The 56,506-nt window shown below is 39.5% G+C and carries 64 protein-coding genes, 1 tRNA gene and 2 other annotated features (1 of these 67 cut by a window edge); of the genes, 1 reads left to right on the top strand and 64 read right to left on the bottom strand.

Annotation, left to right across the window (positions count from 1 at the left end):
- The 53 genes from ACPLVE_RS03735 to ACPLVE_RS03475 form a co-directional block, all read right to left on the bottom strand.
- Positions 1 to 237: the 5' portion of an RNA-binding protein gene (locus ACPLVE_RS03735; protein ID WP_424609976.1), read on the bottom strand. Its footprint begins 30 nt before the window's first position; 237 of the gene's 267 nt are visible here — the first part of the coding sequence; it begins with the start codon at positions 235 to 237; the stop codon falls past the left edge of the window.
- Between the two features lie 15 nt (positions 238 to 252).
- Positions 253 to 999 (bottom strand): type I methionyl aminopeptidase, encoded by a 747-nt coding sequence (gene map / locus ACPLVE_RS03730; protein WP_424609942.1) that lies wholly within the window; start codon positions 997 to 999, stop codon positions 253 to 255.
- Positions 986 to 1,651: an adenylate kinase gene (locus ACPLVE_RS03725; protein WP_424609940.1), complete on the bottom strand. Its 666-nt coding sequence runs from the start codon at positions 1,649 to 1,651 to the stop codon at positions 986 to 988. Before ACPLVE_RS03725 ends, map begins: the two co-directional genes overlap by 14 nt.
- A gap of 13 nt (positions 1,652 to 1,664) precedes the next feature.
- Entirely contained in the window at positions 1,665 to 2,921 is a 1,257-nt protein-coding gene (secY, locus tag ACPLVE_RS03720; RefSeq protein WP_424609938.1) for a preprotein translocase subunit SecY, read from the bottom strand.
- Between the two features lies 1 nt (position 2,922).
- Positions 2,923 to 3,366: a 50S ribosomal protein L15 gene (gene rplO / locus ACPLVE_RS03715; protein WP_424609936.1), complete on the bottom strand. Its 444-nt coding sequence runs from the start codon at positions 3,364 to 3,366 to the stop codon at positions 2,923 to 2,925.
- Between the two features lie 26 nt (positions 3,367 to 3,392).
- Positions 3,393 to 3,896, bottom strand: a complete 504-nt coding sequence (gene rpsE, locus ACPLVE_RS03710; RefSeq protein WP_011026321.1) for a 30S ribosomal protein S5 — start codon at positions 3,894 to 3,896, stop codon at positions 3,393 to 3,395.
- Positions 3,897 to 3,911: 15 nt separating this feature from the next.
- Positions 3,912 to 4,277, bottom strand: a complete 366-nt coding sequence (rplR, locus tag ACPLVE_RS03705; RefSeq protein ID WP_424609933.1) for a 50S ribosomal protein L18 — start codon at positions 4,275 to 4,277, stop codon at positions 3,912 to 3,914.
- A gap of 11 nt (positions 4,278 to 4,288) precedes the next feature.
- A complete protein-coding gene (rplF, locus tag ACPLVE_RS03700; RefSeq protein WP_424609932.1) occupies positions 4,289 to 4,831 on the bottom strand; it encodes a 50S ribosomal protein L6 in 543 nt (180 codons plus the stop codon).
- A 30-nt stretch (positions 4,832 to 4,861) separates the two neighbouring features.
- Positions 4,862 to 5,260, bottom strand: a complete 399-nt coding sequence (gene rpsH / locus ACPLVE_RS03695) for a 30S ribosomal protein S8 (protein WP_424609930.1) — start codon at positions 5,258 to 5,260, stop codon at positions 4,862 to 4,864.
- Positions 5,261 to 5,280: 20 nt separating this feature from the next.
- Positions 5,281 to 5,466, bottom strand: a complete 186-nt coding sequence (locus ACPLVE_RS03690; protein ID WP_424609929.1) for a type Z 30S ribosomal protein S14 — start codon at positions 5,464 to 5,466, stop codon at positions 5,281 to 5,283.
- Between the two features lie 17 nt (positions 5,467 to 5,483).
- Positions 5,484 to 6,023 carry a 50S ribosomal protein L5 gene (gene rplE / locus ACPLVE_RS03685; protein ID WP_424609927.1) on the bottom strand — a complete coding sequence of 180 codons (540 nt, stop codon included), beginning with the start codon at positions 6,021 to 6,023 and terminating at the stop codon, positions 5,484 to 5,486.
- A gap of 24 nt (positions 6,024 to 6,047) precedes the next feature.
- A complete protein-coding gene (gene rplX, locus ACPLVE_RS03680) occupies positions 6,048 to 6,371 on the bottom strand; it encodes a 50S ribosomal protein L24 (RefSeq protein ID WP_424609925.1) in 324 nt (107 codons plus the stop codon).
- 12 nt (positions 6,372 to 6,383) lie between these two features.
- Positions 6,384 to 6,752 (bottom strand): 50S ribosomal protein L14, encoded by a 369-nt coding sequence (rplN, locus tag ACPLVE_RS03675; RefSeq protein WP_011026328.1) that lies wholly within the window; start codon positions 6,750 to 6,752, stop codon positions 6,384 to 6,386.
- 21 nt (positions 6,753 to 6,773) lie between these two features.
- Complete coding sequence (rpsQ, locus tag ACPLVE_RS03670; protein ID WP_424609923.1) at positions 6,774 to 7,028, bottom strand: 30S ribosomal protein S17; 255 nt, start codon at positions 7,026 to 7,028, stop codon at positions 6,774 to 6,776.
- 15 nt (positions 7,029 to 7,043) lie between these two features.
- Positions 7,044 to 7,244, bottom strand: coding sequence for a 50S ribosomal protein L29 (gene rpmC, locus ACPLVE_RS03665; protein WP_011026330.1), 201 nt, complete (start codon positions 7,242 to 7,244; stop codon positions 7,044 to 7,046).
- Positions 7,234 to 7,668: a 50S ribosomal protein L16 gene (rplP, locus tag ACPLVE_RS03660; RefSeq protein WP_424609920.1), complete on the bottom strand. Its 435-nt coding sequence runs from the start codon at positions 7,666 to 7,668 to the stop codon at positions 7,234 to 7,236. Before rplP ends, rpmC begins: the two co-directional genes overlap by 11 nt.
- A gap of 4 nt (positions 7,669 to 7,672) precedes the next feature.
- Complete coding sequence (rpsC, locus tag ACPLVE_RS03655; protein WP_424609919.1) at positions 7,673 to 8,338, bottom strand: 30S ribosomal protein S3; 666 nt, start codon at positions 8,336 to 8,338, stop codon at positions 7,673 to 7,675.
- A gap of 12 nt (positions 8,339 to 8,350) precedes the next feature.
- The gene (rplV, locus tag ACPLVE_RS03650; protein WP_424609917.1) at positions 8,351 to 8,689 is read right to left on the bottom strand and encodes a 50S ribosomal protein L22; all 339 of its coding nucleotides are present in this window, start codon (positions 8,687 to 8,689) and stop codon (positions 8,351 to 8,353) included.
- Positions 8,690 to 8,708: 19 nt separating this feature from the next.
- Entirely contained in the window at positions 8,709 to 8,990 is a 282-nt protein-coding gene (gene rpsS / locus ACPLVE_RS03645; protein ID WP_424609915.1) for a 30S ribosomal protein S19, read from the bottom strand.
- A gap of 19 nt (positions 8,991 to 9,009) precedes the next feature.
- On the bottom strand, positions 9,010 to 9,837 hold the full coding sequence (rplB, locus tag ACPLVE_RS03640) for a 50S ribosomal protein L2 (protein ID WP_424609913.1): 828 nt from the start codon (positions 9,835 to 9,837) through the stop codon (positions 9,010 to 9,012).
- Positions 9,838 to 9,860: 23 nt separating this feature from the next.
- Positions 9,861 to 10,151: a 50S ribosomal protein L23 gene (rplW, locus tag ACPLVE_RS03635; RefSeq protein WP_424609974.1), complete on the bottom strand. Its 291-nt coding sequence runs from the start codon at positions 10,149 to 10,151 to the stop codon at positions 9,861 to 9,863.
- A 1-nt stretch (position 10,152) separates the two neighbouring features.
- Positions 10,153 to 10,773 (bottom strand): 50S ribosomal protein L4, encoded by a 621-nt coding sequence (gene rplD, locus ACPLVE_RS03630; RefSeq protein ID WP_424609911.1) that lies wholly within the window; start codon positions 10,771 to 10,773, stop codon positions 10,153 to 10,155.
- Positions 10,774 to 10,790: 17 nt separating this feature from the next.
- On the bottom strand, positions 10,791 to 11,423 hold the full coding sequence (gene rplC, locus ACPLVE_RS03625; protein ID WP_424609909.1) for a 50S ribosomal protein L3: 633 nt from the start codon (positions 11,421 to 11,423) through the stop codon (positions 10,791 to 10,793).
- Between the two features lie 50 nt (positions 11,424 to 11,473).
- A complete protein-coding gene (gene rpsJ / locus ACPLVE_RS03620; RefSeq protein WP_011026339.1) occupies positions 11,474 to 11,782 on the bottom strand; it encodes a 30S ribosomal protein S10 in 309 nt (102 codons plus the stop codon).
- 192 nt (positions 11,783 to 11,974) lie between these two features.
- Entirely contained in the window at positions 11,975 to 13,177 is a 1,203-nt protein-coding gene (gene tuf, locus ACPLVE_RS03615) for an elongation factor Tu (RefSeq protein ID WP_424609883.1), read from the bottom strand.
- 43 nt (positions 13,178 to 13,220) lie between these two features.
- Complete coding sequence (gene fusA, locus ACPLVE_RS03610; protein WP_424609907.1) at positions 13,221 to 15,293, bottom strand: elongation factor G; 2,073 nt, start codon at positions 15,291 to 15,293, stop codon at positions 13,221 to 13,223.
- A gap of 50 nt (positions 15,294 to 15,343) precedes the next feature.
- Entirely contained in the window at positions 15,344 to 15,814 is a 471-nt protein-coding gene (rpsG, locus tag ACPLVE_RS03605) for a 30S ribosomal protein S7 (protein WP_424609905.1), read from the bottom strand.
- A 15-nt stretch (positions 15,815 to 15,829) separates the two neighbouring features.
- A complete protein-coding gene (gene rpsL / locus ACPLVE_RS03600; RefSeq protein ID WP_424609903.1) occupies positions 15,830 to 16,204 on the bottom strand; it encodes a 30S ribosomal protein S12 in 375 nt (124 codons plus the stop codon).
- Between the two features lie 14 nt (positions 16,205 to 16,218).
- A complete protein-coding gene (locus tag ACPLVE_RS03595) occupies positions 16,219 to 16,467 on the bottom strand; it encodes a ribosomal L7Ae/L30e/S12e/Gadd45 family protein (RefSeq protein WP_424609901.1) in 249 nt (82 codons plus the stop codon).
- 121 nt (positions 16,468 to 16,588) lie between these two features.
- Positions 16,589 to 20,140 (bottom strand): DNA-directed RNA polymerase subunit beta', encoded by a 3,552-nt coding sequence (gene rpoC, locus ACPLVE_RS03590; RefSeq protein WP_424609899.1) that lies wholly within the window; start codon positions 20,138 to 20,140, stop codon positions 16,589 to 16,591.
- Between the two features lie 34 nt (positions 20,141 to 20,174).
- A complete protein-coding gene (rpoB, locus tag ACPLVE_RS03585) occupies positions 20,175 to 23,879 on the bottom strand; it encodes a DNA-directed RNA polymerase subunit beta (protein WP_424609897.1) in 3,705 nt (1,234 codons plus the stop codon).
- A gap of 213 nt (positions 23,880 to 24,092) precedes the next feature.
- The gene (rplL, locus tag ACPLVE_RS03580; protein ID WP_424609895.1) at positions 24,093 to 24,470 is read right to left on the bottom strand and encodes a 50S ribosomal protein L7/L12; all 378 of its coding nucleotides are present in this window, start codon (positions 24,468 to 24,470) and stop codon (positions 24,093 to 24,095) included.
- A 24-nt stretch (positions 24,471 to 24,494) separates the two neighbouring features.
- Entirely contained in the window at positions 24,495 to 25,028 is a 534-nt protein-coding gene (gene rplJ, locus ACPLVE_RS03575) for a 50S ribosomal protein L10 (protein WP_424609893.1), read from the bottom strand.
- Positions 25,029 to 25,042: 14 nt separating this feature from the next.
- Positions 25,043 to 25,165: a sequence feature (ribosomal protein L10 leader region), on the bottom strand.
- Between the two features lie 47 nt (positions 25,166 to 25,212).
- Positions 25,213 to 25,908, bottom strand: coding sequence for a 50S ribosomal protein L1 (gene rplA / locus ACPLVE_RS03570; RefSeq protein ID WP_424609891.1), 696 nt, complete (start codon positions 25,906 to 25,908; stop codon positions 25,213 to 25,215).
- Positions 25,909 to 25,956: 48 nt separating this feature from the next.
- Complete coding sequence (gene rplK / locus ACPLVE_RS03565; RefSeq protein WP_424609890.1) at positions 25,957 to 26,379, bottom strand: 50S ribosomal protein L11; 423 nt, start codon at positions 26,377 to 26,379, stop codon at positions 25,957 to 25,959.
- A gap of 20 nt (positions 26,380 to 26,399) precedes the next feature.
- Positions 26,400 to 26,924 carry a transcription termination/antitermination protein NusG gene (gene nusG, locus ACPLVE_RS03560; protein ID WP_424609889.1) on the bottom strand — a complete coding sequence of 175 codons (525 nt, stop codon included), beginning with the start codon at positions 26,922 to 26,924 and terminating at the stop codon, positions 26,400 to 26,402.
- 30 nt (positions 26,925 to 26,954) lie between these two features.
- Complete coding sequence (gene secE, locus ACPLVE_RS03555; RefSeq protein ID WP_424609887.1) at positions 26,955 to 27,155, bottom strand: preprotein translocase subunit SecE; 201 nt, start codon at positions 27,153 to 27,155, stop codon at positions 26,955 to 26,957.
- A 27-nt stretch (positions 27,156 to 27,182) separates the two neighbouring features.
- Positions 27,183 to 27,332 (bottom strand): 50S ribosomal protein L33, encoded by a 150-nt coding sequence (rpmG, locus tag ACPLVE_RS03550; RefSeq protein ID WP_424609885.1) that lies wholly within the window; start codon positions 27,330 to 27,332, stop codon positions 27,183 to 27,185.
- Between the two features lie 122 nt (positions 27,333 to 27,454).
- Positions 27,455 to 28,657, bottom strand: a complete 1,203-nt coding sequence (tuf, locus tag ACPLVE_RS03545) for an elongation factor Tu (protein ID WP_424609883.1) — start codon at positions 28,655 to 28,657, stop codon at positions 27,455 to 27,457.
- Between the two features lie 123 nt (positions 28,658 to 28,780).
- Positions 28,781 to 28,856: transfer RNA gene (locus ACPLVE_RS03540), tRNA-Thr, on the bottom strand.
- A gap of 63 nt (positions 28,857 to 28,919) precedes the next feature.
- Positions 28,920 to 29,564, bottom strand: a complete 645-nt coding sequence (gene sigH / locus ACPLVE_RS03535) for an RNA polymerase sporulation sigma factor SigH (protein WP_424609881.1) — start codon at positions 29,562 to 29,564, stop codon at positions 28,920 to 28,922.
- An 81-nt stretch (positions 29,565 to 29,645) separates the two neighbouring features.
- Positions 29,646 to 30,152: an NYN domain-containing protein gene (locus ACPLVE_RS03530; protein WP_424609972.1), complete on the bottom strand. Its 507-nt coding sequence runs from the start codon at positions 30,150 to 30,152 to the stop codon at positions 29,646 to 29,648.
- Entirely contained in the window at positions 30,152 to 30,892 is a 741-nt protein-coding gene (gene rlmB / locus ACPLVE_RS03525; protein WP_424609879.1) for a 23S rRNA (guanosine(2251)-2'-O)-methyltransferase RlmB, read from the bottom strand. Before rlmB ends, ACPLVE_RS03530 begins: the two co-directional genes overlap by 1 nt.
- An 8-nt stretch (positions 30,893 to 30,900) precedes the next feature.
- On the bottom strand, positions 30,901 to 31,314 hold the full coding sequence (locus tag ACPLVE_RS03520) for a Mini-ribonuclease 3 (protein WP_424609877.1): 414 nt from the start codon (positions 31,312 to 31,314) through the stop codon (positions 30,901 to 30,903).
- Complete coding sequence (cysS, locus tag ACPLVE_RS03515) at positions 31,296 to 32,699, bottom strand: cysteine--tRNA ligase (protein ID WP_424609875.1); 1,404 nt, start codon at positions 32,697 to 32,699, stop codon at positions 31,296 to 31,298. The genes ACPLVE_RS03520 and cysS overlap by 19 nt, the downstream gene beginning before the upstream one ends.
- Complete coding sequence (cysE, locus tag ACPLVE_RS03510) at positions 32,686 to 33,348, bottom strand: serine O-acetyltransferase (RefSeq protein WP_424609873.1); 663 nt, start codon at positions 33,346 to 33,348, stop codon at positions 32,686 to 32,688. The genes cysS and cysE overlap by 14 nt, the downstream gene beginning before the upstream one ends.
- A 33-nt stretch (positions 33,349 to 33,381) precedes the next feature.
- Positions 33,382 to 33,598 (bottom strand) — a binding site (T-box leader).
- Entirely contained in the window at positions 33,596 to 35,053 is a 1,458-nt protein-coding gene (gene gltX / locus ACPLVE_RS03505; protein WP_424609871.1) for a glutamate--tRNA ligase, read from the bottom strand. (Overlaps the previous feature by 3 nt.)
- A 79-nt stretch (positions 35,054 to 35,132) precedes the next feature.
- Positions 35,133 to 35,372, bottom strand: coding sequence for a hypothetical protein (locus tag ACPLVE_RS03500; protein WP_424609870.1), 240 nt, complete (start codon positions 35,370 to 35,372; stop codon positions 35,133 to 35,135).
- Positions 35,373 to 35,474: 102 nt separating this feature from the next.
- Positions 35,475 to 37,196, bottom strand: coding sequence for a proline--tRNA ligase (locus tag ACPLVE_RS03495; RefSeq protein WP_424609868.1), 1,722 nt, complete (start codon positions 37,194 to 37,196; stop codon positions 35,475 to 35,477).
- Positions 37,197 to 37,251: 55 nt separating this feature from the next.
- Positions 37,252 to 37,731, bottom strand: a complete 480-nt coding sequence (gene ispF, locus ACPLVE_RS03490) for a 2-C-methyl-D-erythritol 2,4-cyclodiphosphate synthase (protein ID WP_424609866.1) — start codon at positions 37,729 to 37,731, stop codon at positions 37,252 to 37,254.
- 1 nt (position 37,732) lies between these two features.
- A complete protein-coding gene (locus ACPLVE_RS03485) occupies positions 37,733 to 38,977 on the bottom strand; it encodes an esterase/lipase family protein (protein ID WP_424609864.1) in 1,245 nt (414 codons plus the stop codon).
- A gap of 68 nt (positions 38,978 to 39,045) precedes the next feature.
- Positions 39,046 to 39,729 (bottom strand): 2-C-methyl-D-erythritol 4-phosphate cytidylyltransferase, encoded by a 684-nt coding sequence (ispD, locus tag ACPLVE_RS03480; protein ID WP_424609862.1) that lies wholly within the window; start codon positions 39,727 to 39,729, stop codon positions 39,046 to 39,048.
- A gap of 79 nt (positions 39,730 to 39,808) precedes the next feature.
- Positions 39,809 to 40,912: a PIN/TRAM domain-containing protein gene (locus ACPLVE_RS03475; protein WP_424609860.1), complete on the bottom strand. Its 1,104-nt coding sequence runs from the start codon at positions 40,910 to 40,912 to the stop codon at positions 39,809 to 39,811.
- A 268-nt stretch (positions 40,913 to 41,180) separates the two neighbouring features.
- Here ACPLVE_RS03475 and ACPLVE_RS03470 point away from each other — a divergent pair, with 268 nt between their 5' ends.
- Positions 41,181 to 41,576: a DUF1573 domain-containing protein gene (locus tag ACPLVE_RS03470; protein ID WP_424609859.1), complete on the top strand. Its 396-nt coding sequence runs from the start codon at positions 41,181 to 41,183 to the stop codon at positions 41,574 to 41,576.
- A 21-nt stretch (positions 41,577 to 41,597) separates the two neighbouring features.
- Here the strand turns inward: ACPLVE_RS03470 and radA are convergent, their stop codons facing one another.
- The 11 genes from radA to ACPLVE_RS03415 all read right to left on the bottom strand — a co-directional run bounded on the left by radA (position 41,598) and on the right by ACPLVE_RS03415 (position 56,271).
- Complete coding sequence (gene radA / locus ACPLVE_RS03465) at positions 41,598 to 42,944, bottom strand: DNA repair protein RadA (protein ID WP_424609970.1); 1,347 nt, start codon at positions 42,942 to 42,944, stop codon at positions 41,598 to 41,600.
- 45 nt (positions 42,945 to 42,989) lie between these two features.
- Positions 42,990 to 44,249, bottom strand: a complete 1,260-nt coding sequence (locus ACPLVE_RS03460) for an Nramp family divalent metal transporter (RefSeq protein ID WP_424609968.1) — start codon at positions 44,247 to 44,249, stop codon at positions 42,990 to 42,992.
- A gap of 110 nt (positions 44,250 to 44,359) precedes the next feature.
- Positions 44,360 to 46,810, bottom strand: a complete 2,451-nt coding sequence (locus tag ACPLVE_RS03455; RefSeq protein ID WP_424609857.1) for an ATP-dependent Clp protease ATP-binding subunit — start codon at positions 46,808 to 46,810, stop codon at positions 44,360 to 44,362.
- A gap of 17 nt (positions 46,811 to 46,827) precedes the next feature.
- Complete coding sequence (locus tag ACPLVE_RS03450; RefSeq protein ID WP_424609855.1) at positions 46,828 to 47,841, bottom strand: protein arginine kinase; 1,014 nt, start codon at positions 47,839 to 47,841, stop codon at positions 46,828 to 46,830.
- Positions 47,842 to 47,849: 8 nt separating this feature from the next.
- Complete coding sequence (locus ACPLVE_RS03445) at positions 47,850 to 48,365, bottom strand: UvrB/UvrC motif-containing protein (RefSeq protein ID WP_424609853.1); 516 nt, start codon at positions 48,363 to 48,365, stop codon at positions 47,850 to 47,852.
- Positions 48,366 to 48,378: 13 nt separating this feature from the next.
- On the bottom strand, positions 48,379 to 48,843 hold the full coding sequence (locus ACPLVE_RS03440; RefSeq protein WP_424609851.1) for a CtsR family transcriptional regulator: 465 nt from the start codon (positions 48,841 to 48,843) through the stop codon (positions 48,379 to 48,381).
- A gap of 169 nt (positions 48,844 to 49,012) precedes the next feature.
- Positions 49,013 to 49,204, bottom strand: coding sequence for a hypothetical protein (locus tag ACPLVE_RS03435; RefSeq protein ID WP_424609849.1), 192 nt, complete (start codon positions 49,202 to 49,204; stop codon positions 49,013 to 49,015).
- An 11-nt stretch (positions 49,205 to 49,215) separates the two neighbouring features.
- Positions 49,216 to 50,400 carry an NAD(P)-dependent malic enzyme gene (locus tag ACPLVE_RS03430; RefSeq protein ID WP_424609848.1) on the bottom strand — a complete coding sequence of 395 codons (1,185 nt, stop codon included), beginning with the start codon at positions 50,398 to 50,400 and terminating at the stop codon, positions 49,216 to 49,218.
- Positions 50,401 to 50,481: 81 nt separating this feature from the next.
- Entirely contained in the window at positions 50,482 to 52,530 is a 2,049-nt protein-coding gene (fusA, locus tag ACPLVE_RS03425) for an elongation factor G (protein ID WP_424609847.1), read from the bottom strand.
- 243 nt (positions 52,531 to 52,773) lie between these two features.
- Entirely contained in the window at positions 52,774 to 54,495 is a 1,722-nt protein-coding gene (gene ptsP, locus ACPLVE_RS03420) for a phosphoenolpyruvate--protein phosphotransferase (protein ID WP_424609845.1), read from the bottom strand.
- A 114-nt stretch (positions 54,496 to 54,609) separates the two neighbouring features.
- Complete coding sequence (locus ACPLVE_RS03415) at positions 54,610 to 56,271, bottom strand: GGDEF domain-containing protein (protein ID WP_424609843.1); 1,662 nt, start codon at positions 56,269 to 56,271, stop codon at positions 54,610 to 54,612.
- Positions 56,272 to 56,506: the final 235 nt, after the last annotated feature.

Here is a 56,506-nt window from a genome sequence, read left to right as displayed (position 1 = left end):
AATTTCTTCATTTGTTAATGTTTCACCTTTTTTGAGTTTTTCTCTTACTTCATTGATTATCTCGTTGTATTTCTGCAAATGTTTATATTTCTTTTTCTTGGGTTTTTCGATCTTTCTGAGGTCCCCGTCAGCAATTAAAACGTGCTGTTCATCTACTTTTCCTACCACAACAAACACTCGTCCTTTGTCCCGACCAGCTTTACTCCTCACTATCTGGCCAAGTTCTAAATCGTCCATTAATCTCTTCACCTCTTACAAAATGGTCAGTATCTCCGGCTCTCCTTCTGTAATTACAATCGTGTTTTCATAATGAGCCGAAAGACTGCCATCCACTGTTACGACTGTCCAGTTGTCTTCTAAAGTCCTAACAGAGTAATGACCTGCATTCACCATTGGCTCTATGGCAAGGGTCATACCTCGCTTAAGCCTTGGTCCCCTACCTGGCGGGCCAAAATTAGGAATTTGAGGGTCTTCATGCATTTTTCTTCCTATGCCATGTCCTACATAATCTCTTACCACAGAAAAACCATGACTTTCGACATATACCTGGATCGCATGAGAAATATCTGTCAACCTATTACCCTCTTTAGCGTACTTTATTCCCTCAAAAAAGCTGTTCTTTGTAACTTCAATAAGCCTCTTTGCTTCATCAGATATTTCTCCTACAGGGAAAGTCCTCGCAGCGTCTGCATTATAACCTTTGTAATTTGCTCCCAAGTCTATACTTATAATATCGCCTTCTTTAAGCCTTCTTAAACTAGGTATCCCATGAACTACTTCATCATTCACAGATGCACAAATGCTGGCAGGAAAACCATAAAGACCTTTAAAGGCAGGAATGCATCCATTTTTTATTATAAACTCTTCTGCAATTCTATCAAGTTCCAGAGTAGTAACACCTGGCTTTATAGCTTTTTCCAAAACCTCAAAAAGGTTAGCTATCACTTTCCCAGCTACTCTCATGAGTTCAATTTCTTTTTCAGATTTAATGTATATCATCTCTCCTATCTCCTAACAAGGCCTTTTTTATGTCTTCAAACACCTCGTCAATCGATCTATTCCCGTCAATGTTTAGTAAAATCCCTTTTTTCGTATAGTAATCAATCAAGGGTTTTGTCTCCTTTTCATACACCTCTAACCTTTTTACCACAGATTCTAACTTGTCGTCCGACCTCTGAATAAGTTCACTGCCACACCTATCACATATATTATCTACCTTTGGAGGAGAAGTCTTTACGTGATAGGTAGCTCCACATACAGGGCATACTCTTCTCCCCGTTATTCTTTCTATCAACTCTTCCCTGTTTACTTGGATGTTTAAAACGGCAGTCAGAGGTTCTCCTATCTCTTCAAGGAACTTATCCAACTCCTCTGCCTGGGGTATATTGCGTGGGTATCCGTCCAATAAAAATCCTTTTCTGCAATCCTCCCTCTTAAGCCTGTCTTCTACTATTCTATTTGTTACTTCATCGGGGACCAAAATTCCTTTATCCATATATTCTTTTGCTAATCGTCCTAATTCTGTATTATCCTTTAAATTTTGTCTAAATATATCACCCGTAGATATATGAGGAATGTCAAACTCCTTAGCAATCTTTAGCGCCTGGGTCCCTTTTCCTGCGCCTGGGGGTCCCAAAAGCACTATCCTCATAATTTCTCCCCCTTTACTTCAAGAATCCCTGATAGTTTCTCATAATCAAGTGTCCTTCTATCTGCTTCATTGTATCTAAAGCTACACCAACGGCTATTAACAAAGCTGTTCCCCCAAAGTAAAGCTGCAACCCCGTTGCATTCATCAAAACAACAGGCATAGTAGCTATAAACGCCAAGAAAAGCCCTCCTACAAATACCATCCTGTTCAAAACTTTAGTAAGATAATCTGTGGTGGGTTTGCCAGGCCTTATACCTGGAATAAAACCTCCATATTTTTTTAGATTATCAGAGACATCTTGAGGATTGAATATAACTGCAGTGTAGAAATAAGTGAAGCCTATTATCAAAAATACATCTAAAAGGTTGTATATGAGCCCGCTTGTGCTCAGCCACCTCTGAACAAAATTGTAGAAAGAAGAGTGAGGGAAAAACGTCGCTAACTGCTGTGGAAACTGTAACAAAGATATAGCAAATATTATAGGTATAACCCCTGCCATGTTTACTCTTATTGGAATGTGAGTGCTTTGTCCACCATATACTCTCCTGCCTACAACTCTTTTAGCGTATTGAACCGGTATTCTTCTCTGCCCTTCTGTAGCAAGAATTATAAGCACAATCATGATAAGCTCTGCCAATAAAAATGCAATAGCACCGAATATATTGGCTGTGCCCGCCTTTATATATTCATGGGTTAAATATATCATGTTAGGAATTCTTGAAATTATCCCTGCAAAAATTATCAAAGAACTACCATTTCCCAGCCCATTTTCCGTAATCCTTTCTCCTAACCACATCAAGAAAGTAGTACCAGCTGTAAGAGTTATGACAATTACCGTCAATCTAAAAAAGGTAGGATTTATAACCGCACTTTTTAAGCCAATAGTCATTCCTATAGCCTGTATCAAAGCAAGTACAACCGTCAAATAACGTGTGTATTGTGCAATCTTCTTTCTGCCTTCTTCTCCTTCCTTCGCCAGTTGTTCTATCGAAGGAATAGCAATTGTCAAAAGTTGCATTATAATGGATGCGTTTATATAGGGGATTATGCTCATGGCAAAAATTGTAAAATTACGGAAAGCACCACCAGAAATTATGTCAAAAAAACCAAACAACTGTCCCTGCCCCAAAATATTTGCAATTTGCTTCGGATCTATCCCTGGCACAGGAATGTGCGACCCTAATCTAAATATAACCAGCATCCCCAAGGTATAGAGTATTCGCCTTCTTATATCATCAACTTTCCACGCATTTACAAGGGTTTGAAACACTCTATATCACCTCTGCCTTTCCCCCAACGGCTTGTATCTTCTCCAAAGCGCTTTGACTGAATTTATGGGCCTTTACAGTAAACTTTTTAGTAAGTTCCCCATCCCCTAAAATTTTGACTCCATCCTTTACATCTTTAATTATCCCATTATCTATCAAAACCTCGGGAGTAATCTCTGCTCCATCTTCAAACCTCTCTTCCAATGTCCCGACATTCACTATAGCATACTCTTTCTTGAATATATTGGTAAAACCTCTCTTGGGTATTCTCCTTGTAAGGGGCATTTGTCCGCCTTCAAATCCCGGTCGCACCCCACCCCCGCTTCTCGCATTCTGTCCTTTATGACCTCTCCCAGAAGTTTTACCGTGACCAGAGCCTATTCCTCTTCCAACTCTCTTTTTCTTTTTCGTGGAACCTTCAGCTGGTTTTAAATCGTGTAGTCTCATTTTGCCACCTCCCAATAATAGATTGCTTATTCAAATAATTGATGCACAGGAATTCCTCTTAGCCTTGCTACTTCTTCAGCTGTTTTAAGCCTTTTCAACCCCTCTATAGTAGCATAAACCATGTTGGTGGCATTGGAAGAACCCAGAGATTTACTGAGAACATCTCTAATACCGGCAGACTCTAGTACCGCTCTTACAGGGCCTCCTGCAATGACCCCTGTACCTTCCCTTGCCGGCTTTAATAAAACCTTACCCGCACCAAACTCGCCTATTACCTCATGAGGAATTGTAGTACCTACAACAGGAACCTTTATCAAGTGCTTTTTAGCATCTTCAATGGCTTTTCTTATAGCATCAGGAATTTCGGCTGCTTTTCCTCTTCCTACTCCTACATAGCCCTTGTCCGGGTCTCCAACTACAACAGTTACGCTGAATCTAAAGTTTTTACCACCTTTCACAACTTTTGAAACACGGTTTATGCTTACCACTCTTTCTTTTAAATTTAGCTTTGTCCAGTCAACCCGAGCCATTCATTTCCCTCCTTGTTAGAAATTTAGACCTGCTTGTCGCGCAGCATCGGCTAGTTCCTTTATAACGCCATGATAAAGATAGCCGCCTCTGTCAAATACCACATCTTTTATCCCTTTTTCTAAGGCTCTCTTAGCAATTAGCTCTCCAACCAGCTTAGCTGACTGCTTATTTGCGCCTTTGGCAACATCTTTAAGTTCTGGGTCTAAAGTTGACGCTGAAACCAGCGTATGGCCTTTTGTATCATCAATGATTTGGGCATATATGTGCTTTAAACTCTTGTAAACATTCAATCGCGGTCTTTCAGGCGTTCCAAAAACCTTTTTCCTAACTCTTAAATGACGTTTTTTTCTAAGTTCATTCCTGCTCGGCTTTATAATCATTCTCTCACCCCTTATTTCTTACCAGTTTTACCTTCTTTTAGTCTGACAACTTCTCCAACATATCTTATGCCTTTGCCTTGATATGCATCGGGCTCTCTTACTCTCCTTATGTTAGCAGCTATCTGACCTACTCTTTCTTTGTCGGCACCTCTTACTATAATCCTGTTATTACCCTCCACGACTATTTCAATTCCAGGCTCTTCTTCTATTTCAACAGGATGAGAATATCCAACGTTTAAAACCAACTTCTTGCCTTGCTTTGAGGCACGATATCCAACCCCAACGATCTCCAGCGCTTTTTCAAAACCTTCCGTAACTCCTTTTACCATATTGGCTATTATAGCTCTCGTGGTGCCGTGCATTGCTTTTTCCTCTTTTTCATCGCTTTTTCTAGTTACAATTATTTCTCCATCTTTTACCTCTATATTTACAATAGGTGGAAATTTTTTCTCGAGAGTGCCTTTAACACCTTTTACAGTTACTACATTATCTGGACTTACCTTGACTTCTACTCCTTTTGGTATCGGTATTGGTAATCTGCCAATTCTAGACACCTGTCACACCTCCTACCTCTTCGTTTAAAATCACCATACGTAGCAGATAACTTCTCCTCCAAGCCCTTCTTTCCTCGCTTCTTTATCCGTCATTATCCCCTTTGAAGTTGATATTATAGCTATTCCCAGACCACCTAAAACTCTAGGCAATTCATCGTGCTTTGCGTATACCCTAAGACCGGGTTTGCTTATCCTCTTAAGTCCTGATATAACTCTTTCTTTGTTAGGACCATATTTTAGAGTAATCTTCAAAATTCCACCTTTCCCATCATCTATTTCTTCCACTGCCTTGACAAATCCCTCTTTTAAAAGGATCATAGCAATTGCTTTCTTCATCTTCGATGAGGGAATTTCTACTGTTTCATGTCTTGCCATGTTCGCATTTCTTATCCTTGTAAGCATATCAGCAATAGGATCTGTCATAACCATTTTCTATTACCTCCCCTCTATTACCAGCTAGCTTTTTTGACACCAGGGATAAGTCCCTGATGGGCATATTTTCTGAAGCAGAGACGGCACATGCCAAATTTTCTTAGGTATCCACGAGACCTGCCACATATTTTGCAGCGATTGTATTCTCTGGTTTTATATTTTTGAGGTTTTTGCTGTTTTACAACTAATGCCTTCCTCGCCATTTATCGCTACCCTCCTTTTATTTTGCAAATGGCATACCCAAAAGCTCTAAAAGCGCCTTCGCTTCTTCGTCAGTTTTAGCAGTAGTGACAATTATTATATCCATTCCTCTTACTTTATCAATCTTGTCATAATCAATTTCTGGGAAAATTAGCTGTTCCCTAACTCCTAATGCGTAATTCCCTCTCCCATCAAAAGAATCAGGTGAAACTCCCTTAAAGTCCCTGACGCGAGGTAAAGCTATATTGAAAAGTTTATCTAAAAACTCGTACATTCTCTCTCTTCTTAAGGTAACTTTCACACCAATAGGCATGCCCTTTCTTATTTTGAAGTTAGATATAGACTTTTTAGCTCTAGTAACAACTGGTTTCTGGCCCGATATCATCATAAGGTCGTTCATAGCAGCTTCTAATGCTTTCGGATTTTCTTTGGCTTCGCCGACACCTATGTTTATTACTACTTTTTCTAATTTTGGTACCTGCATTATATTTTTGTAGCCGAACTTTTCCATCAACGCTGGAACGACCTCTTTTTCGTACTTCTCTCTCAACCTAGACATAACGCGCCTCCTTCCTCAAGTAAATTATAGGGTCTCACCGCACCTCTTACAGTAACGAATTTTTTCACCATTTTCTAGTATTTTTACGCCATATCTTACTCCTCTTCCGCAGTTTTCGCAGTAAAGCATGACTTTTGAGCTGTGTATAGGAGCCTCCTGATGGATGATTCCACCAGGCTTCTGCGGGCTTGTCGCTTTTCTATGCTTGGTTACCACATTTACGCCTTCAACAATGACTTTCCCCTCTTTAGGAAAAGCCTGCAGTACTCTGCCTTTTTTGCCCTTATCTTTACCGGATATCACTACAACCATGTCACCTTTTTTGACATGCAACTTATTCTGTGCCATTTTCAACCCTCCTCACAGCACTTCAGGAGCCAAAGAAATGATCTTCATGAAATCTTTGTCTCTCAATTCCCTTGCCACTGGTCCAAAAATACGAGTCCCTCTTGGCTGCTTATCATCTCTTATTATAACAGCAGCATTGTCGTCAAACCTTATATAGGTGCCATCTTTTCTGGCAATCCCTTTTTTAGTACGCACAATCACCGCTTTTACAACTTCTCCTTTTTTTACAACCCCACCGGGTGTTGCACTCTTTACAGAAGCGACTATTATATCTCCAACATTAGAATACTTTCTATTTGAACCGCCTAATAAGCGAATGCACATTATCTCTTTTGCGCCGGTATTATCAGCAACTTTTAACCGTGTTTGAGGGCGAATCATCGTAATTACCTCCCTTCAAATTTAATCCGCTTTCTTTATGATTTCAACTAATCTCCACCTTTTTTCCTTACTAAGAGGCCTCGTTTCCATTATCTTTACAACATCCCCTACATTGCAGATGTTATTTTCATCGTGAACTTTGTATTTTTTAGTCCTTTTAACGATTTTACCATAAAGAGGATGTCTAAATTTATCTTCCACCGCCACTACTATGGTTTTCTGCATTTTATTGCTGACTACTGTACCAATTCTTACTTTTCTCTGTCCCCTTTCCAAGTGAAACCCTCCCTTCTATCTCTTAATCCCAAGTTCCCTTTCTCTTAATATTGTTTTAATCCTTGCGATCGTCTTTCTAACATCTCTTATCCTCATAGGATTGTCAAGCTGACCCGTCGCAAGTTGGAATCTCAAGTTAAAAAGTTCCGCCTTGAGCTCTGACAACTTCTGTTGCAATTCTTCATTTGAAAGTTCCCTTATTTCCTTAGCTTTCATTGCTTTCACCACCCGATTCTTCGCGTTTTAAAAACTTTGTCTTGATGGGGAGTTTATGCATGGCTAATCGCAAGGCTTCCTTTGCAACATCTTCAGAAACTCCACCTATCTCAAAAAGGACTCTCCCCGGTTTTACAACAGCTACCCAAAATTCCGGAGAACCCTTACCAGAACCCATACGTGTCTCTGCTGGCTTCTTTGTCACAGGCTTATCCGGGAAAATTTTAATCCAAACCTTTCCTCCTCTTTTAATATACCTGGTCATTGCAACTCTCGCAGCCTCTATCTGAGTGGCGGTAATCCATCCAGGTTCTAAAGCTTGAAGCCCATATTCTCCATAGGTCAGAGTATTTCCGCGAGTAGCATTACCTTTTATTCTGCCGCGTTGCTGCTTTCTGTATTTTACTCTTTTGGGCATTAACATTGTTTTACTTACCTCCTTCCGCTGTTACCTGCTTTTTAGGCTGTGGCAGTATCTCTCCTTTATTTATCCATACTTTAACACCTATTTTACCGTAAGTAGTATTCGCCTCTGCAAAACCATAATCTATGTCTGCCCTTAAAGTTTGAAGTGGCACTACTCCTTCATGATACCTCTCTGTTCTCGCAATTTCTGCGCCAGCAAGCCTTCCAGAACATGCAATCTTAATGCCTTTTGCTCCAAGCTTCATAGCTCTTGCTATAGCTTGTTTCATAGCCCTCCTGTAAGAAATTCTCTTTTCAATCTGAGCAGCAATATTTTCTGCTACAAGTTGCGCACTAAGTTCAGGGGTTTTAACTTCTATTATGTTTAAAATCACGGTCTTACCTGTCATTTTCTCCAGTTCTTCTCTTAGCCTATCTACCCCTGTACCGCCTTTTCCTATCACCATTCCAGGCTTTGCTGCATGTATGTCTATTTTTATCCTGTTAGAAGCCCTTTCAATAATTATCTGCGGAATACCCGCTGCATACAGTTTTTCTTTTATATAATTCCTTATTTTTATATCTTCTACCAAAATATTTGGAAAATCTTTGTCTTTGGCGTACCATTTAGCAAGCCAATCTTTTGTAACTCCGACTCTAAGTCCATAAGGGTGTACCTTTTGTCCCACGCATATCCCTCCTTACTCTTCCTTTTCCTTAACGACTATGGTAATATGACTGGTTCTTCTCCTCATTATATCCGCTCTTCCCATAGCCCTCGGTAAGACTCTCTTCATAACTGGTCCTTCATCTGCCACAGCCTTAGCAACGTACAAACTATCTCGATTCATGTTATGATTATTCTCTGCATTAGCAATCGCTGATTTGAGAACTTTCTCCACTATTTTAGAAGCCTTTTTAGGCGTAAATTTCAAAATAGCTAGCGCCTCATCTACATGTTTCCCACGAATAAGGTTTAAAACCAACCTTGCTTTGCGAGGCGAAATCCGCACATATCTGGCTATCGCTCTTGCTTCCACGGTATCTCCTCCTTTCGCCCTATTTTACCTTCGTAGTCTTTTCAGAACCCGCATGACCACGGAAGGTACGCGTTGGTGCAAATTCACCTAATTTATGTCCTACCATGGCTTCCGTTATATAAACAGGAACATGCTTCCTACCATCGTGCACTGCTATAGTATGGCCCACCATTTCAGGTATAATTGTTGAATCTCTGGACCACGTTTTAATCACCTTTTTTTCGTTCTTCTTGTTCATCTCAATTATCTTTTTTAAAAGTTTAGGATCTACGAAAGGACCTTTTTTTACCGATCTGCTCAAGGCACTAACCTCCTTTCAGCTATTTGCGCCTTTTTATTATGAATTTATCGGAAGCTTTCCCTTTCTTCCTTGTCTTGTAACCCAATGCCGGTTTACCCCAGGGTGTTAATGGACCTGGATGCCCGATAGGAGCCTTTCCTTCACCACCACCATGAGGATGATCCACTGGATTCATCGCTGAACCTCTTACTGCCGGCCTTCTCCCCAGCCATCTAGACCTTCCTGCTTTACCTATCTTGATGTTCTCATGGTCTATATTTGAAACCTGTCCGATTGTAGCACGGCAGTTCGCGTTTATAAGCCTTATTTCACCGGAAGGCATCCTTATATGAACATAGTCGCCCTCTTTTGCCATAAGCTGCGCAGCAGCCCCTGCCGCTCTTACCAACTGTCCACCTTTCCCGGGTATAAGCTCTATATTATGGACTATTGTACCGACAGGAATGTTTCTTAAGGGCAATGCGTTGCCCACCTTTATATCTACATTTTCTCCTGATTCGATCACATCTCCAACTTTTAATCCATGAGGCGCTATTATATATCTTTTCTCACCATCTGCATAGTGAATAAGAGCAATAAAAGCAGTTCTATTTGGATCGTATTCAATAGCAGCTACTTTGCCCGGAATACCATCTTTATCCCTTTTGAAATCTATTATTCTGTATCTCCTTTTATGGCCGCCTCCTCTATGCCTTACGGTAATTCTTCCATACACATTTCTACCCGCTTTTTTCTTCAAAGGCGCCAACAAGGATTTCTCTGGTTCTTTTTTTGTAACCTCTTCAAACGTCAAAACCGTCATTTGACGGCGGCCTGGAGATGTGGGTTTATACGCCTTAATTCCCATTTTCTTCCCTCCTTCAAGGTAAATTACTGTAATCCTTCGAAGAACTCTATTCCTTTACTGTCTGGCGTAAGTTTTACTATAGCTTTTTTGTAGGATTCGGTCCTACCTTCGTATTTACCCATTCTTTTGGGCTTACCCTTATAATTCATTGTGTACACTTTTTCAACCTTAACACCAAATATTTCTTCAACCGCCTTTTTGATTTCGATTTTGTTAGCTCTCTTGTCTACAATAAAGGTATATTTTCTATCCCCCATCAAACCCATACTTTTTTCTGTTATCACAGGTCGAATTATTATATCACGGGCTTCCATCTTAAGCAAACACCTCCTCCACTATAGCTACAGCGTCTTTTGTTATGATGAACTTTTCGTATTTTAAAATATCGTAAGTGTTAAGAAGATTAGCATACATAGCCTTTGCATTTGGAAGATTCCTTGTAGATAACTCTACATTCTTTTCACCCTGAGGAACAACAATAAGAGCACTCTTCGCATTAAAATTCTTCAAGAGTTCTGCTACTTTCTTTGTCTTTGGCTGCTCTAACTTAAGTTCATCCAAAACAATAATCTCATTGTCCTTTACCTTAGAAGAAAGGGCTGATTTCAGAGCCAATCTTTTAACTTTTTTCGGCAATTTATAGCCATAATCTCTTGGCTTAGGCCCAAAAACCACTCCACCCTTTATCCACTGAGGCGCTCTTATACTTCCCTGTCGAGCTCTACCTGTTCCCTTTTGCCTCCAAGGTTTTCTGCCACCGCCTCTTACTTCTCCTCTTGTCTTAGTGGAGTGGGTACCTTGTCTCTGATTCGCCAGATAATTGACAACTGCTTGATGCATGACAGCCATATTTACTGGAACGCCAAAGACTGAGTCCTTTAGCTCTATCTCCCCTACTTGTTCCCCATTGACGTTGTACACTGGTACTTTCGGCATTCTTCTTCCTCCTTTCCTCACTTGCTCTTTACTGAATCCCTTATAATGAGCAAGGAACCCTTTGGCCCTGGCACTGAACCTTTTATGACTAAAAGATTAAGTTCGGGATCTACTTTAACAACTTCTAAATTTTTTATTGTAACTCTTTCTCCTCCCATGCGTCCAGGCATTTTTTTGCCCTTTAAAGTCCTACCAGGATCTGTAGTAGCACCCATCGAACCTACTCTCCTGTGGTATTTAGAACCGTGAGACATAGGACCTCTTCTGGCACCATATCTTTTTATCACGCCTGCAAATCCTTTACCCTTTGAAATGCCTGTAACATCTACTCTATCTCCTGGTTTAAATATATCTACCTTTATCTCTGTCCCAACCTCATAACCGCTTATATCATCTAATCTAAACTCTCTTAAATACTTTTTAGGAGCAACTCCTGCTTTCTTAAAATGACCTAAAAGAGGTTTATTAACTCTTTTCTCACTGATATCTCCAAATCCCACTTGAATAGCATTGTAGCCATCTTTGTCTTCTGTTTTTTTCTGAACCACTACACAAGGTCCAGCTTCAATTACTGTAACAGGAATGACCTCTCCTTTTTCATCAAAAATCTGCGTCATCCCATGTTTTCTACCTAAGATACCTTTTTTCATTTCTCACACCTCCTGAAATCAGCGGACGCAACTGCGTCATAATTTCGTTTTTATAATTTTATTTCAATATCTACACCTGATGGTAAATCTAGCTTCATAAGAGCATCTACTGTTTTGGGAGTCGGATTTAAAATATCTATAAGCCTTTTATGAGTCTTTATTTCAAACTGTTCTCTTGAATCTTTGTACTTATGAGGTGCTCTTAAAATGGTTATTACTTCTCTTTTTGTAGGCAATGGAATAGGACCAGAAACTTCTGCTCCCGTCCTTTTTGCCGTTTCAACTATTTTCTGAGCTGATTGATCTAAAATCGCATGGTCAAACGCCTTTAAGCGTATGCGAATTTTTTGCTTGGGCATGATTTTCCCTCCTCACTCATCAAATCCTACTGACCTTTACATATATACACATATCCAGGTGTTTTATTGTCAAAAAAAAATCTACCTCATAAATCAGCTTTATTATTTTATCCCAATTCCTGCGCCATTGCAAGACTTGACATGTTAATGTTTTTGTGCTAATAGCGAAGCGCTATTAGCACAAAAACATGGTTACTCAATTATAGCAGACACTACACCAGCGCCAACTGTCCTTCCGCCTTCTCTTATAGCAAACTTAAGTCCTTCTTCCAACGCTATCGGTGTTATTAACTCTACCTTCAATGTCACGTGGTCACCTGGCATTACCATCTCTACTCCCTCTGGCAGCTGTATCGTCCCTGTCACGTCTGTTGTCCTGAAGTAAAACTGCGGCCTGTATCCGTTGAAAAATGGCGTGTGCCTTCCTCCCTCTTCCTTCGTCAGTACGTATACCTGTGCCTCAAATTTCGTGTGCGGCTTTATCGTCCCTGGCTTCGCTAATACCTGCCCTCTCTCTACCTCGTCCCTCTGTACTCCTCTTAACAATACTCCTATGTTGTCTCCTGCTTGCGCCTCGTCTAATGTCTTCCTGAACATCTCTACACCTGTTACTACCGTCTTCCTTGACTCTGTCGTCAATCCTATTATCTCTACTTCGTCCCCTACTTTCACTTTCCCTCTCTCTACTCTACCTGTTGCAACTGTCCCTCTACCAGTTATCGTAAATACATCCTCTACCGGCATCAAGAACGGCTTGTCTACATCCCTCTGTGGTGTCGGAATGTATTCATCTACTATGTCCATTAACTCCCATATCTTACCGCACCACTGACACTCCCTCTTACCGCATCCACACTCTAATGCCTTCAACGCTGACCCTACTACTATCGGCGTGTCATCCCCAGGAAAATCATACTGGTTCAGTAAATCCCTTACCTCCATCTCTACTAACTCGATAAGTTCTGGATCATCTACCATGTCTGCCTTGTTTAAAAATACTACTATATATGGCACTCCTACCTGCCTCGCTAACAGTATGTGCTCCCTCGTCTGTGGCATCGGACCATCTGCCGCTGATACTACCAGTATCGCTCCGTCCATCTGTGCTGCACCTGTTATCATGTTCTTTACGTAGTCTGCGTGCCCCGGACAGTCTACGTGCGCATAGTGCCTCTTCGCTGTCTCATACTCTACGTGCGTCGTGTTTATTGTTATCCCCCTTGCCTTCTCCTCTGGCGCCTTGTCTATCTCGTCATACCCCTTCGCCTGTGCTAAACCTGCTTTCGAAAGTATTAATGTTATCGCCGCTGTTAATGTCGTCTTACCATGGTCTACGTGCCCTATCGTACCTATGTTTACGTGCGGCTTCGTCCTCTCAAATTTCTGCTTTGCCATCCTCTCTTCCTCCTTTTTTAGTTTATTTTTATTTTTTACTGATTTATTTTTTTACTGATAGGATTTGCTCAGCAATGTTTTTAGGCACTTCTTCATAATGGTGGAACTGCATAGTATAAGTTCCTCTACCTTGTGTCTTTGACCTCAAATCAGTAGCATATCCAAACATTTCAGCCAAAGGTACCAACGCTCTTATAACCCTGGCTCCAGACCTCGTTTCCATGCCTTCCACTTTTCCACGCCTTGCATTTAAATCCCCAATGACGTCACCCATGTATTCTTCAGGAACCACTACTTCTACTTTCATTATAGGCTCTAAGAGCACAGGGTCAGCCTTTTTCATACCTTCCCTGAAAGCTATAGAACCTGCTATTTTGAAAGCCATATCCGAAGAGTCAACTTCGTGGTAAGAACCATCGACCAACGCCACTTTAACGTCAATTACAGGGTAACCTCCCAACACACCGTTTTGCATAGCCTCTTGTATACCCGCATCAACAGCAGGGATAAATTCCTTGGGAATAACGCCACCGACAATTTTGTTCTCAAATATATAACCCTCTCCTCTTGGAGCAGGCTCCATTTCAAGCCATACATGACCGTACTGACCGCGGCCACCCGACTGCCTTATAAATTTTCCTTCTACTCTTACAGGCTTTGTTATAGTTTCCTTATATGCAACTTGCGGTTTACCCACGTTACATTCTACATTGAATTCTCTTCTCAACCTATCTACTATTATCTCAAGGTGAAGTTCTCCCATCCCGGCTATTATAGTCTGCCCCGTCTCCTGATCAGTATAGGTCTTAAAAGTTGGGTCTTCTTCAGAAAGCTTTGCTAAGGCTATGCTCATCTTTTCCTGAGCTGCTTTTGTTTTCGGTTCAATTGCTACAGAAATAACTGGCTCAGGAAAATCCATTGACTCTAAAAGTATCGGATGATTCTCATCACAAAGGGTATCTCCAGTAGTAGTATCTTTAAGTCCAACTGCAGCAGCAATATCTCCTGTATACACAGCGTCAATCTCTTCCCTGTGATTCGCATGCATCCTTAAGATTCTGCCTATTCTTTCTTTCTTACCCTTTGTAGAATTTAAAACATAGGACCCAGCTTTCAAGGTACCTGAATATACTCTAAAAAAAGCCAGCTTACCTACATATGGATCTGCCATGATCTTAAACGCAAGAGCTGAGAAAGGCTCGTTGTCATCCGGTTTCCTCTCAAGCTCTTCACCACCATCTAGTGACATACCCTTAACAGGCGGCAAATCAAGAGGAGATGGTAAATAATTCACAATAGCATCCAAAAGAGGCTGTACTCCCTTATTTTTATAAGAAGATCCACAAACCACAGGCACAAGTTCTCCATTTATCGTGCCCTTTCTCAAAGCCGCGTGAATTTCTTCTTCTGTTATTTCTTCCCCTTCCAAATACTTTTCCATAATAGCCTCATCGACTTCAGCAATTGCTTCTAACAATTTTTCTCTATATTCTTCTGCAAGAGGTTTTAAATCTTCTGGTATTTCTGTCTCATCCATGACAGTTCCCAAATCATCCTCATAAATTATGGCTTCCATTTTTATAAGGTCTACGATTCCTCGGAAAGTATCTTCTTTCCCTATAGGAATTTGAATAGCCACAGGGTTTGCACCCAGTCTATCCCTTATCATATCAATTACATTGAAAAAGTCAGCACCTATGACATCCATCTTGTTTACATAGGCTATTCTGGGCACATGATACTTATCTGCCTGCCTCCACACAGTCTCAGACTGGGGCTCAACGCCCTCTTTTGCAGAAAAAACCGCAACCGCCCCATCCAGTATCCTTAAAGACCTCTCTACTTCCACAGTAAAGTCCACGTGCCCCGGCGTATCTATTATGTTAATTTTATGACCTTTCCAGTAACAGGTAGTCGCTGCAGAGGTTATGGTTATACCTCTCTCCTGCTCTTGTACCATCCAGTCCATGGTAGCGGTCCCTTCGTGGACTTCACCTAATTTATGAGTCTTCCCTGTATAAAAAAGGATTCGCTCGGTAGTAGTGGTTTTTCCTGCATCTATATGTGCCATTATACCAATGTTTCTAACCTTATCTAAGCTGAAATCCCTTGGCATTTTCTATCCTCCTTTCTTGTAGCCTCCTTCACTACCCCCTATCCTCTTTCTTACCATCTGTAATGAGCAAAAGCCTTATTTGCTTCTGCCATCCTATGGGTATCTTCTTTCTTTTTCACACTGCCTCCGGTATTATTAGCTGCGTCTATTATTTCGGCAGCCAGTTTTTCCATCATAGATTTTCCGCTTCTCTGCCTTGCATATTCCACAAGCCACCTAATCCCAAGAGACAATCTTCTCTCAGGTCTTACTTCCATAGGAACTTGGTACGTTGCACCACCAACTCTTCTAGGCCTTACCTCTAAAACAGGCATTACATTATTGAGAGCCTCTTCAAAAACCTCAAGAGGATCTCTTCCTGTCTTTTCTCTTATTATGTCAAAAGCTCCATAGCAAATTTTTTGAGCTAAACTTTTCTTACCATCCCACATAACTTTATTAATTAATTTGGCAACTTTAACACTATTATATACAGGGTCTGGTAGAACTTCTCTTTTTGGTGCCGGACCTTTTCTTGGCATTCTCAACCCTCCTTATCACTTCTTTGGCTTCTTTGCGCCATACCTTGAGCGCGCTTGTTTCCTGTTTGCAACACCTGCTGCATCAAGGGCACCTCTTATTATCTTATATCTTACACCAGGTAAGTCCTTAACTCTTCCACCCCTTACCAAAACAACGGAGTGCTCCTGAAGGTTATGACCTATTCCTGGAATATACGCAGTAACTTCTATTCCATTTGTAAGTCTCACTCTCGCTATTTTTCTCAATGCGGAATTAGGTTTTTTAGGAGTTGTAGTTCTTACAACAACACAAACTCCCCTTTTTTGAGGATTGCCCTGCAAAGCTGGAGCAGCAGATTTCTTTTTAACGCTTTTTCTGCCAAACCTCACAAGCTGGTTTACCGTAGGCATTACCGCACCTCCTTTTATCTTTCACCTATCACATCTGCTGCCGTAGCAGCACCTACATCAATACCACAAATCCTTCCAAGTTCTTTCATGGTATCAATGTAAACTATTTTTATACCCTTTTCTTCACAAGCTTCTTTTATTTTTTTAACTACATGCTCTTCTGCATCTCTTGCAATATATACCTGAGCTACTTTACAGTTTAACACTGCTTTTAAAGTCTGTTTAGCCCCAACTACCCTCTTGGGAGGGCATTGATCCGCCATTTGCCTTCCTCCTATCAGGACAGGGGTTTTGACACACTTAGTAATTTTATCATTAAAGATTTTCCCTGTCAATAATGAATTAATTCTCCGGCAGGGATACGTCCCTGCCAGAGAAAAGCCCTTAGTTACTAGCTTTGACGTCTAGTGTTTCTTTCTTTGTCTCTTCTTTTTTCTCTCTATCCTCTTTCTTTACAACAGTTATATTCCTATATCTTGAAAGCCCTGTACCTGCAGGTATCAGTTTACCTATTATCACGTTCTCCTTAAGCCCGAGGAGTGGATCTACCTTCCCTTTAATAGCCGCTTCTGTGAGAACCCTCGTGGTTTCCTGGAAAGAAGCAGCCGATAAGAAAGAATCCGTAGCCAAAGCGGCCTTTGTAATGCCAAGTAATGCTCTTCTGCCTGTTGCAGGCCTTAAACCTTTTTCTATAGCCTTTTTATTTTCTTCTTCAAACTTAAAGATGTCTATTAGCTCTCCCGGCAACATCGAGGTATCTCCTGGATCCTCTACTTTAACTTTCTTCATCATCTGCCTTATTATTATCTCAATGTGTTTATCATTTATTTCAACACCTTGAAGTCTATAAACCTTCTGAACTTCCTGTAAAAGATAGCTTTGAACTGCATATATTCCTTTTATCTTAAGAAGGTCATGCGGATTCACTGAACCTTCTGTGAGCTCATCTCCTGCCTGAACCCACTGCCCATCTCTTACTTTAAGCCTTGAACCATAGGGTATAAGATAAGTTTTTGAAATATTGTTTTCCTCATCTACTACCGTAATTTCTCTTCTTTTCTTGGATTCATTAATCCTCACAACACCAGATATTTCAGTGATTACAGCAAGCCCTTTGGGCTTTCTTGCTTCAAAAAGTTCTTCAACCCTTGGAAGACCTTGTGTGATGTCCACTCCGGCAACTCCACCAGTGTGGAAAGTCCTCATTGTAAGCTGGGTACCCGGTTCACCTATGGCCTGAGCAGCGATTATTCCAACGGCTTCACCAATATTTACAAGCTCTCCCGTAGCAAGGTCTCTTCCATAGCACATTCTGCACACGCCATGCTTTGACCTGCAGGTCAGAGGAGACCTTATTTTAACTCTTGTAATACCAGCTTTTTCTATTTTCTCGGCTTCCTCTTCATTTATCATCTCATTCCTTTTCACAATCAGATTACCTTCGTTGTCTACAATATCCTCTGCAGCAATTCTCCCTATTATTCTATCCGACAACTTCTCAATTATTTCATTTCCTTCTCTTATCTCTTCTACATAAATACCTTCATCTGTTCCGCAGTCCTCTTCTCTTACTATTACATCCTGACTGACATCCACAAGCCTTCTTGTCAAATAACCGGAGTCTGCCGTCCTTAATGCCGTATCAGCAAGTCCCTTTCTAGCCCCGTGAGTTGATATAAAGAATTCCAGAACATTAAGACCTTCTCTAAAGTTAGACCTTATTGGAAGCTCAATGATTCGCCCAGATGGATCAGCCATCAATCCTCTCATACCTGCTAATTGTCTTATCTGGTTTTTGCTACCTCTAGCTCCTGAATGAGCCATCATGAAGATAGGATTAAATTTATCTAAAGTCGCCATTAAGGCTTCTGTTACCTTTTCAGTAGTCATATTCCACGTCTCAATCACTTTTTCATATCTTTCTTCTTCTGATATAAGACCGCGTCTGAATTGAGCCTCAATTTTTGCCACCATCTCATCCGCTTCTTTTAGAAGCTTCTCTTTTTCCTCCGGTATTACCATGTCAGAAACGCTTATCGTAATTGCCGCTTTTGTAGAATACTTAAAGCCGAGTTCCTTTATTTTGTCCAGAGTTTCTGCTGTCTTCGTAGGCCCGTGTATTCTATAGACTCTGTCTAAAATTTTGCCAAGCTTTGATTTGTCCACAAGGTCATTTATCTCAAGGTTAAAAGCCGTCTCTGGATTGTTCCTATCCACAAAACCTAAGTCCTGGGGTATGGCTTCATTAAATATTATCTTCCCAACGGTAGTTTCAATTACTTTCGATTTTTTCTCGCCATTTATTTCCCTTGTCATTTTCACTTTTATTTTCGCATGTACATGAATATAACCCAGCTGATAGGCCATAAGAGCTTCCTCAGGGCTCGAAAAATACTTTCCTTCTCCAGGAACCCCGTCTTCGTCTGCAGTAAGGTAATAGCACCCCAAAACCATATCCTGAGTAGGTGTCATAACAGGCTTTCCGTCTTGAGGTTTTAAAATATTGTTGGCTGCCAGCATTAAAAACCGTGCCTCTGCTTGAGCTTCCATTGAAAGAGGTACGTGAACCGCCATCTGGTCTCCGTCAAAGTCGGCATTGTAAGCAGGACACACTAAAGGATGGAGTTTTATGGCTCTACCCTCTACAAGGACCGGTTCAAAAGCCTGAATCCCTAACCTATGAAGTGTAGGAGCCCTGTTTAAAAGTACTGGATGCTCTTTTATAACCTCTTCCAGCACATCCCATACTTCAGGCCTTACTCTTTCTACCATTCTTTTTGCACTTTTTATATGTTGAGCAAGCCCTTTGTCTACAAGTCTTTTCATAACAAACGGTTTAAAAAGCTCTAAAGCCATTTCTTTTGGAAGACCACATTGATAAACCTTGAGTTCAGGTCCCACTACGATAACTGAACGGCCAGAATAGTCGACTCTCTTACCCAAAAGATTTTGTCTAAATCTTCCCTGTTTTCCTTTAAGCATGTCAGATAGAGACTTCAAAGGCCTATTTCCGGGGCCTGTAACGGGTCTTCCTCTTCTACCATTATCTATTAAAGCATCCACGGCTTCTTGAAGCATTCTCTTTTCATTTCTCACGATTATATCCGGAGCACCTAAATCCAAAAGCTTTTTGAGCCTATTGTTTCTATTTATAACTCTTCTGTAAAGGTCATTTAAGTCAGAAGTAGCAAATCTACCACCATCTAATTGAACCATTGGCCTTAAGTCTGGCGGAATAACAGGAAGAACATCTAAAATCATCCACTCTGGACGGTTGCCAGAATCTATAAAAGCCTGTACTACTTCTAATCTTCTTATAGCCCTTACTCTCTTTTGCCCCGTAGATTCTTTTATCTCTGCTCTCAATTCTTTACTGAGCTTTTCTAAATCTATTTCCTGCAAAAGTTCCTTTATAGCTTCGGCTCCCATCCCAGCTCTAAATCTATTCCCATATTTCTCTAAATACTCCCTGTACTCTTTTTCAGAAAGAAGTTGTTTCTTAGTAAGGGGTGTATCACCTGGATCAATCACAACATAAGATACAAAATACAAAACTTTTTCTAACGCTCTTGGTGACATATCGAGCAAGAGCCCCATGCGGCTGGGAATGCCTTTTACATACCATATATGAGCTACAGGAGCAGCAAGTTCAATATGCCCCATTCTCTCTCTTCTCACTTTAGCCCTAGTAACTTCTACACCGCACCTATCGCACACAACTCCTTTGTACTTTACTCTTTTGTATTTACCACAGTGACATTCCCAGTCCTTTGTGGGACCAAAAATTCTTTCGCAAAAAAGTCCATCTCTTTCCGGCTTCAAAGTCCTGTAATTGATGGTCTCGGGCTTTTTAACCTCACCCCGAGACCACTCTCTTATCTTTTCAGGAGAAGCTAAACCAATTTTTATGGCTTCAAAATTCTTAAGCTTAAACAAGGAGTGTCGCTCCTTTCCTCAACAAATTTTGACTTCACTCATCATAGTCATCATCCATAAACAAATCTTCACTGTCAATGTCAAAATTATCAGGCTCAAAATCAATATCTTCCGGAAGTTCCTCCTGTTCTTCCTCATATTCTTCTTCATAAACTTCCTCTGGAGGTGCATCTTCTCTACCCTCAATGTTTATATTAAGTGTAGCATCTGGAACGTCATCATCATCGTCTTCAAATTCCTTGATTGGAATCTCCTGCCCGTCTTCTGTAATGACTTTTACATCCAGAGCCAAACTCTGAAGTTCTTTCACAAGCACTTTAAATGACTCGGGTATCCCAGGTTCGGGTATGTTTTCTCCTTTTACTATTGCTTCGTAGGCTTTTACGCGTCCGGTCACATCGTCAGATTTTACTGTGAGCATTTCCTGTAAAGTATGAGCGGCACCGTAGGCTTCTAATGCCCACACTTCCATTTCTCCAAACCTCTGTCCGCCAAACTGAGCCTTCCCTCCGAGAGGCTGCTGAGTAACGAGTGAATAAGGTCCTGTAGACCTCGCGTGCATCTTGTCATCTACTAAATGGTGTAATTTTAGCATGTACATATATCCAACAGTAACCTTGTTATCAAAAGGCTCTCCTGTCCTTCCATCGTAAAGCTGTATCTTGCCGTCTGGAGAAAATCCGGACTTTGCAAGTAGTTCTTCTATATCCTTCTCTGAAGCTCCATCGAATACTGGTGAAGCTATATGCCATCCCAAAGCTTTTGCCACAAGCCCTAAGTGAGTTTCCAGCACCTGACCTATGTTCATACGGGAAGGAACTCCCAAAGGATTCAAACATATCTGCAAAGGTGTACCATCTGGAAGGAAAGGCATATCTTCAACAGGCAGTATCCTGGAAATTACCCCTTTATTACCATGGCGACCTGCCATCTTGTCTCCAACAGAGATCTTCCTTTTCTGCGCTACAAAAACTCTTACCATCTGATTAACACCTGGAGGCAATTCATCACCATTTTCGCGAGAATAGACTTTTACATCCACCACAATACCCGATTCACCGTGAGGAACTCGTAATGAAGTGTCTCTTACTTCCCTTGCCTTTTCCCCAAATATTGCTCTTAAAAGCCTTTCTTCTGCCGTCAGTTCCGTCTCCCCTTTAGGGGTAACCTTTCCCACAAGTATATCTCCGGCTCTAACCTCTGCACCAATCCTTATTATACCTCTTTCATCCAGATCTTTTAAGGCATCTTCCCCAACATTCGGAATCTCTCTTGTTATTTCTTCAGGACCCAGTTTGGTATCCCTGGCTTCTGCATCATATTCTTCTATATGAATAGAAGTGAGGGAATCATCCATTACCAGTTCCTCGCTTATTAATATAGCGTCTTCATAGTTGTAACCTTCCCAGGGCATAAATCCTACAAGCACGTTTTTCCCAAGAGCAAGCTCTCCTTGATCTGTAGAAGGTCCATCGCATATAACCTGCCCTTTCTTGACCTCATCCCCTTCATTGACAATAGGTCTTTGATTGATACAGGTACCTTGGTTTGACCTCTTAAACTTCAGTAAATGATATTCGTCCCTTTTTCCGTCCTTGGTCCTTATCACCACTTTGTCAGCTGTTACCTTTTCTACAATACCATCATTTTTTGCCAAAATTACCGCTCCAGAATCAACAGCAGCCTTATACTCCATTCCCGTACCTACTATTGGGGCCTCTGGCTTTAATAAAGGCACTGCTTGCCTCTGCATGTTAGAACCCATCAAAGCCCTGTTTGCATCGTCATTTTCCAAAAAAGGTATCAAAGATGCAGACACAGACACTATCTGCTTAGGAGATACGTCCATAAAATCTACTTCTGTAGGAGGAACACTTATTATCTCTTCCCTCAACCTACATACGACTCTTTCATTTATGAATCTATTATTCTCGTCTAAAGGCTCATTCGCCTGAGCTATGATATATTCATCTTCTTCATCGGCAGTCATATAGACAATCTCATCTGTCACAGTGCCTGTCGCCTTATCGACTTTTCTATAAGGAGTCTCAATAAAGCCGTATTCATTGACACGAGCATAGGTAGTGAGTGAAGTTATTAAACCAATGTTTGGTCCCTCAGGTGTCTCTATAGGACATATCCTGCCATAGTGAGAATAATGCACGTCTCTTACCTCAAAGCCAGCCCTCTCCCTGCTAAGTCCTCCAGGGCCTAATGCACTTACCCTTCTTTTATGGGTCAGTTCAGACAAAGGATTTGTCTGGTCCATAAACTGGGAAAGCTGGGAACTCCCAAAAAACTCTCTAATAGCTGCAACTACAGGCCGAATGTTAATGAGGTTTTGAGGGGTAACCTCATTAACATCTTGTATTGTCATCCTTTCTTTCACAACTCTTTCCAAGCGGGCAAGGCCTATTCTAAATTGATTCTGCAAAAGCTCACCAACAGACCTAACTCTCCTATTGCCAAGGTGGTCGATGTCATCTACAAAACCGACACCATGGGTCAAATTTAATTGATAGCTTATAGTAGCTACTATGTCGTCTTTTGTTATATGTTTTGGAACAAGTTCATCTATCCTATTTTTTATTTCATTTAAAACAGCCTCTTCTTCGCTAAAATTATCAAGTATCTCCTTTAATACCCTGACATTTACTAACTCTTTTATATTAAGTTCTGAAACATCATAAGGCATAGGATATTTATTTATGTCAACCGTATTATTACCCACTACCTTTACTACTTTCCCATCAACCAGAATCTCAACTTCATTTATCCCACAATTTTGAATTTCTTCAGCTTTTTCTCTTGTAATTTTTTCTCCTTCCTCTACTAATACCTCTCCTGTAATAGGGTTGACAATCCTTTTAGCACTTTTATGATTGGCAATCCTTGATTTTAAAGCTAATTTTTTATTGAATTTGTAGCGACCAACTTTAGCTAGGTCATATCTTTTGGGATCAAAGAAAAGAGCATTAAAAAGGCTCCTTGCGCTCTCAACAGTAGGCGGCTCACCAGGCCTTAATCTCTTGTAAATTTCTATCAAAGCCTCTTCTTCAGATTTGGTAGCATCCTTATCTAATGTAGCCTTTAATTTTTCTTCTTCTCCTAAAAGATCCAATATCTGTATATCAGTATTATACCCAATCGCCCTCAGCAATACAGTAATCGGGACTTTTCTTGTCCTATCGATTCTGACATATATAACATCATTTGAATCCTCTTCATACTCAAGCCATGCACCTCTATTAGGGATAACTGTAGCAAAAATAAGCTTTTTGCCAAATTTATCAAATTGCTGATCATAATATACGCCCGGAGACCTTACCAACTGGCTAACAATAACACGTTCTGCACCGTTTATAACAAATGTACCTTTGTCTGTCATCAATGGAAGATCTCCCATGAAGACCTCAGATTCCTTAATTTCGCCTGTCTCTCTATTTGTAAGCCTCACCTTTACTTTGAGTGGAGCAGCATAAGTAGTATCTCTGTCTTTGCACTCCTCGACAGAATATTTGGGATTATTTTCCAGTCTGTAATCTACAAATTCCAACGCCAAATTACCAGTAAAACTTTCTATAGGGGAAATTTCCTGAAAGACCTCCTTAAGACCCTCCTCCAAGAACCATTGATAGGACTTTTTCTGGACTTCGATAAGATCTGGAATGTCCAAGACCTCATCTATCTTGGCAAAGCTCATTCTCGTCCTACTGCCCGCTTGTACAGGCTTTACCATCCATTTCACCCCTTAAAAATGTAAATTACCAAAAGTATCAAACTTTTGGATTCGCACACAAAAACCCTATTATATTTGGTATTATGCACCAGCTATCCAAAAATTATACCTTGAGAAATAAAAAAGGCCACTATTAATGCAATTTTATATAATAACACAATAAATCTCTTATGTCAACAACCCCCATAAAAAATAAGGGCAAATTACTTGCCCTTATTTTATCTCTACTTTTGCTCCAACTTCTTCGAATTTCGCTTTGATCTGATTTGCTTCCTCTTTGCTTACGCCCTCTTTTATTGGCTTTGGAACGCTGTCTACTAAGTCTTTTGCTTCTTTTAATCCTAAGCCTGTGATCTCTCTTACTACTTTGATGACCTTAATCTTGTCGCTTCCTACCTCCTGCAAAATTACGTCGAATTCCGTCTTTTCTTCAGCAGGTGCTGCTGCCGGCCCTGCAGCTGCTGGTGCTGCTGCAACTGCTACAGGAGCTGCTGCGGATACCCCAAATTCCTCCTCCAAAGCCTTTACTAATTCAGCTAACTCTAAAACCGTCATATTTTTTATGGCTTCCAAAATTTCCTCTTTGCTCATCTTCTCTACCTCCATTCAATTTTTTTAAGCTTCAGCTTGCTTTTTTTCTTTTATAGCATTAAGCGCATATAACAAGCTCCTCAAAGTGCCAGAAAGCACAAACACAAGATTTGTAATAGGAGCTTTCATGCTGCCCAGAGCTTTTGCCAAAAGTTCTTCTCTGGAAGGAAGTTTGGCTAAAGCTTCTATCTCTTGAGGAGATACTATCTTGCCGTTTACTATACCGACCTTTAACTCAAGTCCTTTGTGGTCTTTCATGAATTCAGTCAAAATTTTTGCTGGCGCAACAGGATCTTCATACCCAAAAACTACAGAGGTAGGCCCTTCAAAATATTTTATAAGGTCATCTCCATATCCTAATTCTTTTGCAGCAATTGTCATTAAAGTGTTTTTATAAACCTTATATTCGGAATTTGCCTCTTTGAATTTCCGCCTCAAAATCGTCTCATCTTCAACAGTTAAACCACTGAAGGTTGTAAAAATCACTGTCTGCGCTCTCGACAACTTGTCTTTAAATTCTGCAATGAACTGCTGCTTTTTCTCTCGGCTGGCGCCCACCTTCCCACCTCCTTAAAAAATTTAAAAAAGGATCCCGTAGACACGAGGATCCCCATAGGGAATTTATTTCAAAACCTCGGTGGGATTTACGTGCAGCACGCACAACCCACTGTCTACGGTCTTTCTTATATTCAATTTCAACGGTGTTTATTATAACATTATTTTCTTTCAAGTGTCAATACATTTATTCAAATATCCTGGCAGGATTAACTTTAACACCTGGTCCCATTGTAGAGGATAAAACCACACTCTTTATATACTGCCCTTTTGCAGCAGCAGGTTTGGATTTTATAATAGCATCCATCACTGTCCTAAAGTTTTCAAGAAGCTTCTCTTTTCCAAAAGACTTTTTCCCAATTGGAACGTGAATTATACCTGTTTTATCTATGCGGTATTCTATCTTACCGGCTTTCGCTTCTTTTACAGCTTTTTCTACTTCAAAAGTAACCGTACCAGACTTGGGATTGGGCATCAACCCTTTTGGACCCAGAAGTTTACCAAGTCTTCCAACAACCCCCATCATATCAGGTGTTGCAATGACAACGTCATAGTCGAACCAATTTTCCTTCTGAATTTTTTCTACAAGTTCCTCTGCTCCAACATAATCAGCACCAGCTGCCTCTGCTTCTTTGGCCTTTTCTCCCTTAGCAAATACTAGAACTTTAACCTCCTTCCCTGTTCCATGGGGAAGTATTACTGTACCTCTTACCTGTTGATCTGCGTGCCTTGGGTCAACACCAAGTCTCACGGCCAGATCAATTGTCTCATCAAATTTAGCATTTGCCGTTTTTAAAACTATATCCATTGCCTCCTCGCTGGAGTAAAGCTGTGTTTTGTCATACACTTTTAACGCTTCTAAATATCTTTTCCCTCTTTTCACCGTAAAACCTCCTTTGTGGTATTATCGGACATAGCCTCCCACTTCGCTTTACACAATCTCTATTCCCATGCTTCTAGCGGTACCAGCTATCATCCTCATAGCAGCTTCTATATCCGTAGTATTTAAATCTCTCATCTTTATTTCAGCAATCTCTCTCAGTTGCTGTCTTGTAATCTTACCAACTTTTTGCTTATTTGGTTGAGGAGAACCAGACTCAATCCCAGCAGCCTTTTTTAACAGCACAGAAGCTGGTGGAGTCTTTGTAATGAAGCTAAAAGACCTATCCGCATATATTGTTATAACAACAGGGATAATAAGCCCTGCGTCTTTTGCGGTCCTTTCGTTAAATTCTTTACAAAAAGCCATTATATTAACGCCGTGAGGTCCCAATGCAGTACCCACTGGCGGCGCAGGAGTAGCTTTGCCCGCTGGTAGTTGAATCTTGACAACCGCTACAACCTTCTTTGCCATGACTACACCTCCTTAACATGCTATATTTTTTGAAGTTGCACAAGGTCAAATTCGACCGGTGTCTCTCTCCCAAACATTGAAATCAATACTTTAGCTTTCTGTCTTTCCGGATAAACTTCCTGCACAACCCCTATAAAATTCTCAAAGGGCCCGGAGATAACTCTTACTGTGTCCTTCACATTGAGGTCAACAGCAGTAGGAGCCTCTTTTATGCCCAAAGCCCTTACTTCAGCATCCGTCAAAGGCACAGGCTTTGAACCAGGCCCCACAAACCCTGTCACTCCCCTTGTGTTCCTAACCACATACCAGGTCTCATCTGTCATTATCATTTTTACCAGCACGTATCCGGGAAAAATCTTCCTCTCAACTATTTTCTTTTTACCATCTTTTATTTCAGTCACTTTTTCTGTTGGAACCACGACCTGAAGAATCTTGTCCTGCAAGTTTCTATTTTCTATAATCTTTTCCAGATTAGCTTTTACTTTGTTTTCATATCCCGAATACGTGTGGACCACATACCATTTTGCTGTTTCCTTTTCAGACATATAATCTCCGGGGAAACCCCCCAACCTCCTTTAAAATGTTTTGAGGATGAGTTTTAATATATAACTGAAAGCAGAATCTATCAAAAAAATAAATATTGTGAAAAGTGCCATCACAATTAAAACGATCTCCGTATAAGTCACGAGCGTATCTTTATTTGGCCATGTTACCTTTTTCATTTCTGCTTTTACTTCCCTGAAAAATTTTACAATCTTCCTTCCTTCACCGGCCATTTCCTCACATCCTCTTTATGTTTTGCTTTATTTTGTCTCTCTGTGAATAGTGTGCTTTTTACAATGCTTACAATATTTTTTAAGCTCTAATCTATCCGGGTCATTTTTTTTATTTTTTGTAGTATGGTAATTTCTATTCTTGCACTCAGTGCAAGCCAGCGCAATTTTCACTCTCAATTGTTACACCTCCCGGCGATGCGACTACTTAGACAAATTTATCATAAATAAAACTTGTTGTCAATCCTTAAACAAAAATAAATTAACCCAAAAGAAGCCAGGTTTGCACCCGGCTTCCTGACTTACTCAATTATAGCAGACACTACACCAGCGCCAACTGTCCTTCCGCCTTCTCTTATAGCAAACTTAAGTCCTTCTTCCAACGCTATCGGTGTTATTAACTCTACCTTCAATGTCACGTGGTCACCTGGCATTACCATCTCTACTCCCTCTGGCAGCTGTATCGTCCCTGTCACGTCTGTTGTCCTGAAGTAAAACTGCGGCCTGTATCCGTTGAAAAATGGCGTGTGCCTTCCTCCCTCTTCCTTCGTCAGTACGTATACCTGTGCCTCAAATTTCGTGTGCGGCTTTATCGTCCCTGGCTTCGCTAATACCTGCCCTCTCTCTACCTCGTCCCTCTGTACTCCTCTTAACAATACTCCTATGTTGTCTCCTGCTTGCGCCTCGTCTAATGTCTTCCTGAACATCTCTACACCTGTTACTACCGTCTTCCTTGACTCTGTCGTCAATCCTATTATCTCTACTTCGTCCCCTACTTTCACTTTCCCTCTCTCTACTCTACCTGTTGCAACTGTCCCTCTACCAGTTATCGTAAATACATCCTCTACCGGCATCAAGAACGGCTTGTCTACATCCCTCTGTGGTGTCGGAATGTATTCATCTACTATGTCCATTAACTCCCATATCTTACCGCACCACTGACACTCCCTCTTACCGCATCCACACTCTAATGCCTTCAACGCTGACCCTACTACTATCGGCGTGTCATCCCCAGGAAAATCATACTGGTTCAGTAAATCCCTTACCTCCATCTCTACTAACTCGATAAGTTCTGGATCATCTACCATGTCTGCCTTGTTTAAAAATACTACTATATATGGCACTCCTACCTGCCTCGCTAACAGTATGTGCTCCCTCGTCTGTGGCATCGGACCATCTGCCGCTGATACTACCAGTATCGCTCCGTCCATCTGTGCTGCACCTGTTATCATGTTCTTTACGTAGTCTGCGTGCCCCGGACAGTCTACGTGCGCATAGTGCCTCTTCGCTGTCTCATACTCTACGTGCGTCGTGTTTATTGTTATCCCCCTTGCCTTCTCCTCTGGCGCCTTGTCTATCTCGTCATACCCCTTCGCCTGTGCTAAACCTGCTTTCGAAAGTATTAATGTTATCGCCGCTGTTAATGTCGTCTTACCATGGTCTACGTGCCCTATCGTACCTATGTTTACGTGCGGCTTCGTCCTCTCAAATTTCTGCTTTGCCATCCTCTCTTCCTCCTTACTTCTAATAAACTTATCCAAGTGTTTCTTATTTTAAAAAACTAAAATAAACAAAATCAGATTGCACTTCTTTGATAAAAAAAAACAGCTAAAAGGTGTAAATTAAAATGGAGCCCGCGACCGGGATCGAACCGGTGACCTCCGCCTTACCAAGGCGACGCTCTGCCTACTGAGCTACGTGGGCAAAAAGAGAAGTTTCAAACTTCCGCTTTCTGATTTTACTATAAAGTTTTCTAAATGTCAATAGCTAACTGTTCCTCATTTCGAGATATCTTTCTAATTTTCTCTTTACCCTTTGCAGGGCGTTATCTATGGACTTTACATGCCTGTTTAAACCTTCGGCTATCTCTTGATAAGACTTTCCATCTAAATATGCCACCAAAACCTCCCATTCCAATCCGCTTAAAAGCTCCTCCATTTTATTCTCGATGTTAACGTATTCCTCTTTGCTTATTATTAATTCTTCCGGGTCAGAAATACACTGGGTAGAGACGACATCCATCAAAGTCCTATCGGATTCCTCATCGAAAATGGGCTTATTTAACGAAACATAGGAGTTAAGAGGAATGTGTTTCTGCCTGGTAGCGGTTTTAATGGCAGTAATAATCTGACGGGTCACACACAGTTCAGCAAAGGCTTTAAAAGAGGTGAGTTTGTTATTTTTATAATCTCTTATCGCCTTATAAAGTCCTATCATTCCCTCTTGGATTATATCTTCTTTGTCAGCTCCAACCAGAAAATAAGTCCGCGCTTTTGCCTTCACAAAGTTCTTATACCTCTCAATGAGATACTCTAAAGCTAATTCATCTCCCTGCTGTGCTCTCTCCACTACCTCCTCCTCTTCCATCTTGTCGTACGCTTCATAGTAATCCTGTTGCGCCCCAGATTTCACTAATACCGCCCCCATTTGTTATTCCCACAACCTTACACGTTATAATTATACATTACACTGGCAAAGGTAGTCAAGCTAATTTTACTGATTTTCCCTCATTCGCCTGAGTTTTTTCACTGTTTCTTCATCCAACCTATTTTCCAAACTATTTTTGTAAAAAGTATTCATATACTCCTTTTTATGTTTTTCTATATACTTGTTCATTTCCTCATAAAATTCTCTGGCAGACATCCTGATAGCCCCATGGGCCATTATCACCTGCTGTACAATCCAGTCAGAGCTAACCACCACTACTTCTTCTCGTTTTACAAGCTCTACTACCTTCGATTCTATGAAGTGGTCTGCCGATTCACCTTCTTTTGTATATACCACCTCAATGCCGTTTATTTCTTCATGCTTTTCTAAGCTTCCTTTTACGTACATAGCGTCAAAAACCAGTATTATATTTATTCCTGTATAACCTTTAAAATCAGCCAGTAAATCTATTAATTTGTCCCTAGCATCCTCCAGGCTTTTTTTTGCAATATCCTTGAGAACCTGCCAATTGTTTATTACATTATAACCGTCCACCAGCATGTACAAGACCATCACGCCTTACCTTGTCTTTTTGATAAAATCCCGTACATCAAAATAGAAGCCGCAACAGAGGCATTAAGAGAATTGATCTTCCCTTTCATGGGTATCTTTACTATAAAATCGCAGTTTTCTAATACCAATCGAGAAATGCCTTCTCCTTCGCTACCAATTACCAATGCCAGAGGAAAATCGTAATCGAGCTCTTCAAAATTTTTTTCAGCTTGAACATCACTTCCCACAATCCAAATTCCTCTTTCTTTAAGCTTTTTAATAGCACCGTTAATGTTAGATACCTTCGCTACTTTTATGTGCTCCACTGCACCGGCAGAAGCTTTCACTACTGTGGCATTTATTCCCACAGAACGCCTCTTGGGAATTATAACGCCATGAACTCCGAAGGCCTCGGCACTCCTTATTATAGCTCCCATGTTATGAGGATCGGTTATACCATCCAAAATCAGCAAAAAGGGCTTTTCCCCCTTCTTTTCTGGATAATCCAAAATATCTTCGAGCTCAAAATATTGATACAAAGCTCCTACCGCAACTATTCCTTGATGATTAGAGGTATTTGCTAACCTTTTTAAAGTATCACTATCTGCAGTAGAAACAACTATTCCAGACTCTTTCGCCATTGCGATTATCTTTGAAATATTCCCACCAGCATTTTTAGACACATATATCTTTTCTATCTCTTTTCCACTCTTTATAGCCTCCATAACAGGATTTCTTCCGTATATAATATCATCCTTCATAATTAGCTTCACCCATCCTCTGAATACTCCATAGCGAGTTGCAAGAGAAAATAAAGCCTGTCTAATCTCTCAAGAAGGTATAAGTACCCAACCAATGCTTCAAAAGCAGTTGCATACCTGTATTCTCTTACACTCGAACCTTTTGGGACCGTAGAAGTTTTAGCATTTCTTCCTCTCCTCACAATTTCTTTTTCTTCCTCAGTGAGAAAGTCATAGATTTTTTCAAGAGATTTAGCCTGCGAAGAAGCTTTTACATACTTCACCGCCTCTTCATTTAATATAGCTAATTTTTTATCTCCTCTTTCTATAATCTTTGTCCTGACATAAAGGCTGTAAACCGCATCACCGATAAAAGCTAAAACAAGGGGGGAAAGATTAGAAACCCCCTTCCCTTTTAAAGAAATCATTTTATCCTTCTCCATCTTACACCCTCTGGTGTGTCCTCCAAAATTATACCCTTCTCTTTTAATTTATCCCTTATTTCATCGGCTAGTTTCCAATTCTTTTCTTTTCTTGCTTTTTGCCTTTCCTCTATAAGCTTTAAAATTTCTTCGTCCTCAATCTCTAATTTAGCACTTTTGTAAGAAAGTCCCAAAACATCAGAAAGTTTTAAAAACATCTCCAAAATATATTCTACCAATTTCTTCGAAGAATTTCCACTTAAATTTGCATTGGCAGTCTTAGCCATCTCAAAAAGTACTGAAATAGCATCTGCCGTATTGAAGTCGTCATCCATAGCCTCTTCAAACTGCTTTTTATATTCATCAAATTTGGCAATTAATTTTTTTTCTTCATCAGTTAATTCCCTATCAATAGTAATATTTGTCAAATATTTTAAATTGACAACGGTATTGGTAAGCCTTTCATAGGCGGATTTCGCCTGGTCTAAAAGTTCAAGGCTAAAGTTTATAGGACTCCTGTAATGGGCCATAAGCATGAAAAGCCTCAAAACTTCAGGGTCATACTTTTCTGTCAGCTCCCTTACTGTAAAAAAATTGCCTTTCGACTTTGACATTTTTTCATTGTTTACATTTAAATACCCTATATGCATCCAGTACTTAGAAAATGGCTGATCATAAGCTGCTTCACTTTGAGCTATTTCATTTTCATGGTGAGGGAAAATCAAATCTGGTCCTCCTGCGTGGATGTCCAGGGTTTTCCCCAAATACTTTGTAGACATGACAGAGCACTCAATATGCCAACCAGGTCTACCCTTACCCCAAGGGCTATCCCAAGCAGGTTCTCCAGGCTTTTGAGCTTTCCAAAGGGCAAAATCCAGAGGATTTTTCTTTTTTTCGTCAATCTCCACCCTCGCTCCTGCCATAAGCTCTTCTATGTTTTTCTTAGAAAGTTTTCCATAGTCTTTAAATTTCGCCGTCTCAAAATACACATTACCATCTACAACATATGCATATCCCTTATCAATCAATATTTTTATGAATTCAATTATATCGGCTATGTGGTCTGTAGCCTTCGGATGAACTGTAGCTCTTTTTATCCCGAGAGCATCTGCGTCCTTAAAATACTCCTCTATAAATCTTTCTGCTATGGCCTTTTCCGTGGTATTTTCTTCTTTTGCTCTGTTTATTATCTTGTCGTCAATATCTGTAAAATTTTGGACGTAATTTACTGTATAACCTTTATATTCTAAATACCTTCTTACAGTATCAAAGACGATAAAAGCTCTTGCATTACCTATATGGATGTAGTTATAAACTGTAGGTCCGCAAACGTACATGTTTACCACTTTGTCTTTTAGTGGCACAAATTCTTCTTTAGTTCTCGTCATGGTATTATACAGCTTCATCCTGCTCATCCCCTTCTATTAAAATTTTTTCAAGCCTTTCTATCCTTTCTCTTAATCTCCTCAGTTCTTCTTCTACCGGGTCAGGAAGTTTACTATGTTCCAGGTCCACTTCATAAGATTTTGCTATGCGGATATTGTCCCTTTTAACACACTTTGCAGGAACCCCAACTACAGTACTGTTGGGAGGCACATCTTTCAACACCACGGCTCCAGCACCTATCTTTGAATTTTCTCCTACAACAATAGGCCCCAAAACCTTAGCGCCACTTCCTATCACTACGTTATCCTTTATAGTAGGGTGCCTTTTTCCTTTTTCTTTACCAGTTCCTCCTAAAGTTACCCCCTGATATATCGTCACATTGTCTCCAATTTCTGTAGTCTCCCCTATTACAACTCCCATGCCATGATCTATGAAAAACCTACGTCCAATCTTGGCTCCCGGATGTATTTCAATACCTGTCAAAAAACGATTTATATGAGAAATCAATCTGGGTAACAATATAAAGCCTTTTTTATGAAAATAATGGGCAATTCTGTGAAGTATTATAGCGTGAAGCCCGGGATAGCACAGCAAAACTTCCAGAACACTTTTTGCCGCAGGATCTCTTTCAAAAACTACTTCGATATCCTCTTTTAAAGTTTTAAACATCGAAAACACCTCCTTAAAAAATTACCCCCTCATCTCAGAGACGAGGGGGGTCCCGCGGTTCCACTCTGCTTGAGCATAAAGCTCCTCTCATTTAAGATAACGGCATATGCCGGTAACCCCCTACTAAAACTTCAGGGATACAAGCTCCAAGACGCACTTCTTATGGCAGGTCCTTAGAGCCACTTCCAGCCTACGATGGCTCCTCTCTGGAAGGCCTTTGCCATAATACTCTTCTCTTCATCGCCTTTTACATTATTAAATTTAAAACCCTATCAAGCCTTTTTACTATTTTATCTTTACCTAAAAGCACAATCATCTTTACAAGATCTGGCCCATGTTCTTCTCCAGTTACAGCTATTCTTATAGGCATGAAAAACTCTTTACCTTTTATACCTAAATCTTTCTGAGCCTTTTTCATCCATCCAATCACATCTTCTTCCAGAACCTCATCTTGGCTTTCTAAATAAACTTTAAATCCTTTTAAAACTTTAAAGGAAGCCTGGTTTTTCAAAAATTCTATCATCTCTTCTGTATAGTTTACTTCTTCCACAAAGAAAGTTTTCGCTACCTCTACAATTTGAGCTACGTAGGACAGCCCATCTTTGTAAAGAGCCACAACATTCTTTAGCCAATTATACCTCAACTCATCTATTTCGTCAATGTAGCCTGCTTTTCTAAGATGAGGAATTGAAAGATCTACAATCCTTTCAATGGGGCTTTTCTGTATATACTGCTGGTTCATCCAGTTTAGTTTTTCAATATCAAATACAGGATTAGATTTGTGAATTCTTTTAAAGTTAAACTTTTTTATTATCTCCTCTTTCGTCATCAACTCCACGTTATCCTCAGGATACCAGCTTAAAAGAGACAGGAAATTAAACATAGCTTCCGGTAGGTATCCCAATTCCCTATACTGACCTATGTAGGTATGTCCATGCCGTTTGGAAAGCTTAGTCCTGTCAGGTCCTAAAATCAAAGGAGCATGAGCAAACTGTGGCACCTCAAACCCCAAAGCCTTATATATTAAAATCTGCTTTGGGGTGTTATATATATGGTCTTCTCCTCTTATTACATGTGTAATCTTCATCAAAGCATCGTCAATTACCACAGCAAAATTATAAGTAGGCATTCCGTCAGATTTTATAATCACCATGTCTCCACCCAAAGTGTCGCTTTTTATCGTTATCTTTCCCTTAATCAGGTCTTCAAACTCTATAACTTCATCATCCGGCACCATAAACCTTATAACAGGCTTTCTTCCTTCTCTTATAAAGGCCTCTTCCTGCTCTTTTGTAAGGTATCTACACCTTCCAGAATAACGGGGAATTTCTCCTCTCTCTATGGCCTTTTTCCTGTCTTCCTCTAATTCCTCTGGAGTACAGTAACATCTATAAGCCTTTTTTTCCTCAATAAGTTTTTGAGCAAACTCATGATAAATTTTAAGCCTTTCACTCTGCCTGTAAGGGCCATAGGGACCTGGTCTGTCAGGTCCCTCGTCCCATTCTATGCCTAACCACTTAAGCTCTTTAAAAATAAGCTCTTCAAATTCCTTAGAAGACCTCTCTAAATCAGTATCCTCAATCCTCAAAACAAAAGTAGCCCCTTCACTTCTTGAAAAGAGATAATTAAAAAGAGCAGTTCTAATATTCCCTATGTGTATCGGTCCTGTAGGGCTTGGAGCAAATCTTACCCTTAGTTCTTTCATTCCTGTCACTCCATCCTGATTTCTGGTTTGATTTAATTATAACAGATTTTGCCCCAATTTAATAGATAAAGGATCAATTTTACTTTAAGGTCATATACTTTACAGTAACCGTAGGAATAGCAGTAAGCTCTTCGCTTAGCTCTTCCATGAATTTTTCATCTCCCCTGACATTTAAGGTTATAATCCCACTTTTGTTTTGAAAATCATGTATACCAAATCGGGCCACTATGTTTTCCGCATGTTTTGTAAGAATCTCCTGAACTTTAATCCCAAATTCACTTCTATTATCCACGCTTATACCTACAATGTATAATGACATATCTTTCACCTCACTTTATGAATCTTTTAACAAATATTTTTTCACTATAGAGGTGTTTTATTCAGCAAAGAATATCTCTACATAAATGTAAAATTAAGAGAGCTATGAAAGCTCCCTTAATTTTTCTTCTATGATTTCCTTTATTCTCCCCACTACTTTTTCAACCCTGACCTCCTCTATCTCCTCTTTATCTCTTAATTTTATTTCTACAATCCCTTCTTTCACTTTTTTACCAACAGTAACCCTTATAGGTATCCCTATAAGGTCAGCATCATTAAATTTTACTCCTGCTCTTACATCCCTATCATCAATCAAAACTTCCACTCTTTCTTCCAACAACCTGGCGTATATATCCTCTGCAACTCGCTTTTGTTCTTCATCCGATACATTCACGGGCACTATAATAACATGATAAGGTGCAACACTCATAGGCCATATTATACCCTTTTCATCGTGATGCTGTTCAATGATTGCAGCTACAGTTCGATTTATCCCTATTCCGTAACACCCCATTACAATCGGTTTTTCATTCCCTTCCTCATCCATGTAAGTAGCGCCCAATGCTTCACTGTATTTAGTCCCTAACTTAAAAATATGACCAACCTCAATTCCTCTGGCAATTTTAAGGGGAGCACCGCATCTAGGGCATCTATCTCCTTCCACTACATTTTTTATATCCGCTACAATATCGGCCTTAAAATCCCTACTATAGTTTACATTTTTTATGTGATAATCCGTCTCATTCGCGCCCACTATAAAGTTTCTAAGCAAAGGTATTTCACTGTCCACAAGGAGAAGTACATCCCCTTTTAGCCCTATGGGTCCAGCAAAACCTACTTTTGCTCCTGTAACTTTTTCTACGGACTCTGCATCAGCAAGCTCCAGTTCTTCTTCTCTTAACCCCAACACATTTAAAAGTTTAGTTTCGTTTACGTCCCTATCTCCTCTTACCAAAACCGCTACCAGTTTCCCTTTAGCCTTGTATATGAGCGTTTTTACAAACTTATCAGGAGAAATCCCCAAAAACTTCACTAATTCCTCTATGCTTCTCACATTAGGAGTATAAACCTTCTCAACTTCACGCAATTCCTCCTCTTGAGCCTCTACTAGACATTCTGCTTTTTCCTCATTAGCAGCATAGCCGCAACTTTCACAGTAAGCTATCACTGCTTCTCCAACACTTGATATAACCATGAATTCCTTGGAATCCCGTCCTCCCATGGCACCGGGGTCTGCTTCTACTACGAGGTAGTTAAGCCCACATCTGTCAAATATCCTACTATAGGCCCTGTACATCTTATTAAAAGAAGCATCAAGTCCTTCCCAATCCGCATCAAAACTATAAGCATCTTTCATTATAAATTCCCTACTTCTCATCACACCAAAGCGGGGACGCCTTTCATCTCTAAATTTGGTCTGAATTTGATATAGTATTAAAGGAAGCTGCCTGTAAGATTTCACCTCATTTCTTATAAGGTCTGTGAAGACCTCCTCGTGAGTTGGTCCCAAACAAAAATCTCTGTCATTTCTGTCTTTTAACTTGAACATTTCAGGTCCAAAAACATCCCATCTTCCTGTCTCCTTAAAAAGTTCTGCTGGAATTAAAGCGGACATCAAGACTTCTTGACTTCCTTCTCTGTCCATCTCTTCTCTTACTATTTCTTCTACTTTTTTTAATACCCTTTTCCCCAAAGGCAGATAGATATATATGCCTGCCGCTAATTTCCTCATCAAGCCTGCTTTTAACATTAAAACATGACTTGGAATCTCAGCATCAGCAGGAACTTCTCTTAGCGTTGGAATCAGCAATTGTGACAGTTTCACAAGTCTTACCTCCTATGTACAAGATTTTTAAATAGATTGTATTTTATGAAAAGCTCTATGTCAATACTCTTTCCTCCAGCAACACTACAGCATAAGCCTTTATCCCTTCTTCTTTTCCTGTAAACCCTAAACCTTCTTCTGTTTTTGCTTTGATATTAATCCTATCTTCACCTATTCCCATAAGTTGCGCAAGGCTTGTCTTAATTTTCCCCTTATAAGGAGAGAGCCTAGGTTTTTCTGCAACAATTACACAATCGACATTACTGATATTATACCGTGAAACTACTAATTCCATTGTCTTTTTTAAGAGTAACTTGCTGTCTATCCCTTTATAAGCTGGGTCAGTATCAGGAAAATGTTCCCCAATATCTCCCAGGCCTGCAGCTCCTAAAATAGCGTCAATCAAAGCATGAATAAGCACATCCCCATCTGAATGCCCCTTTAATCCTTTATCAAAAGGAACTTCTACTCCACCTATAACCAACTTTTTACCTTCCTCCAACCTATGAACGTCATACCCTATTCCTATTCTCATCTTATTCCCCCTCTATGGTGAAATTGCCTTCCTCATCCACCTCTAGGGTCAATGCTTTTCCCCTAGGAAGCCGTGAAAATCTAATTCTTTTTTCTATAGATTTCTTAGGAGTATTGATATAAAATTCTGCTAACCCTACATCCCTAACTGTAAGCTTATATACCCCTTTAGGTTCAAAACATATATGCCAGTTATACTTCCCAAATACATCATAACTTTTCATCCGCTTATTCCTGTCAAGGACTACAATTTTTTTATCTGTAATAACACTAAGATAAGATACAGCTTTTTCTAAAAAAGATGGGGAAGGTTTTTCTCTGACACCCAAGATTTCACCCAAATACGGGATCGAGTCCTTTAAAAGCCCTATATGACTCGTATTTAAAACAATTTCTTTCCCCTCTATCCCTAAAGCGCTCTTTTCTAAAACCGTCCCATCCCCCTTCCAATCTCTTATAACCCCTACAGGCTTCCCATCTGGCCATATAACATCATTTTCCGTTTTTTCTACCTGAATAAACTTATTGGTGTAAACTCCCTCCCCTGCAACAAGATAAATCTCTTTCACCCTCTCATAAAGGACATCTGCTTTTTCATTTAAGTCGTTGAGAAAATCGTTGATCACCTTCATATGTTCTATATCTTTAAAAAGAATTCTTTCCCCTTTATCAGAATACATAAAAATATAATTGCCATACCCCTTTGATGGCATTAATTCCTTTACAGAAGGAATGTACTTCCTTATTATAGTGACAGCGTCCTTTTCTCCTTTTATCTTAGAAAAAATCCACAAAAAACCTTTAAAAAGCATATTCACGAGGTCATCATCATCGGGCGGCACTGTTCCTCCTTCCCATCCATAATAAGCATTGGCAGCTCCGAGATTAGGCGTACCCAAAAGTATCAGCTTATCCACATCGTCGCGGTACTTATCACTCTGGATATAGCTTCTAGCTAAAAGTCCTCCCATACTGTGACACAAAAGGTCCACTTTGTTTTTTCCTGTCTTTGCCTTCGCTTCGTCTATAGCAAGTATAAGCCTGTCAACAACATCAGGTATTCTTTCCCACCACTCATAATAACTTACGAACAAATTCTTGTTTTCCACAAAACCAAGTTTTCCTAGCTCTTCTATAAAAGGCCCATATGCATAAAAAGCAGGTCCAAAACTCCAGATTTTACCTAAAGGAGTAGGGGTAAAAATGGAACCGAAAATTCCGTGTAAAAAAACTACAGGATTCCCCATATATACCACCCTCATATAATTTAATAGGTAAAAGACCTATTAAATTATATGAGGAAAATCACAAAAGGTTATTTTTTTAAAAAAAGTTCTGCGATAACCAAGTCCTCAGGAGTAGTTATTTTAATGTTTTTGTAATCTCCCTCCACCATTTTCACTCTAACACCCATTCTTTCTACAAGCACACTGTCATCCGTACCCACATATCCCTCTTCAAAAGCCATTTTATGGGCTCTTATAATAAGCCCTTTTTCAAATACCTGAGGAGTTTGAACAGCCCACAAAATTCTCCTTTCAGGAGTATCCAAAATAAAATTATCTTGATCCACCATTTTTATCGTATCTTTAACAGGAACACCTACCACGGCCGCTTTGTAAATATATGCTTCTTTTATAGCCCTCAATATGACCTCTTTGCTAACCAAAGGCCTTGCTCCATCGTGAATAGCCACGATTTCACAATCATCACCTACTGCATTAAGCCCATTGTAAACGGAATGCTGTCTTTCTTCTCCTCCTTCCACAACTTTTATAGGCTTGCGCCAATGAAATTTTCTCAGTACATTCTCAGTAAAGTACCCTAACTCCTCTGTAGAGACAACCACTATTATCTCTTTTATCCACTCCACTTCATCAAAAGTTTTGATAGAGTAGTAAACTACTGGCTTACCAGCAATCGTAAGATAAACTTTGTTCAAGCCTTTGTTCATCCTTGTACTTTTCCCAGCAGCTAATACTATTGCGCTCACCTTCATTTTCTTATCCCTCTTAAAAATTATAATCCACATCCCAATTATACCATTTTTAAAACAAAAAAACACAGGAAACCCTGTGTCAAATCGCCTTTTCTTGTTCTGCTTGTTTTGGCTTCGCAAATATCATCCTTCCTGCTGCTGTCTGTAATACACTCGTTACTACTACTTCAATAGTGCTTCCTATATATTTTTTCCCTCCATCTACTACAATCATGGTACCATCATCTAAATATCCTACCCCCTGGCCTGCCTCTTTACCCTCTTTGATTATTTGAACTACCATTTCCTCTCCAGGAAGGACAATAGGTTTTACTGCATTTGAAAGCTCATTTATATTAAGCACGGGCACCCTGTGAAATTCTGCTACTTTATTTAAGTTATAATCATTTGTTATTATTTTCCCTTTCATCATTTGAGCCAATTTCAGAAGCTTAGTATCTACTTCTGCCGCGTCTATGTGTTTGTCAACTATTTCTACTTTTATATTGAGCTCATTTTGTATCCTGTTTAAAACATCTAATCCCCTTCTCCCTCTATTTCTTTTGAGAGTATCAGAAGAATCGGCGATATGCCTTAGCTCTTCTAAAACAAAAGAAGGTATTATAAGGGGGCCCTCTATAAAACCAGTTTTGCATATGTCAAATATTCTCCCATCTATAATGACGCTGGTATCTAAAATTTTCGGTATGCCGGCATATTCATTTTTGTTGCCCTTCTGTGGTCCCAACTTTTTCATAAAAGAAAAAACATTTAAAAGTTCTTCTTTTTTCTTGAGAGAAATCCTTATTCCCAAATAGCCAAGAAATAAATTTAAGAGTATTGGCACAATTTTCCCAACCACCAAAATCGAATAAAGAGGAGCGCTTAATAAATTAGCTACTATGAGCCCTATTATAAGTCCAAAGGCTCCTATTAAAATTTCGTCAATCGGCATATTTTGCAACTTGGTTTCAAGCCACTGTTCAAAATCCCTTCCCCACTTTATGAAAATAGGCGATATTATATAAAATATGATTCCGCCTGCTAAAGTTCCTACCCCATATATCACCAAGGTAGTCATATAAGGCAGTTTAGCCGGCATAAGGGTTTGAACTACATTCAAGCTCAGGATGAATTTGACAAATTCAAACCCCAGCGCTAATCCTAATATACCTATAATTCCTCTTGAAATTTTATAAAACACCGTTTCACCTCCCATTTTATATTATTGGCTAATTTTAAAAATATTATAAGCAAACTGGAAAAATTTTTTCCAAAATTTTTATCTGAATAACAAAGGGCTTACCTTCAGTATACTACTTATGAGGAGCAATTGTCAATTTATGTGTTAGGTGACAAATGATTAAAATTGCAATTAATACTATGAAATGCCATTCTAAATATTGACATAAAGCTTCTTTAAGTCTATAATAAAATCAAGAAAAACCTAAAAAGAACGGGAGTGGACGAAAATGAAAGACATTATCGTGGACGATCTCCAAAACACAGTAGATGAATATCTTTTACGCCATAGAAGTATAATAGATATCCTCACAAAAATCCAAGAAAGCAGTGCTAGGATAAATAGAGCAGTAGCAAAATCCGTAACCGAATGCGGTTGCATAAGGATAAATGCTAGTAAACAGGAAACTCCTCCTGATGCCACCCTGGAAGATGCGCGTAAATACTTCAAAACCCACGTAGAAGGTCAGCTTTGTGAAAACTGTAAAGAAGTTTTAGAAACCGAAATAGGCAATAACATCTTCTACATAATAGCTTTGTGTAATGTATTAGGCCTTAATTTCTACGACATACTTCTTAAAAAACACAAAGAATTAAATACCCTGGGAATTTTCAATATGTTGTAAGAAGCGCCTTTTACGGCGCTTTTATAATTTCCTTATAAATTCCATTACTTCTCTTATGTCTTTGACTTTTAAAACCTCAATTCCCTCTTCTTTGACTCTCATAGAAGGCACAAAAACCTTTGAAAAACCCATTTTTTTCGCCTCATTAATTCTTTTATCGATACTCCCCACACCTCTAACCTCTCCTGCTAAACCCACTTCTCCAATAAAACAGATATCCTCTGGAAGAGGCTTATCATAATACAAAGAAAGCAATGAAGCTACGACTCCTAGGTCTGCCGCAGGTTCCTGGATTTTTATACCACCTGCCACGTTCACATATGCATCGAAATTCGAAAAATTAAGTCCTAACCTTTTTTCCATTACAGCAATAAGCAGGATGAATCTGTTATAGTCAAAACCTGTCGCCATTCTTCTGGGCATTCCAAAAGAACTATGGCTCAAAAGCGCCTGAACCTCCATTAAAATAGGTCTAGTACCCTGGAGTGAAGAAACAATCGCGGTACCCGGAACCCCTTTAGGCCTGCTTATAAGGATAAACTCTGAAGGATTGCGAATCTCCTCAAGTCCATTATCCTGCATCTCGAAAACTCCTATCTCGTGCGTAGCTCCAAACCTATTCTTAACTGCTCTCAAAATCCTGAAAGAATGGCTGGAATCCCCCTCCAAATACAAAACCGTATCCACCATGTGTTCCAACACTTTAGGACCAGCAATAGCCCCTTCTTTCGTCACATGCCCTATCAAAAAAATGCTTATATTCTTTTCTTTTGCGAGCGCCATGAGTTTTTGAGAAGAATATCTTACCTGAGAAATACTCCCAGGCACCGTCTCACTTTCCTCCGTATACATCGTTTGAATAGAATCAACTATTACAAAATCTGGCTGTAATTCTTCAATCTTTTCCTCTATTACATCTATATTTGTCTCGCACAAAAGATACAAATCCTGCTTGTCTTTCAGAATCCTATCGGCTCTCATTTTAATTTGCTGGGGAGATTCTTCTCCTGAAACATATAAAACCGTGAATCTTTCCGAAACATTCCCTGCTACCTGAAGCAAAAGAGTAGATTTACCTATGCCCGGGTCACCTCCTATCAATACGAGTGACCCTCTTACGATACCTCCCCCCAATACCCTATCAAATTCTTCGATCCCTGTCTTTATTCTGTTTTCCTCGGAAGAAGCAATTTCTCTTATCAAATGAAAACTTTTGCCACTCTTGTTCATGACCCTTTTTTCTTTTGAATCCAAAACAATCTCTTCTTCAAAAGAGTTCCAACTTCCACAATTAGGACATCTCCCAAGCCATTTACTGCTTTCAAATCCACATTCCCTACATACAAATTTTGTAGCACTCTTTTTCATCTTGTCACCATCTTTCAAAAAGTCTGCTCGTCTAAATTATACCATTTATGCACTCCCATTTAAAGTGAAATAAAGAAGCAATATGTTCAATCCAATTACAAAAAAAGCAACTAGAATTCCCGCTGTCTTTTCTAAAAAAGTATTCGTAAATTCCCCCATAAACTTTCTGTTAGACGTAATCAAAAGAAGAGGAATAATAGCCATAGGCAACTCAAAACTTAACACCACTTGGCTTATAATAAGACTTTTTAAAGGGTCTATTCCTAAAATAATTATTGTGATAGCTGGAATCATTGTAATAAGTCTTCTTAAATTGAGCGGAACATTAAACCCTACAAACCCTTTCATTATCGTTTGCCCTGCCATAGTTCCCACTGCCGAGGAAGAAAAACCTGACGCTAAAAGCGCGATGCCAAAGGCCCAACTAGACAAAGTTCCTAATAGCGGCTCTAATGTTTTATGAGCTTCTTCTATAGACTCGATTACAATGCCGTTTTTATAAAAAACTGCCGCTGATACTATAAGTATAGCCGCATTTATTATAAAGGCTACATTCATAGCTACAAATATGTCTATTTTCTCCATCCTTAAGTGCTCTTTTTTGGCTTCTTCACAACCCTCATTGTTTCTGTACTGCACTAATTGAGAATGAAGATATATGACGTGAGGCATGACAGTTGCGCCTAGGACCCCAACAGCAATAAGCATAGCATCTTTATTTGGAATAGAGGGAACCATGGTGTGATAAAAAACCCTTCCCCAATCCGGCTTTGCGATAAAAAGCTCAAAAGCATAAGCAAGGCTTATTATCCCAACCAGTGTAGAAATAATTAACTCCACCAGCTTTTGACCATATTTTTCCACATATACTATGACAAACGTGACCACCCCAGTCAATAAAGCTGCATATCCCATAGGAATCTTAAAAAGAAGATAAAGTCCTAAAGTAGCTCCCAAAAATTCTGCAAGGTCCGTAGCCATAGCTGCCAGCTCTGCCATTATCCACAAAAACCAATTCCACTTTCTTGAAAACATCACACTACACATCTCAGGCAAATTACGACCCGTAGCAATACCGAGCTTTGCAGACTGTATCTGCAAAAATATAGCTATTACATTGCTCCAAAGTATAACCCATATTAATTTATATCCAAAAAGAGAACCTCCACTTATATTTGTTGCGAAATTTCCTGGATCTACATAAGCTACACTGACAATAAAAGCAGGACCTGCGTATTGTAAGAATTTTTTAAACCCAATGGAAGAATATAATTTATTTCTTCTATAAGGTGTAAATTCCCTCATCTCCAATTTCATCCCCTCCAAATCCAAAAAGCGCATTCCCTCACTCTATTAAAAGTATGCTACTTCCTTTGTTCTTGTGAAAATAAAAATAAAGGCCTAGCCTTTTTTGACTAAGCCTTTTCTACCACATCTTTTTTAACAAATTTTATTTTACCGTCTTCAGCAGTTACAATAAGCTCATCCCCTGGTTTGACTTCTCCCTGAAGCATCAACTCAGACAGCTGATTTTCTACAATTCTCTGTATAACTCTTCTTAAAGGCCTTGCACCGTAGTTGGGGTCATAACCCTGCTTGATTATCTCTTCTTTAGCTTCTGGAGTAAACTCAAGCTTAATGTTGTTCTCCTCAAGCCGCTTATTGAGCTCCTTTATCATTATATCGGCAATCTTTTCAATATGCTCTTTTGAGAGCGGATGGAAGACTATTATCTCGTCTACCCTGTTCAAAAACTCGGGTCTGAAAGTTTTTCTAAGCTCTGCCATAAGCGTCTCTTTAATCTTCTCAAAAGAAGCTTTATCTTCTTTATCCTGTGGCATAAATCCAAGCGTAGTCTGCTTCTTCAATAATTCTGCTCCTACGTTGGATGTCATGATTATTACCGTGTTTTTAAAATCCACTGTCCTTCCCTTAGAGTCGGTCAGTCTTCCGTCTTCTAATATTTGTAATAATATGTTGAACACATCTGGATGTGCCTTTTCTATTTCATCCAAAAGTATGACTGTGTAAGGTCTTCTCCTAACCTTTTCTGTAAGCTGTCCTCCCTCTTCAAAGCCTACGTAACCAGGTGGAGAACCTATGAGCTTTGAAACTGTATGCCTTTCCATGTACTCTGACATGTCCAATCTTATCATGGCATTTTCATCACCAAATAAAGCTTCTGCCAGAGCCTTTGAAAGCTCTGTTTTACCTACACCTGTAGGACCCAGAAATATGAAGGAACCTATAGGTCTCTTCGGGTCCTTAAGCCCTACCCTCGCCCTTCTTATCGCCTTTGCTACGGCTTCTACTGCTTCATCCTGCCCTATTACTCTCTCATGCAATATTTCTTCCAAGTGCAAGAGCCTTTCTGACTCTTCCTCCGCTAATTTTTTTACAGGAATCCCAGTCCACATAGATACAACTTGCGCTATTTCTTCTGGACCAACGCTTTTTTCTTCAGAAAGAGAGTTCTGTTGCCATTTAGCCTTCAATTCTTCTAATTGTTCTCTCAATTTTTGCTCTTCATCCCTTATTTTTGCAGCCTTTTCATACTCTTGAGTCCTTATAGCCTCTTCTTTTTCCTTTATGAGGTCGTTGATTTTATCCTCCAACTCCTTTATTTCTGGAGGAGCCGTTACAGTCTTTAACCTAACACGAGAAGCAGCTTCATCTATTAAATCAATTGCTTTATCTGGCAGGAATCTATCCGTAATATACCTGTGGGAAAGTTTTGCTGCTGCTTCCAATGCCTCATCAGTAATTTTAACTCTGTGGTGGGCTTCGTATTTATCTCTTAACCCTTTAAGTATTTCAATCGTCTCTTCTACAGTAGGCTCTTCCACCATTATGGGCTGGAACCTTCTCTCCAGTGCCGGATCCCTTTCCACATATTTCCTGTATTCGTCCAATGTAGTAGCTCCAATCACCTGAATTTCCCCTCTTGCTAAAGCAGGTTTTAAGATATTAGAAGCATCTATTGCACCTTCGGCAGCCCCAGCACCTATTAAGGTGTGCATCTCATCTACAAAAAGTATGACATTGCCTGCTTTTATAACTTCGTTTATAATAGTCTTTAGTCTGTCCTCGAATTCTCCTCTATATTTCGTACCGGCAACTATAGAAGCCAGATCCAGGGTCACTACTCTTTTGTCTTTAAGTATCTCAGGTACTTCTCCTTCCACAATCTTTTGCGCCAACCCTTCAACAATAGCAGTTTTACCTACTCCTGGCTCTCCAATGAGAACCGGATTGTTTTTCGTTCTTCTACTCAAAATCTGGATAACTCTTTCAATTTCTTTTTCTCTTCCTATCACAGGATCAAGCTTTCCATCTCTTGCAAGGTCTGTCAAATCCCTTCCAAATTGATTGAGAGTGGGAGTATTTGTACTTTTAGTCTTCGAAACTTTAGAAGGACCAGCTGCCGGTTCTTCATTCAACATCTTTACAATTTCTTCTCTTACCCTGTTAAAATCTATTCCCTGTTCCATCAAAATCCTTACGGCAACTCCTTCTCCCTCTCTTAAAAGCCCGAGCAAAATATGCTCCGTACCTACGTAACTTGTATTAAATCTCCTTGCCTCACTCAAACTCAGCTCTAAAACCCTCTTTGCCCTTGGGGTATAACCTACTACATCTCCGGGAACATTGCCCATCCCAATCAAAGAAAGCACCTTTTCCCGTGTAGCCTCATAAGTAACACCCAATTTTTTTAAAACCCTTGCAGCAATCCCTTCATCCTCTTTAAGGAGCCCTAACAGGATGTGCTCTGTTCCGACATAGTTATGATAAAAAGACCTCGCTTCCTCTTGAGCCAAATAAAGAGCTTTTTGGGCTCTTTCCGTAAATCTACCAAACATAGCCATACTAACACCTCCTAAAGTTATTGTTTTTTGTAAAGCTGTCGGGACACGTATTCGGCTCTTTTAACATCTCTTTCATAGGGGTCAAGAGGCTGACCATAAATTTTCTGAAGATTAGCAGGCTGGATCTGGGTGGTAAGCCTATCAAGAACATCTAAATCTACATCTATTATCCCCAGCACAATGCCTAACCTCACATCAGACATCAACTTCATATATTCATTAGTAGACATTACCTTAGCATTTGAAAGAATACCAAAAGCCCTTCCTACTCTATCTTCTATCTGTATCCTTTGTTTTTTATAAAGTTCTTCTCTGGCTTTCCTCTCACTGGAAATTATTTGTTTGGCAACCCCTTTAATATTTTCTATTATTTCTATTTCGCTCTGCCCTAGAGTAACCTGATTAGAAATTTGATATATATCTCCCAAAGCCTGCGTACCTTCTCCATATATTCCTCTTACAGCCATTCCTATTTTCGAAACAGAATTTAAAATATTGCTTATTTGACCAGTTATCGTTAGAGCGGGAAGATGAACCATAACTGAGGCTCTTATTCCTGTTCCCACATTTGTAGGACACGAAGTTAAATACCCTATCTTTTCGTCATAAGCGTAGTCAATCGTCTCTTCGATCAAATCATCAATCTTATCTGCCATATCCCAGCTCTCGTCCAGTCTAAATCCTTGAAGAATGCACTGTATCCTCAAATGGTCTTCTTCATTTACCATGATGCTTACAGTATTGTCGTCTTTTATAAGAACGTAACCTGTCTTTATATTCTGGGAAAGATCTGGACTTATAAGGTGCTTTTCAACCAGTGCCTGTCTATCTAAAGGAGTCAATTTTCTCATTTCATATTCTGTAAATTGCGTAGATAGTATAGTATTGCTACCTAATATGGCTTTTCTGGCAAGCTCAATGACTTTCCTACCCTCTTCTTCCGTCATTATTGTCGGAAAAGAAATATCTTTAATATTGCGAGCTAATCTTATTCGACTAGATAACACCACGTCTTTATCATATTGTATCATGTTACCACCTACTTTCCTAGTTCTTTCTCCAATTCCTTGATTTTATCTCTAATCTCTGCTGCTTTTTCATAAGCCTCCTCTTTTATAGCCTTTTCAAGCTGTTGCCTCAATTCCTCAATCTTTCTTCTAACCCTCATTTTACCTCCAGCTTTTTTAGGAATTTTCCCTCTGTGCTCGGTGCTACCGTGTATTCTACGCATGAGTGGGTTTAATTCTTCTGCAAAAGCCGTATAACAATGACTGCAACCCAATCTCCCTATTTTTTTGAAGTCTTCATAAGTCATTCCACAGCGATCGCATCTTAGGGGCTTCTTTTCAAACTCCTCCATTCCAGGGAGAAAATCCATCAACCCAGAAAGAAGATTTTGCACTGAAAAAGGTGTAAAACTAGCAAAAACTTCTGTATTCAAAATTCCCTCTTCAGCAGCACATTGCTCGCAAAGATGCATCTCTGTCTTCACACCATTCACTATCTTTGTGTAGTGAACGGTAGCAGGCCTTATTTTGCATTTATCACACATCATAAAAATCCCTCCTTTACTTGTGGCGGGCAATTTCCATTAAAAAAGCCTTCAGAAGTACTGCCCTTAGAGCATTTTTCTCTTCCTGTGAAAAAGGAAGAACCTTATCGTTCATCACTACTTTCATCAAACGAGCTTCCCTTTGGGTTATAAAATTATGATCTAAAAGCGCATCAATATAGTACTTTGCTTTACTTTCAGAGATGCTATCTCCTACACTTTCAATAATTTGATTTATCCAGTTATTTGAAACAGAAGTCTTATATATCTTTATATAGCCACCGCCACCTCTTTTACTCTCTATTATATAACCCTTATCTATGGTAAAGCGCGTCTCTAAAACATAGTTTATTTGTGATGGCGCACAGTTAAAAACATTTGCTAATTCATTCCTCTGTATCTCCACATAATGTTTGCCTGCTTCTTCCATTAACTCTTTGATAAAATTCTCAATTAAGTCACTAAGCCGTGCCATACTCATCACCACATTTCTCGTGTATTTTACTTTGACTTTCTTTGACTTTCAGTTATATTTTTTCACTTTTCTTCTTTCTCGTCAATTTGTTTTTTAACTTAAAACAAGCCATTTTTACTAAGTTTTTCATAGGTTAATAAAAATATCTCTATAAATCTAAAATTTTCTTCAATTTTCATTCATTTTCATAGTTTTCTTCTCCTTCGTTCAGAACTTCTTGGTCTTCTTCCTGGCTTAAGAGGTTAGAAAGACTGTTTTTATTCCTTATGTTTTTTTTGTTCGTAACCTCATAGACCTCTTCTTCAAAAAATCCTGAACGAAGTGATTTATAAAGTTTGCCTTTGAAAAATCTTTGACTTCTTTTCATATCCAACACCTCTAATCAAATCTATTAATTTTAGAAACGCCCGTACTAACTGCTTCTTTTGCCACAGCTTCAGCGACATTTTCAACTACTCTCTTATCAAAAGGCTTTGGCAGTATATAATCGCAAGAGAGCTCATCCTCCAAAACAGTATTAGCTATAGCATAAGCTGCTTTAAGCTTCATGCTTTTGTTTATGGTAGTGGCTCTCACTCTCAATGCCCCTTTAAAGACACCGGGAAAAGCCAGTACATTATTGACTTGGTTGGGAAAATCTGATCTGCCCGTCCCCACCACGTAAGCCCCTGCTTCCTTTGCTTCATCTGGATATATTTCGGGCACAGGATTAGCTAAAGCAAATACAATTGGCTTTTTATTCATCCTCCTTATCATTTCCTTTGTCAAAAGATTGGGGCCCGACACTCCTATGAAAACATCAGCACCTTCTAAAGCTTCCTTCAAAGTTCCCTTAACTTTTTTCTTGTTAGTAATCTTTGCAATCTCCTGCTTTGAAGGGTCTAAGCCTTCTCTTCCTTCATATATGATGCCACTCCTGTCACAAACTATTACATCTTTTACTCCGGAATCAATTAAAAATTTAGAAATGGCAATACCTGCTGCTCCAGCTCCATTTACCACTACTACAATTTCAGTGAGAAATTTTTTTACAATTTTCAGGGCATTCACCAAAGCAGCAAAAGTCACTATAGCTGTCCCATGCTGGTCATCATGGAACACAGGTATATCCAGCATTTCATCGAGTCTTTTCTCTATTTCAAAACAACGAGGAGCAGAAATATCCTCAAGGTTAATCCCTCCAAACGCTGGAGCTATGTTGAAGACCGTTTTTATTATTTCATCTACATCTTGAGTAGCAAGACATATCGGAATGGCATCAATTCCTCCAAACTCTTTAAACAAAACTGCCTTGCCTTCCATAACAGGAAGTGCTGCATAAGGTCCTATATTTCCAAGCCCCAATACTGCAGAACCGTCAGTAACTACTGCGACTATACGTTCCTTCACAGTATATTCATAGACTAGCTCCTTATTCCTGCTAATTTCTTTGCAGGGCTCTGCTACATAAGGAGTATAAGCCAAAGAAAGGTCTGTTTCGCTTTCTACAGGTATCTTACTTACAACTTCTATTTTCCCCTTGTTTTTTCTATGTAACCTCAAGGCTTCCTCCCTTAAGTCCATAAAATCCTCCTTGATAAAAAGGGTTTTCTTATATTATACCTTATTTTCTTTCAAGAAAAAAGAAGCCTGATCAAGCAGGCTTCAGGCTTCTTCCTTTTCTTTTAACTTCTTTCTCTCTTCTATTATTTTTTGTGCCACGTTAGGTGGAGCCTCTTCATATCTCGCAAAAGTCATCTTAAAATCTCCTCTTGCCTGTGTTAAAGACCGCAAATCCGTGGCATATCTGTTCATCTCTGCTAAAGGCACTTCTGCCGTGATTATCTCCATCCCTCCGTGAGCTTCCATTCCAAGTATTCGCCCTCTTCTCTTGTTCAGGTCCCCTATGATGTCTCCCATATATTCTTCAGGAACCACCACTTCTACTCTCATTATAGGTTCTAAAAGCACCGGATTTGCTTGCTCCATACCTTTTTTAAACGCAATAGAGGCTGCAATCTTAAAAGCCAACTCTGAAGAGTCTACTGGATGATAAGACCCGTCCACCAGTGTAGCTTTAATATTAACAACGGGGTATCTAGCCAGCACTCCTTCTTTCATGCTCTCCCTCAAACCCTTTTCTACTGCTGGGATGTACTGCTTGGGAACCGCTCCGCCAAAAATCTTGTCCTCAAACTCAAATTCGCTGTTAGGATTTGGTTCAAACTCTATCCATACGTGCCCGTACTGACCATGTCCACCCGTCTGCTTTTTGTGTTTACCTTCAACTTTAACTTTACCTTTTATTGTCTCTCTGTAAGGAACAATAGGGTCAGAGAGAGTGCATTCTACACCGAATTTACTCGAAAGCTTTTTAGAAATCACTTCAATGTGCTGTTCACCCATTCCGTAAACTATCACTTGCCCCGTTTCAAGATTTTTCTCTACTTTAAAAGTAGGATCTTCTTCCTGTAGCCTTTGAAGCCCATTGCTTATCTTTTCTTCATCTCCCTTAGACTTCGGTTCAATTGCTAAAGCCAGATTAGGAACGGGAAATTCGATGGACGGGAGAACCACAGGATTAGATGGGTCGCACAAAGTATCTCCTGTGAGAGTAACCTGTAGCTTAGATACTGCTCCTATATCTCCAGCAACTACCTGAGAAACGGGTATTTGCTTTTTCCCTCTTAAAAAGAATATCTGTGAAATTTTTTCTTGAACCTTCTTATTAGTATTAAAAAGGACTGTATCTGGCTTCAAAATCCCAGAGACTACTTTGAATATTGAAAGTCTTCCTACATAAGGGTCTGCTATCGTTTTAAAAACTATTAAAGAAAGAGGCCCTTCTTCTTTGACCTTTTCCCCCTCTCTTTCAACCTCTAAAGGTGAGGGCAAAAACTCTATTATCGCATTAAGTAAATTATCTACCCCTATATTTTTAAGACTAGAACCACAGAAAACCGGCATTAAATCTCCCATTCTAACGCCAGCTTTTATCCCCTCTTTAATTTCCTCTAAAGTAAACTCCTCACCACTAAAATACTTTTCCATCAAACTTTCATCGTTTTCAGCAATATTTTCAATTAACTCTTCTCTGGCAGACAGCACTTTATCCACTAAATCGGCAGGGATATCGGTCTCTTTCACACCTTTATCATCGTAAACGTATGCCTTCTGAGTAATAACGTCAACATATCCTGTAAAGCTTTGCTCTTTCCCTATAGGAAATGCCAAAGGGATTACTCTATTCCCGAACTTCTCTCTTAACTGGTCTAACGTCTTGAAGAAATCTGCATTTTCTCTATCCATCTTGTTTACAAAAAACATGATAGGCAATTTATTCTTTTTAGCTAGGTCAAAGACTTTCTCTGTTCCAACCTCTACTCCTGATGCGGCGCACACAGGTATCACTACGCTGTCTGAAACCCTCAAACCACTCATCACTTCCCCGTAGAAGTCAAAATACCCCGGCATGTCTAATATGTTAATTTTAAAGTCTTTCCATTCAATAGGAATTACAGAAGTAGAAATAGAAATCTGTCTCGCAATCTCCTCTGGGTCGTAATCGGAAACCGTTGTGCCATTCTCTACTCTTCCCATTCTATCGATAGCCTTTGTGGTAAAAAGAAGTGCTTCTGCCAGTGTAGTTTTTCCAGCTCCCCCATGGGAAACTAATCCTACATTCCTTATTTGGCTAGTTTTGTAATCCTTCATAATTATCCCCCTGTTCTTAAGCAAATAGTCTTTAATATTTATTATTCTATACATTTTGAGATTTTCCTTTATTTTTTTGATAATTTTTTAATAAAAAATCTCCGGCAGAGCCAGAGATAGTTTATTGACAAAGTCCTTCTTATTTAAGTGGCATTTTGTGTTAATGCTTGTAAGTCGCATTTACACACAAAATGCCACTTCTTTATTTTGTCAACAGTCTGAATCTCTTGCAAAGCCAGAGACTCAGGCAATGTCTCTTATCACATCCTTCATCATTCCCTCTATTTCTCTCGCTTCCGACATATTCAAGGCTTTTTCTGCAATTTCTTTTGCTTTTTCATACTCCACATTTCTTATTATGTTCTTAATCTCCGGTATGGAAGTTGCGCTCATGGAAAATTCGTCCAACCCCAACCCCAAAAGAATGACAGCTGCAAGAGGATCTCCAGCCATCTCACCGCACATAGCGGCAAATTTCCCTTCTTTATGGGCGGCGTCAATTACCATCTTTACAAGTCGCAAAATAGCCGGATGGAAAGGCTGATAGTATTCCTTTACGTGTTCGTTCATCCTGTCGACTGCAAGGGTGTACTGGGTTAGGTCATTAGTCCCTATGCTGAAGAAATCTACTTCCTTAGCAAGAATATCTGCAGTCAAAGCCGCAGAAGGAATTTCTACCATTATTCCCACTTTTATCTCCTTATCGTATTTTACTCCTTCTCTATCAAGCTCAGCTTTTACCTCTTCTAAAATAGAGTTCGCCTTTCTCACTTCCTCTATAGATGAAATCATGGGATACATTATCTGTACATTTCCATAAGCGCTTGCTCTTAAAATAGCCCTTAATTGAGTCTTGAAAATATCCGGTCTATCCAAACAAAGCCTTATAGCCCTGTATCCCAAAAAAGGATTCATCTCTTTTGGCATATCAAGGTAAGGAAGCTCTTTGTCTCCTCCTATGTCCAGTGTCCTTATAGTGACAGGCCTTCCTCCCATTTTTTCTACAACTTCCTTATAAGCTTCAAATTGCTCTTCTTCACTGGGGAGATTTGTTCTATCCATGTATAAAAATTCTGTCCTAAAAAGCCCTACTCCCTCTGCTCCATTAGCCAATGCTGAGGCTACATCTTTAGGAGTGCCTATATTTGCTGCCAACATGACTTTCTTCCCATCGGGTGTTTCTGCAGGCAAATCTTTTATCTGCTTTAATCTTTCCACCTTTTTCTCATAGCTCTCTTTTTTGCTTTTGTAGTCCTCTACAGTCTTTTCATCAGGATTTACAATTACAACCCCTTCTAATCCGTCTACTATAACGAGGTCCCCGGCTTTGACCTGAGAAGTCACATTGCCTAAGCCCACAACTGCAGGGATCTCAAGAGACCTAGCCATTATAGCCGTATGTGAAGTCCTTCCCCCCACGTCTGTAGCAAACCCTAAAACCATTTCTTTCTTCATAGTAGCTGTATCTGAAGGAGTAAGGTCTCTCGCAATGACCACAACCTCTTCTTCAAGGTCAGAGAGATTGACACTTTTTACCCCCAATAAATTTTCTATTATGCGATTGCCCACATCCCTTAAGTCAACGGCTCTCTCTTTTAAATACTCGTCATTCAAACTTTCCATCACAGAAGCATTTTGCTCTATAACTTTATTGACTGCGTTATCAGCTGTAATAAGCTCTGTCTTAATCATGTTTTCTACCCCTTCAATAAGTTCGGGGTCACTTGCTAACATCAAATGCGCTTCAAAAATTTCCGCCTTTTCTTTGCCAAGTTCTTCCAAAGCCTTTTCCTTGATTTTCTTTATCTCTTCCTGTGTAACTTCTAAAGCCTTTCTAAATTTTGCAATTTCTTCTTCCACTTTCGATTCTTCAATTTTTTCTACATTTATTGTCACTTTTTCTTTAGTATACAAAAAAGCTTTACCTATAGCTATTCCAGGTGATGCCGCAACTCCTTTTAACATTTAAAAAAACCTCCCCGAAATTAGTTCTAAGGTTTATTATAGCACAGTTTTCACTTCAATGCGAAACTTTTGCACAAGGATAAAACAAAAAAGCCAAGAAAAAATTCCTGGCTTCTAAACTTCATATATGGCAATTTTATTTCTGCCCTTGCTTTTTCCTCCCGCGTATAAAGCTCTATCTGCATGGCTTACAAGCTTTTCTGCAGAATCAGCTTTACTCGGATAATCAGCAACTCCACCTGTTATTGTAATGTATATGTCTCCTTTTTCAGTTTTTATAGGTTTGGAAGAAACCTCTGTCCTGATTCTTTCTGCGATCATATAGGCTTGCTCTGCTGTAAGCTTTGGCAAAATCACAGCAAATTCTTCTCCGCCAAATCTCGCTACAATGTCACCGCTCCTCACATTGTTTTTTATGCGCCTTGCCACTTCTTTTAACACCTCATCGCCAATCAAATGCCCGTATGTGTCGTTTATCTGCTTAAAATTGTCCAAATCAAACATTATAAGACTTACAGGTTCATTGTTTTCATCTGCTCTCATTATATTTTCCATAAGAGCGTCGTTAAAGTAGCGCCTGTTATAAGTTTTTGTAAGGGGATCAGTTATAGACTTTCTCGTTACTTCGTAATACTTTTTGGCGTTTGTTATTGCTACAGAAGCCTGATCTACAATGATTTCTATGATTTTTACTGAATCGTCATCAAATGCATTAGTTTCAACATGCAATATCAAAAGACATCCTATAGGCACTCCAGAACTTCTTAACGGTGCTGCAATCAAGCTTCCGTAAGTAGCAAAAATTTTTTCCCTATCCAAGCTTTTATCTTCCTTTAAATTCTTTATTGCAATTATCTTATTAGAAGATATTACCCTTCCTACTAATCCCTCACCTTTAAAATAGCTTTCTCTAAATCCTTCCTTCCCTTTGCCATCGACGGCTTTAACTAGAGTCGCGATTCCGTTAGGATCTGTCAAATATATAGCTGCTGCAGAAACAGCTACAACTTGAGAAACAACTTCTATTATGGTATCCAATATCTGTTCAAGCTCCAATTTAGAATTTATCATTTTTACCATTTCGTATATAGCATTTAGCCTTTTGTTTGCCTTAATTAAATCCCTCACCATCCTAAAAACATAGGCTATAAATATGAGGGGAGTAAGAGATACTATAAAAAACAGCAAACTGTGCTTAAAATATACATAAGCAAGTAACATAGCCGCTGGTACCATTAACACATATGTGCCAAGTTCCAAAAGCACACTTTCATTCCAGTATTCTTTAAATAGTATTTTCCCTTGCACTTTAAGAGCGTAGTAGAGTATAAAATTATTTATTAAAAAACTTACAATAACATAAACTAAAATGTACTTGGCTTGAGAAATGGAAATATCACCGATTTTCCCTCCCATAAATTCATACAACCAGCCTGCAGGAAGGTAAGACAGCGCAAACATAGCTCCATTTAAAAAGCCATTTTTTATCTTCCTTCTCATTACGATAGTATCAAACATTACAGAGGCCACCATCAACGTAGCTGCTCCCACTGTACCAAAAATCAAAAAGGCTGCGATTCCAATACTCGGGCTTAAAGAAAGTTTTATATCTGTATACATTATACCAAGATTATCCAGGATAATAGCAAATATAAGTAATATTAAAAAAAGTCTAAAATCTATTCCCAATCCATAGTAATAAAGTGCAAAAGCAAAAATTAATCCCCCTGTAGCGATAAGAGCAGTATTGAAAAGGTACTCTCTGTACTTTCCCATACTAATCCCCTCGTTTTTCCGAATTATATAAGTATTCTACATTTATTTTAAAAATCCTTCTTACGCTTACAATTGTTTACGACTTCTGTCAGAGGAAATTGTACCACAAATACCCATCGCAATATGTCGAACCGTGTAACATGTGTAAAAAAATTTAGGTCCCCTTTTGACAAGGGGACCTCAGACTGTTGACAAAATATCGGGAACCCGTTATGATGAGAAGGGTTCCTTGTTT

Source organism: Caldanaerobacter sp. (assembly GCF_049701115.1).
Classification (GTDB): Bacteria; Bacillota; Thermoanaerobacteria; order Thermoanaerobacterales; family Thermoanaerobacteraceae; genus Thermoanaerobacter.
Note: the sequence above shows the minus strand (reverse complement) of the source record. Positions and strands in the feature narration are given on the sequence as shown.

Bases quoted from the DNA above. Each gene is read 5' to 3' on its own strand.
- rplK (WP_424609890.1), bottom strand. From the start codon at position 26,379: ATGGCAAAGAAGGTTGTAGCGGTTGTCAAGATTCAACTACCAGCGGGC.
- rpsE (WP_011026321.1), bottom strand. From the start codon at position 3,896: ATGGCTCGGGTTGACTGGACAAAGCTAAATTTAAAAGAAAGAGTGGTA.
- ACPLVE_RS03445 (WP_424609853.1), bottom strand. From the start codon at position 48,365: ATGATGTGTGATAAATGCAAAATAAGGCCTGCTACCGTTCACTACACA.
- ACPLVE_RS03415 (WP_424609843.1), bottom strand. From the start codon at position 56,271: ATGGGAAAGTACAGAGAGTACCTTTTCAATACTGCTCTTATCGCTACA.
- fusA (WP_424609907.1), bottom strand. From the start codon at position 15,293: ATGCCAAGGGATTTCAGCTTAGATAAGGTTAGAAACATTGGTATAATG.
- rplL (WP_424609895.1), bottom strand. From the start codon at position 24,470: ATGAGCAAAGAGGAAATTTTGGAAGCCATAAAAAATATGACGGTTTTA.
- tuf (WP_424609883.1), bottom strand. From the start codon at position 28,657: ATGGCAAAGCAGAAATTTGAGAGGACGAAGCCGCACGTAAACATAGGT.
- nusG (WP_424609889.1), bottom strand. From the start codon at position 26,924: ATGTCTGAAAAGGAAACAGCAAAATGGTATGTGGTCCACACGTATTCG.
- ACPLVE_RS03595 (WP_424609901.1), bottom strand. From the start codon at position 16,467: ATGGCGGATCAATGCCCTCCCAAGAGGGTAGTTGGGGCTAAACAGACT.
- tuf (WP_424609883.1), bottom strand. From the start codon at position 13,177: ATGGCAAAGCAGAAATTTGAGAGGACGAAGCCGCACGTAAACATAGGT.
- rpmC (WP_011026330.1), bottom strand. From the start codon at position 7,244: ATGAAAGCTAAGGAAATAAGGGAACTTTCAAATGAAGAATTGCAACAG.
- ACPLVE_RS03455 (WP_424609857.1), bottom strand. From the start codon at position 46,810: ATGGCTATGTTTGGTAGATTTACGGAAAGAGCCCAAAAAGCTCTTTAT.
- rplX (WP_424609925.1), bottom strand. From the start codon at position 6,371: ATGGCACAGAATAAGTTGCATGTCAAAAAAGGTGACATGGTTGTAGTG.
- ispF (WP_424609866.1), bottom strand. From the start codon at position 37,731: ATGAGAATAGGAATAGGGTATGACGTTCATAGGTTGGAGGAAGGTAAA.
- rpsL (WP_424609903.1), bottom strand. From the start codon at position 16,204: ATGCCTACGGTAAACCAGCTTGTGAGGTTTGGCAGAAAAAGCGTTAAA.
- ACPLVE_RS03690 (WP_424609929.1), bottom strand. From the start codon at position 5,466: ATGGCGAGGAAGGCATTAGTTGTAAAACAGCAAAAACCTCAAAAATAT.
- rplR (WP_424609933.1), bottom strand. From the start codon at position 4,277: ATGATTATAAAGCCGAGCAGGAATGAACTTAGAAAAAAACGTCATTTA.
- ACPLVE_RS03470 (WP_424609859.1), top strand. From the start codon at position 41,181: ATGAAAGACATTATCGTGGACGATCTCCAAAACACAGTAGATGAATAT.
- ACPLVE_RS03435 (WP_424609849.1), bottom strand. From the start codon at position 49,204: ATGAAAAGAAGTCAAAGATTTTTCAAAGGCAAACTTTATAAATCACTT.
- rplB (WP_424609913.1), bottom strand. From the start codon at position 9,837: ATGGGAATTAAGGCGTATAAACCCACATCTCCAGGCCGCCGTCAAATG.
- rpsG (WP_424609905.1), bottom strand. From the start codon at position 15,814: ATGCCAAGAAAAGGTCCGGCACCAAAAAGAGAAGTTCTACCAGACCCT.
- rplN (WP_011026328.1), bottom strand. From the start codon at position 6,752: ATGATTCGCCCTCAAACACGGTTAAAAGTTGCTGATAATACCGGCGCA.
- rpoB (WP_424609897.1), bottom strand. From the start codon at position 23,879: ATGGTAAAGCCTGTACAAGCGGGCAGTAGGACGAGAATGAGCTTTGCC.
- rplC (WP_424609909.1), bottom strand. From the start codon at position 11,423: ATGAAAAAAGGTATCTTAGGTAGAAAACATGGGATGACGCAGATTTTT.
- ACPLVE_RS03530 (WP_424609972.1), bottom strand. From the start codon at position 30,152: ATGGTCTTGTACATGCTGGTGGACGGTTATAATGTAATAAACAATTGG.
- rpsJ (WP_011026339.1), bottom strand. From the start codon at position 11,782: ATGCCCAAGCAAAAAATTCGCATACGCTTAAAGGCGTTTGACCATGCG.
- ACPLVE_RS03460 (WP_424609968.1), bottom strand. From the start codon at position 44,249: ATGAGGGAATTTACACCTTATAGAAGAAATAAATTATATTCTTCCATT.
- ACPLVE_RS03440 (WP_424609851.1), bottom strand. From the start codon at position 48,843: ATGAGTATGGCACGGCTTAGTGACTTAATTGAGAATTTTATCAAAGAG.
- ptsP (WP_424609845.1), bottom strand. From the start codon at position 54,495: ATGTTAAAAGGAGTTGCGGCATCACCTGGAATAGCTATAGGTAAAGCT.
- rlmB (WP_424609879.1), bottom strand. From the start codon at position 30,892: ATGAAGGATGATATTATATACGGAAGAAATCCTGTTATGGAGGCTATA.
- rpsH (WP_424609930.1), bottom strand. From the start codon at position 5,260: ATGGTTATGACAGATCCTATTGCTGATATGCTTACAAGGATAAGAAAT.
- ACPLVE_RS03725 (WP_424609940.1), bottom strand. From the start codon at position 1,651: ATGAGGATAGTGCTTTTGGGACCCCCAGGCGCAGGAAAAGGGACCCAG.
- ACPLVE_RS03450 (WP_424609855.1), bottom strand. From the start codon at position 47,841: ATGATACAATATGATAAAGACGTGGTGTTATCTAGTCGAATAAGATTA.
- rplE (WP_424609927.1), bottom strand. From the start codon at position 6,023: ATGTCTAGGTTGAGAGAGAAGTACGAAAAAGAGGTCGTTCCAGCGTTG.
- rplO (WP_424609936.1), bottom strand. From the start codon at position 3,366: ATGAGACTACACGATTTAAAACCAGCTGAAGGTTCCACGAAAAAGAAA.
- fusA (WP_424609847.1), bottom strand. From the start codon at position 52,530: ATGAAGGATTACAAAACTAGCCAAATAAGGAATGTAGGATTAGTTTCC.
- radA (WP_424609970.1), bottom strand. From the start codon at position 42,944: ATGAAAAAGAGTGCTACAAAATTTGTATGTAGGGAATGTGGATTTGAA.
- cysE (WP_424609873.1), bottom strand. From the start codon at position 33,348: ATGTTTAAAACTTTAAAAGAGGATATCGAAGTAGTTTTTGAAAGAGAT.
- ACPLVE_RS03520 (WP_424609877.1), bottom strand. From the start codon at position 31,314: ATGGAGAAGGATAAAATGATTTCTTTAAAAGGGAAGGGGGTTTCTAAT.
- gltX (WP_424609871.1), bottom strand. From the start codon at position 35,053: ATGAAAGAACTAAGGGTAAGATTTGCTCCAAGCCCTACAGGACCGATA.
- ispD (WP_424609862.1), bottom strand. From the start codon at position 39,729: ATGAAGGTGAGCGCAATAGTATTAGCTGCTGGGAAAAGTACAAGGATG.
- secE (WP_424609887.1), bottom strand. From the start codon at position 27,155: ATGGCCGGTGAAGGAAGGAAGATTGTAAAATTTTTCAGGGAAGTAAAA.
- rplP (WP_424609920.1), bottom strand. From the start codon at position 7,668: ATGTTAATGCCCAAAAGAGTAAAATACAGAAAGCAGCAACGCGGCAGA.
- rplW (WP_424609974.1), bottom strand. From the start codon at position 10,151: ATGGAAGCCCGTGATATAATAATTCGACCTGTGATAACAGAAAAAAGT.
- ACPLVE_RS03430 (WP_424609848.1), bottom strand. From the start codon at position 50,400: ATGGACTTAAGGGAGGAAGCCTTGAGGTTACATAGAAAAAACAAGGGG.
- rplD (WP_424609911.1), bottom strand. From the start codon at position 10,773: ATGCCGAAAGTACCAGTGTACAACGTCAATGGGGAACAAGTAGGGGAG.
- ACPLVE_RS03485 (WP_424609864.1), bottom strand. From the start codon at position 38,977: ATGGGGAATCCTGTAGTTTTTTTACACGGAATTTTCGGTTCCATTTTT.
- cysS (WP_424609875.1), bottom strand. From the start codon at position 32,699: ATGAAGCTGTATAATACCATGACGAGAACTAAAGAAGAATTTGTGCCA.
- ACPLVE_RS03500 (WP_424609870.1), bottom strand. From the start codon at position 35,372: ATGTCATTATACATTGTAGGTATAAGCGTGGATAATAGAAGTGAATTT.
- map (WP_424609942.1), bottom strand. From the start codon at position 999: ATGATATACATTAAATCTGAAAAAGAAATTGAACTCATGAGAGTAGCT.